Genomic DNA, 42,262 nt, shown 5'->3' with positions numbered 1-42,262 from the left:
GACTGCAAGACAGACAAGTCGAGCAGAGACGAAAGTCGGCCATAGTGATCCGGTGGTTCCATGTGGACGGGCCATCGCTCAACGGATAAAAGGTACGCCGGGGATAACAGGCTGATGACTCCCAAGAGTCCATATCGACGGAGTCGTTTGGCACCTCGATGTCGGCTCATCACATCCTGGGGCTGGAGCAGGTCCCAAGGGTTCGGCTGTTCGCCGATTAAAGTGGTACGTGAGCTGGGTTTAGAACGTCGTGAGACAGTTCGGTCCCTATCTGCCGTGGGTGTCGGAGTTTTGCGAGGATCTGTCCCTAGTACGAGAGGACCGGGATGGACATACCTCTGGTGCACCGGTTGTCACGCCAGTGGCATGGCCGGGTAGCTAAGTATGGACGGGATAACCGCTGAAAGCATCTAAGCGGGAAACCCACCTCTAAACCAGAACTCCCTTGAGAGCCGTGACAGACCATCACGTCGATAGGAGGCATGTGGACGGGCGGCAACGCCTGAAGCTGAGCCTTACTAATCGCTCGATCGGCTTGATCCTTCCCAGCCGGCGGCCCGCGCGCAGCGGCAAGCCCTGGGCGCACGAGCCAACACCGCAAAGAACAAGAACGCATACGTCCTCGCTTAACGAAACCTGCCGTCCAGTCCGGATGGTTCGCGTGTGCCTTGGTGACCTGGTGGTCATGGCGAGGCTCCCAACACCCGATCCCATTCCGAACTCGGCCGTGAAACGCCTCAGCGCCGATGGTACTGCGTCTTAAGACGTGGGAGAGTAGGTCGCCGCCAGGTCACCACGGCACACGCCACACCACACCGGATGTGGACGCAGCAGGGCTCAAACACACTTGACAATCGTCGCACACCGTCCCTTCCCAAGGAACACCCGCGGGGTGGAGCAGCCCGGTAGCTCGTCAGGCTCATAACCTGAAGGTCGCAGGTTCAAATCCTGCCCCCGCAACCAACTTCGGTCGACAGCCCGTCTCGCAAGAGACGGGCTTTTGGCGTTTGGGGGCCGCCTCGGCGCACGCCTCCAGGATCGCCAGCAGGTCGCCATGAAGCTGCTCCTCCAGCCCGGCGCCCGAAGGGCAGGGGGACAGCACGACGCGGTCGACCATGGACCGGATCATCTCCATAGCCGCCATCCCCTCGTCGCCATCGCCGAGCACGGACTCGAGCTCCGCGATCTTCCGCCGGTACAGCGTAAGCATCCGGTGAGCGCCGCGGTCAGGCCGGCTTCCAGTTCCAGGGCAGCAGTTCGTGCAGGCGGGTTTGGGGGATGTCGTTGATGCGTGCCAGCACGTCGGCGAGCCACGCCTGGGGATCGATGTCGTTGAGCTTGGCCGTGGTGATCAGGCCGTACATGATGGCGGCCCGGTGGCCGCCGCGATCGGAGCCGCAGAACAGCCACGCCTTTCTGCCCAAGGCAATCCCGCGCAGGCCGCGTTCGGCGGCGTTGTTCGTCAGGCACAGCCGGCCATCGCCGAGGAAGCGGGTGAAGCCGTCCCAACGGGTCAGCATGTAGTCCATCGCCTTGGCCACGGGGGCATGGCGGGAGAGCCGGGCACGCTCCATCCGCATCCAGCCCTCCAGCGCGGCTACCAGGGCGATGCCGTGCTCCTGGCGGGCCGCCCGCCGCTCGGCCGCCGGCTTGCCGTTCAAGGCGCGCTCGAGATCGAAGAGGGCGTCGATGCGCCTCACGGCCTCCAGCGCCAGCGGTGAGATCGGCGGGGCGTCCTTGCCGCGTCTGGTGTTCGCGGCGATGTCGGCCAACTTGAAGAAGCCGCGCCGGGCATGCGCCCAGCACAGCGCGGCATGGATCGGCCCCGGCCGACGGTCGGGCTCGTACAGCCGGTTGTAGCCGGCGAACGCATCGGCCTGCAGCCAGCCGGTGAAGCCGGCCAAGTGCTGTTCGGGATGCTCGCCCTTACGGTCGCGCGAATAGTGAAACAGCGCCGCCGGTGGGGCTTGGCCGGCGAACGGCCGGTCATCGCGCACATACACCCACAGCCGCCCGGTGTCGGTCTTGCCCTTGGCCAGCACGGGCACCGGCGTGTCGTCTCCATGCAGCCGCCCGGCCGCCATCACATGCGCCGCGATCAGGTCGTGCAGCGGCTTCAGCACCGCGGCGGCGGTGCCCACCTGGTCGGCCAGGGTGGACAGGCTGAGCGGCACGCCCTCGCGCGCGAAGCGTTCGGCTTGCCGGTTCAGCGGCTGATGCTGGCCGAACTTCTCGAACAGAACGGTGGCCAGCAGGTTGGGGCCGGCCCAGCCCCGCGGGGTGGCGTGGAACGGCGCCGGCGGCTGGCTGATCGTCTCGCAGGCCCGGCAGGAGAACCGCTCCCGCACTGTCTGGATCACCTTCCACTGGCGCGGGATCACCTCCAGCGTCTCGGTGATCGTCTCGCCCAGCTTGCACAGCTTGTCCGAGCCGCAGCACGGGCAACTCGCCGGGGCCGGCACAACGACGCGCTCACGCGGCAGGTGGTCGGGAAAGGGCTGGCGCGATGGCCGTTTGCGGGTGAAGGCCGTCACCGCGGTGGTTTTGGCGGCGGCCTGCTCGGCCGCCAGTTCGTCCTCGCTGGCCGTTGCTTCCAGCTCTTCGAGCTGGAACTCCAACTGGTCCAGCAGGCGCGCCTTGCGCTCGGAGCGCGTGCCGTAGAGTTCGCGCCGGAGCTTCTCGATTTCCAGCTTCAGGCTGGCGATCAGCGCCTCGGTGTTCGACGCCATCGCCCTGGCCCGGGCCGCTTCGGCTTCCGCCGCGTCCGCCCGTGCCTCGGCCTGCGCCAAGGCGGCGCGCAAGCGGGCGATGTCGTCGGGCAGGGTGGCGGTCATGGAGCCAGTTTACCTGGGATCGCGCCGTCGAACCGCCGCAATCCCCCCTGAACCGGTCCGTCGATTCACCGTGTCGCAGTCACCCCGCGGTCTCGGGGCGCCAAGTCTTCTGCGGATTGCGCCAGTCGATGCCTTCGAGCAGATAGCCCATCTGCCCGACCGAGATCGATACCGCGCCGTCCGCCGGCGTGGGCCAGATGAAACGGCCCCGCTCCAGCCTCTTCATGAACAGGCAACTGCCCTGGCCGTCATGCCAGATGATCTTCACCAGATCGCCGCGGCGTCCGCGGAAGATGAAGAGATGGCCGCTGTGCGGGTCTTGGGCGAAGCGTTCCTGCACCAGCAACGCCAAGCTCGCCCAGCCCTTGCGCATGTCGGTGTGCCCGGTGGCCAGCCAGACCCGCACCCCGCTCGGCACCGGGATCATGCCAGGGCACCGATGACAGCCGCCGCCAAAGCCGGGTCGACCGGCCCTTCCAGACGCAGGCGTGCCCCGCTGGGCAAGATGACCTCGAGGACCGCCGGGCGCGTGGCCGGCGTCACCGGAGGCGGCAATGGCCCAGGAGACTCCGCGACCGGTCGTTCCGTTATGGTCGGCTCCGGCGTGATGGTCACCGCGACGAAGCTGGACGGTTCGGCCACGGCGCTCCCTGTGGCCTTCATCAGCCCCCGCCAGCGGTACAGCAGGCTTTCGTGCACGCCCAGCCGGCGGGCCGCGTCCGTCACCACCACGCCGGGGCGGAACGCCTCCTCGACCATCCGCACCTTCTCCGCCGGCGTGTAATTCCGCCGCCGCTCCGTTCCCGTCAGAACCTCGACCCGCTGATAAGCCATGACGTTTGCAACTCGTTTGCGTCCGCGCGATGACGCGCCACACAAACCTCAGACGCCAACCCCTACTTTGCCAAGGCGGCGCTCACCGGAGGCGTACGGTACAGCTCCGGCAGGTTGGCCGGCAGCAGCATCTCCGGCGCCTCCGTGCCCAGGGCGTCGATCTCGGCGGCGAGCGTGGCACGCTCGGCCTCCAGGGCGGACAGCCGCTCCTTCAGGGACGGGCTGTACAACCCGTCCTCCACCGCCTTCAAGATCGACGCGATCTTCCGGTCGATGCCGACGAGCGGCTGCCCGCTGTGAATCCTATGTCTGTGTCAGTGCACTAGTGCACTGACACAGACATAGGATTCATAACGAGCCGCCGACGTGCGATTCTGTCGGCATGGCCCAGACCGTCAGTGTCATCGTCGGAGCAGAGGATCGCGCGCGCTTGGCCGCGCTCCTTGGCGACCGCAACCGCCCACTCAAGCATGTCCAGCGGGCGAACATCATCGTGCTCTCGGCCGAGCGGCTGCCTGTGCAGGAGGTGGCGCGCCGGGCCGGTGTCAGCCGCCCAGCGGTATGGCGCTGGCAGGTGCGCTATGCCGAACAAGGCGTCGATGGCTTGCTGCGCGACAAGACGCGCAAGCCCGGCCGGGCACCGCTGCCGACTACGACGGTGGCCAAGGTGCTGGCGCTGACCTGTTCGGAACCGCCTGGCGCCGTCACCCACTAGACGGGCCGGGCGATGGCCAAAACGGTCGGCATCAGCCTGCGCGCCGTGCAACGCATCTGGGAGGCCAACCGCCTTCAGCCGCATCGCCTGCGCACCTTCAAGCGCTCCAGCGATCCGGCCTTCGCGGCCAAGGTCGAGGACATTGTCGGCCTCTACATGGACCCGCCCTGCCACGCGGTGGTGCTGTCCATCGACGAGAAGAGCCAGATCCAGGCGCTCGACCGCACCCAGCCCGGCTTGCCGCTGAAGCCCGGCAAGTGCGGGACGATGACGCACGACTACAAGCGCAACGGCACCACCACGCTGTTCGCCGCGCTGAACACGCTGGACGGTACCGTGGTCGGGCGCTGCATGCCCAAGCACACCCACAAGGAGTTCATCAAGTTCCTCGCCGCCGTCGAGCGCGCTGTCCCGGCGGGCAAGGTGATCCACGCCATCGTCGATAACTACGCCACCCACACGCACCCGAAGGTGCTGGCTTGGCTGGCTGATCATCCCCGCTGGGTGTTCCATTTCACGCCCAAATCGGCCTCCTGGATCAACGCCGTCGAGGGCTTCTTCTCGATCATCACCCGCCGAAGCATCCGACGCGGCGTCTTCAAGTCCGTGGCCGATCTCCAGGACGCCATCGCCCGCTACATCCGCGCGCACAACAAGGCCGCCAAGCCCTTCGTCTGGACCAAGCCCGCCGACGCCATCTTCGCAAAACTCGACAGGCTGCCTGCACCTTCTGAATGAGTCAGTGCACTAAAGCGGATTGTCGCTGAGTATAGACGGAATTTTGGCTGGCCTGAGCGGTTGGAGGAAGACACCGCTGAAGGACCGCGCGCCATGGGCCAGCCATATTCCGCCGATCTGCGCGAACGGGTTCTGCTGGCTTATGAGCGCCACGAGGGCGGCCCCGAGTTGCTGGCGCGGCGCTTCCAGATCAGCCGAGCCTGCGCGTACAACTGGGTGCGGGCCGCGCGCCTTGAGGGGCGGCGGGTCGCCAAGCCCCATGCCGGCGGCGTACCAGCCAAACTGGACGCGGAGGGCGTGAGCGTGCTGCGGGCCTTGGTGCGGGAGGATAATGACGCGACACTGGCACAGTACCGCGACCGGTTGGCCGCACGCACCGGCATCGCGCTGAGCCCGGCGGTGGTGTGCCGCACCTTGAAGCGGCTGGGGTTGGCGCGCAAAAAAAGACGCTGAGGGCCAGCGAGCAAGAGCGCATGGATATCGCCGCGGAACGCGCGGCCTACCGGGACGATGCGGTGGTCCACGAACCGGCGCGTTTGGTTTTCCTCGATGAAACCGGCATCAACACCCAGATGACGCCCACCCAGGCCCGGGCGCCGCGCGGCCAGCGGGCGCTCGGGTCCGTGCCCTGTGGGTCGTGGCACCGCGTCACGGTGCTCGGGGCGTTGAGCGCCGAAGGCATGCTGGCCGCCATGAGCATCGAGGCGTCTACCTCCTCGGCCGTGTTTCTCGCCTTTGTCGAGCAGGTGCTCTTGCCCGTGCTCCGGCGCGACAAACCCGGCGCCGTGGTCGTGATGGACAACCTTTCCGCTCACAAGCGGGCCGATATCCTCGCCGCCTTTGAGACCGCAGGGATCCGTGTCCGCTTCCTCCCGCGCTACTCGCCCGACCTGTCGCCCATCGAGCCCGGCTGGGCCAAGCTCAAAGGAATCCTGCGCGCCAAGGAAGCCCGCACCGTCGAGGCCCTCAACGAGGAACTCGGCCCAGCCCTCAATGCGATCACCGCCACCGACGCCAAAGCGTGGTTCAAGCTATGCGGCTACCCGAATCTAAACTGAGCCGAAATCCGCTTTAGCTGTAACAGATCGCCCGGGGGAGCGCCGCTGTCGACCTGAGCGCCACCCGGCAACACCGGCGCACCTTTCTCCAGAAAGGCAATCTGCCGCTCCAGGGGCCGCGGTCAGCGATCCGGTGTCGAAATCGAACGCAGAATCGCACCCGCACGCAGGCGGTCCGCCCGGTCCACTGGGTTGCGCGAGGTGAGTTCTTGGAGCAGCGGCCGCGCCGAAATCATGGCCACTACGCCCGATGCGACGGTCTGCAACTCCCGAATCGAGGCATCGCATACGGCTTCAGCCGTCTTGGCGTCAATCCCGAACCGCATCGCCGCTTCGGCGACGTCGTTCTGCGCAACCCGTTGCAGGACCATGAGGTAATGAAGATTGAGTTCGTAGATGTCTTGCTGGAAATCGATTGCCATCGCCGCACTCGCAATGTCCACCTGTCTTGGGGAGTGGCAACATGTCTTAACGTGCCATCCCAAATCTTACAAGCCGGTCGCCCGAAAGCGCCGTCCAAATTGTCGCAGATAAGCCGCTTCACAGGATCCATCCCGCAATGGACGAATATGTGAGTTCATTTCAATATAATTTGCCGTTGTAATTATGTTTACCAGATAGTAACCAACGCAGGAGGGTCATGAATTTTTAAGATATACCCGCCTTACGCTGCTGTTCACAATCAGGCTGTCTTTACAGGGATATCAGTCTCCAATAAGCTGCCGGCTAATCGTTGTCAGGTTTCATCTCGGGTGGTCGGTGGTTTTCATGGCCCGTTTTTTTACTCCCTCCCGAGTTCTTCCGGAACCGGTGGACGGTGCAGCCGTCATGTGCAGCGACTGCGGCGCGTGGGGTATCCGCCGGATCGACGGCGACGAGTTGATGGAACGGCTGCTGGCGGACTGGCCGGTGGCCGGCTCGGTCCTCGCCGGTGTGATGCCTCTGATGCCATCCCCCGAGCTGGGTGATCTCTGCCGTCAGCGAGCGCTCGCGGCCTATGCCGCGGTGCTTGAGGACGAGGACTGGTATCGCCTTCTGGCTTTCATCGACGCCATCGTCGATTGCGCGACGGACCAGTTGAAGCCCACCGGTCAGGTCGCGGCGGTCCCCGCCCTGATGGCAAGAGTCCTGCCGGTCCGGGTGCAGTTGATGCTGAACGAGACCCGCGCCCGTAAGCGGAGCCTCGCAGCGGCGACGTGACGAGAGCCACCCAGCGGAAAATGTCCCACCGGTGAGTCGCGGTGCGAGTGCGCGTATGGCTCGAGGCCTTTCCGGAAATCGCGTGTTTAGGACATGGTAGCGCGCTGGGCGGCTGCGGCATGTAAATATGTCGCACCCTGGCACACACAGTTAACGCAATTATTCGCATGATCTGCAATTTCGGGGTGTCGGGCGGTGATCCCGGCCTGATCGCCCTGTCATTTCGTTTAGAGCCTTCGGCCATAGGACGAAAATCCTTTCACGAAAATTTGCGCAATTGATCTGCATCAATTGTGATGCATTTTTCACGCAGTTGCGTGGCCGATGATATTTCGGTAACCAAATGGACATCGACCGCTGTATGCGGAGATCAAGTCATCGAAGATGTTCGAAACCTATACGGGGAATAAAGGCATGCGCACTCTCTTTGCATCTTTGATCGCGAACGAAGACGGCGTGACCGCGATCGAGTATGGCGTGCTGGCTGCACTGGTGGCTTTCGCCGCGACGGCGGGCTTCACTTCGCTCGGCAGCGCCATCAACCAGAAATTCGCGGATATTGCGACCAAGCTCACCGGAACGGCGATCGTCAGTCCGTAATGAGGTGAGATCGTCTCCCCGTTCAGGCGGCTGCCGGGCGCATCCGGTGTCTGGCAGCTGCTGTGCGGAGGACTTCGACAAGGCTCAAAACGATCGGTTCGGAGCCAGCAGCGATGAAGACGCTTCTTTCCGGCGGTGCGGCCATGTTGTTCATGGCGGCGGCCATCTCCGATTTCCGAACCCGGATCATTCCGAACTGGATACCGGCCTTTCTGGGCCTGCTGTTCGCCGCGGCGGCCATCGTCGATCCGTCAGCGTACCCGCCCTTGTCGTCGGTGGCCGGCGCCGTCCTCGTCTTCGTTCCCCTGCTGATCCTCTTCGCGGGGGGGAAGATGGGCGGTGGCGACGTCAAGCTGCTGACGGCGGCGGCGCTGTGGTCCGGTTGGGAGCAGCTTCCCGCGCTGCTGCTCGTCACGGTGTTGGCGGGCGGCGTTCTGGCGATTGTGGCGTTGGCGCGCGTCGCGGCACGGCGAGCCGCCGACACCCTGGCCCTCTTCTTCCCCTGTTCGGCAACGGCCAAGACCAGGCTGTGGCTGGAAACGCTGCTGCGAACCCGCAACGTCGATGCTCTTCCGTTCGGCGAGGCCGGCCTGCCTTACGGCATCGCCATCGCGGCGGGTGGCCTGTCCATCCTGTACCCCTTCGGCTCCACCGGGATGTGACGCATGGCTCCGCGCACCATTCTCCTTTCCCTCGCCGCCCTTGCGCTGCTCGGCAGCGGGGCGATCCTGATGGCCCTTCCCGGCACCCAGCCGCCACCTGCCGCGGCGGTACCCGCTCCCCCGGCGCTGGCGAAGCTGCGGGTCGCCGCGCACGATCTGGCGCCCGGCACCTTCATCCAGGACTCCGACGTGCGCTGGCAGGATTGGCCGCAAAGCGCCGTGCTGGAAGAGCATGTCCTGTTCGGCAGCGACAAGGACCCGAGCATCGGCGCCATGGTCCGCCACCGCATCGCCGCCGGGGAGCCGTTGATGCGCTCCCGCCTGATCGCTCCCGGCGAGCGCGGCTTCCTGGCCGCCGTCTTGTCACCGGGCATGCGCGCGATCTCCGTCGCGGTAACCGAGGTGTCGGGTGCCGCCGGCCTGATCTCTCCCGGAGACTTGGTGGACCTGATCCTGACGCAGGCCCTGCCCAACGAACAGGACAATCCGGCCCGCCGGCTGGTCGGCGAAACGGTCCTGGAGAGGGTGCGCGTCATCGCCGTCGACCAGCGGGTCGAGGAGGCCGCCAAGGATCACAACAGCTCCGGGAACGCTCGCAAGGTGGCCACCACCGTGACTCTGGAGGTCGGCGCCCGGCAGGCTGAAAAGGTCGCCGTCGCCGCGGAACTCGGCCACCTCACGCTCAGCCTGCACAGCATCGCCCCGGCGGGCGAGGCGGTCGCGCCGACGGCGACCGAGCCGGTCTGGGCGTCGGACGTGTCGGCCGCGCTCACCGGCCATAGTGGCGACCGCAAGACCAACGAACGCCCCCGCCTCGCCGTCATCCGTGGCACCGAACTCGTCCGGCAATCCTTCTGACGCCAACCCGCTGCCCCAGGAAACCCACCATGCCCCTGCCAGCTCCGTGCGAGCCGGTTCGCACGGCCAAACTCCTCCTCCTTTGCCTGTCCGCTCTTGTGGGTGGTTTCCTCCTCGCTCCACGGATCGCGGCGGCCGAGGGGAACACTGCGGAACGCGCGACGCACAGCGCCATGGAACTGGCGGTCGGCAGCGGCACCCTGGTCCGTCTGGGCGAACCCGCCACGAGCCTTTTCATCGCCAGCCCGGACATCGCCGACATCCAGTCGCCGACGGAGCGCAGCGTTTTCGTCGTCGCCAAGAAGGCCGGACGGACGACGCTCTACGCGCTGGGGGCCGGAGACAAACTGCTGGTGCAGCGCGACATCGTGGTGGTTCACAACACCGCGCAGTTCACCGAGCAGCTGCGGGCGGAATTCCCCGCCTACCGCGTCTCCCTCACCTCGTCGCCGGGCCGGCTGGTCGTCGGCGGCGCCGTCTCCACACCGCAGGACGCCGAGGCGATCATGGCGCTGGCCAAGGGCTATGTCGGACAGGGCGAGACGGTGGTCAACCAGCTCAAGGTCACGGTTCCCACTCAGGTCCATCTGCGCGTCCGCGTTGCGGAGATGGCGCGCAACACGGACAACCAGTTCGGCATCCACTGGGATTCCCTGCTCAATCCCGGCGCCTTCGCCTTCCGCCTGATCACCGGGCGGGATTTCATGAAGTTCGACACCAACTACGGCCGAGACGTCTTCCAGCGGTCGGCGGAGAACGCGGGCTCCCTGATCTCCAACTATTCAAACAACCGCGTGAACCTGACGGCCGTCATCGACGCGCTGGACGCCGAGGGCATGGTGACCATCCTGGCCGAGCCGAACCTCACCGCGGCGTCCGGCCAGACGGCGAGCTTCCTCGCCGGCGGCGAGTTCCCGATTCCGGTCGCCGAGGAGAACAACCGCGTTTCCGTCGTCTTCAAGCAGTTCGGCATCGGGCTCAACTTCACGCCGACGGTGCTGTCGCCCGAACGCATCAGCCTGACCGTCCGCCCGGAAGTCAGCGAGCTGTCGGAAGCCGGTGCCGTTACCATCGGCTCCATCCAGATTCCCGGACTTTCGGTGCGCCGGGTGGAGACCACGGTGGAACTGGGCAGCGGGGAAAGCTTCGCCATCGCCGGCCTGTTGCAGAACAACATCCGCGACGCGGTCACCAAATTCCCGCTGCTCGGCGATTTGCCGGTGCTCGGCCCGCTCTTCTCCTCCACCCGCTTCCGCAAGAACGAGAGCGAGCTGGTGGTGATCGTCACCCCCTATCTGGTCAATCCGGCGGGGCCCGGCGCGCTGCAAACCCCGCTCGACGGTCTGCGCCCGACCAGCGAGCTGGAACGCCTGTTTGCCCGCCGCCTTGCCAAGGAAACCCCCGCCCCCGGATCGGGTGGTCCGGTCGGTCCCGGCGGTGCCCGGCTGAACGGTGCCGCTGGCTTCATCTATTGAGGAGACGGGCCATGAATGACCATTTCCCGCAACGCCCGCTTCGTCAAGCCGTCCTTCTGGCGCTGACCCTGCTGGCCGGCGCCTGCACACCGGTGGAAGCGTTGTGGACACCGGCCGACACGCCCCGCGACGTGACGGTTGAGCGTGCCGAGAGCGCCGCCTGGTTGCCGGCCACCCGCAACCGGCTGGCTCCCGCCGACACGGCGCAACTGCGCCGGCTGATCGAGGATCTGGGGGAGCCGCCGCGGACCCGCGTGACCATCGCGCTGCCCGCCGGCGCCGAGCAGCATCAGGCGGTTCCGGTGGTTCGCGCGCTTGCCGGCTTCGGTGTCGATCCCGCGAACATTACCGTCGCCCGACAGCCGGGCGGCGACGCCGGTCCGGTCCGCGGCATCGCCGTAACGGCGGAGCTCTACGCCGCCGTTCCGCCGCATTGCCCGGACTGGCGCCGCACCGTGATGGACGACAACAGCTTCCGGCCATCCAGCAACTTCGGCTGCGCCAACGCCAACAATCTCGCCGTCATGCTGGCCGATCCGGGCGACCTCGTGGCGCCACGCCGGATGGGGCCGGCCGACGGGGCGGCGCAGGAAGCTGCGGTCGACCGCTACAAAGCCAACAAGGTCACCCCGCTGAAAGCCTCCAGCACGGTGCTCAGCGGCGCTTCACAGCAGTAGGAGGAGGCCGATGTCGATCTTCGCCCGCGCATCCGCCGAGACCGGCGCCTCCCGGAACCCGGAACTGGTCGCCTTCGTCACCGAGCCGGACACCGAACGGACCATTCGTGATCTGGTGGACGAGGAGGTGATGACCTTCACGGTCGTCCGCCGCGGCACCGTCCAGGACGCCATCGGCCATCTGCGCACGTCACCGTCGCCCAAGCTTCTGATCGTCGACATAAGCGATTCCGCCATGCCGATGTCCGACATCGAGGCTCTGGCCGATGTCTGCGAGCCGAGCGTGACCGTCATCGTGCTTGGCGAGAGCAACGACATCGGCCTGTTCCGCGACCTCATGAACGCGGGCGTGGCCGACTATGTCGCCAAGCCGATCACCACGGAGCTGTTGCGGCGGACCATCGCCATGCGGTCCGGCCCGGCCGCGGTGAAGCCGCGCAGCCGCACCGGCAAGGTGATCGCGGTCACCGGCGCGCGGGGCGGGGTGGGGGGCTCCACCCTTCTGGTCAACCTCGGTTGGCTGCTTTCCCACCGGTCTGGCCGCAAGGTGGCGCTGGTCGACCTCGATTTGCAGGCGAGCAGCCTGTCCCTGATGCTGGGCGCGGAGCCCGGCGGCGGGCTGTCCGAAGCGTTGCAGAACATCGACCGCGTCGACGACCTGTTCCTCGACCGCATCATGCAGCGGTGCAGCGACCGGCTGTTCCTGCTCACCGGGCATGAGGAGCTGGAGGACGAACCGTCGCTCGCCGCCTCCGCGATCCAGCGGGTTGCCACCTTGCTGACGCAGCGCTTCCACTACGTCATGCTGGACGTGCCGCGGCGCTACGGCCCGCTCTATCAGCATTTCCTCAGCCTCGCCCATGTCCGCATCATCATCGCCGACCCCACGCTGCCTTCGGTGCGGGAGACGGTGCGCGTCCTGCGGATGACCGGACGCGACGATATCGGCAAACGCGCGCTGGTCATCCTGAACCACCGATGTCCGCCGGCCAAGGGCATCGTCTCGCGCGATGAATTCGAGAAGGCGATCGGCCGGCGCATCGACTACGAGATCCCCTTCGACCGCAAGGCGCTTGCCGCCGAGAATGGCGGTATTCCGCTGGCTACCGAGCATGGCGCGATCACCGACATGCTGCTCGACGTCTCCAACGACCTGTCGGGCAAGCGGTCGATGATCCCGAATTCCTTCAAGCGCATGTTCTGGAGTTGAGCCCATGTTCGGACGCAAGATCGCCGAAGCCGTGCCGGATATCCTGTCCCATCAGCTGGTGGGGCTGATTCCGCCGGGTGCCCCTCCCTGTGCACCGGCGCGCATCTCCGGAAGCCGCGTCGCGGCGGAGGACTCCCGCAGCGCCGACGTCCTTCCGCGCATCCGTGAGCGCGTGCTGGAGAAATTGCAGAACCCGGTCGCCGGCATGGCCGGACGCGACTCCCTGCGCCGCGAGTTGACCGGACTGGTCGGCGATATCTGCTCCACGGAGCGCATCCCGATCAGTGCCATCGACCAGGATCGGGTGATCGACATGCTTCTCGACGACATGCTCGGCATCGGCCCCATCGAGCCGCTGCTTGCCGACGACGGCGTGACCGACATTCTGGTCAACGGCTGCAACCAGATTTATGTCGAACGCCGAGGCAAGCTGGAACTGACCGGCCTGCGGTTCCGCGACGACGCCCACGTCATCAACGTCGCTCAGCGCATCGCCAGTTCGGTGGGGCGGCGCGTGGACGAATCAAGCCCGATGGTCGATGCCCGGCTGCAGGACGGCAGCCGCGTCAACGTCATCCTGCCACCGCTGGCGCTTGACGGTCCCAGCATCTCCATCCGGAAATTCAACCGCCGGCGCGTCGCCATCGCCGACATGGTGTTGCAAGGGAACCTGTCCGCCCCGCTCGGCCGCATGCTGGAGGTCGCGACCGCTTGCCGGCTGAACGTGCTGGTCTCCGGCGGCACGGGCAGCGGCAAGACGACGCTGCTCAACGCGCTGTCCCGCGTCATCGATCCTGCCGAACGAATCGTCACTATTGAGGACGCGGCGGAACTGCAGCTCCAGCAGCCGCATGTCGTCCGCCTGGAGACCCGCCCGGCCAGCATCGAGGGCACCGGCGAGATCACGCAGCGCGACCTCGTCAAGAACGCGCTGCGCATGCGCCCCGACCGCATCATCATCGGCGAGGTGCGCGGCGGCGAGGCGTTCGACCTGCTCCAGGCGATGAACACCGGCCATGACGGGTCGATGTCGACGATCCACGCGAACCGTCCGCGCGACGCGCTCAGCCGTCTGGAAAGCATGGTCATGATGGCCAACGGCAACCTGCCGCTCCAGACGATCCGGGCCCAGATCGCCAGCGCGGTGAACCTGATCGTGCAGGTGGAGCGCATGCGCGACGGCGTGCGCCGCATCCAGCAGGTGGTGGAGGTGGTCGGCATGGAAGGCGACGTCATCACCACCCAGGAACTCTTCACTTTTGTGCAAGGCGGCGGCGGCGAGGCGGTGACGGGCCGTTTCGAGACCAGCGGCGTGCGCCCGCAATTCAGCGTGCGCGCCGCCTATTACGGACTGGAAGACACGTTGCTCGCCGCGATGAGGTGACCGCCATGACCGGGTCCTTCCCCCTCTTCGCCATCGGGCTGCTGTTGCTGGGCTCGGGCATGCTCGTCACGCTTCTGTTGCTGCGTGGCCTGTCCGGCGGCGGTGCGGCGGCGCGGCGGCAGCGGCGTTTGGCGGCGGCCATCGGCGATGTGCCGCAGATGTGGCGGGAGCGCCAGGCGCTGAGCGCGGCCCGAGAGGAATTGCGGACCGAGAAGATCGTGCCATGGTGGCGTCGGGCCATTCCCTGGTCGGAGCGTCTTGAGTTCCGCATGGCACCGGCCGGCGGACAGCGGCCATTGCTTGGTGCGGCTGCGGTCGCGCTGGGCGTGGCGGTTGCCGGGTTCCTGCTGCTGACGCAGGTTTTCAATATCTCCGTTTTGGTCGCGTTGGCGCTGGCAGCGGCGGCGGCTCCGGTCGCCGGGCGGATGACCGTGCACAGCCTCGTCGCCCGACGCCGCCGGGAGTTCCTGGAAGGGCTGCCCGACGCCATCGACCTGATCGTGCGTAGCGTGCGCGCCGGCATTCCGGTGACCGCGGCGATGACGCTGGTCGGGCAGGAGGTGCAGGAACCGGTGCGTGGCGAGTTCAAGCGCCTGTCCGACTCCGTCGCCATCGGCATCGACCTGAAGGAAGCGCTGGACCGCACGGCAGAGCGCGTTCGCCTGCCTGACTTCGACTTCTTCGTCATCTGCCTGATGATCCAGAGGGAGACCGGCGGGCAGCTGGCCGAGACTCTGCAGAACCTCAGCGACATCCTGCGCCGCCGCAAGGATCTGCGGCGCAAGCAGCGGGCGCTGACCGCGGAGGGGCGGGTTTCCGCCAAGATCGTCGCCGCCATCCCGTTCGTCGCCGGCTTCGGGCTCTTTGTCCTGAATCCGAATTACGCGCGGAAGCTGATCGACGACCCGACCGGCAACCGGATGCTCCTCGCCGCCAGCGTTGCGCTCGGCCTTGGCCTGCTCGTCATCGCCCGCATGACCCGGAGTCCGGAATGACCGCTCTGTCCGCATTGCAGTGTCTGGTCCTGTCCGGCGGGCTCGTCCTAACGGCGGTCCTGCTGGCGCTCGCCGCCGTCGTCGACCGCGAACGGGATCGCTTCCGCGCCCGTCTTCTCGGCGTCGTCCGGCAGGCATCGGAACAGAGGGCAATGAGCCGGAACAGTACGGCTGCGGCGGTGAAGCCGCTGCGCTTGTCCGGCATCGCACTGCTGCGGCGGGTCATGCTGCTGTCCGCCCGCCTGCCGCTGGTCAGAAAGAAGGACCAGGAGGACATCCGCCGGCTGCTCGTCCGCGCCGGCATCCGCGGGAAGGAAAGCGTGGCGCTCTTCGTCGCGGCGAAACTGCTCGGCTTCGGGGTGGGGGCGCTGCTCGCCGGGAGCGTGCAACTGGTCCTGCAAACAGAGATCGCACCGATGATGGCGCTGGCCGCGACGGTCTTCTCCGGCTTCGTCGGCGGGCTGGTGCCGGAGGCCGCGCTCCAGCGGCGGGGCCGGACAAGGCGCACCGCCATCGAAGCGGCGCTGCCCGATGCTCTGGACCTCCTCATCATCTGCGCCAACGCCGGTTATGGCCTGGACGTTTCGATCCAGCGGGTGGGGCGCGAAATCGCCCGCTTCTTCCCCGATCTGGCCGACGAGCTCGCGGTGACGGCGAACGAGATGCAACTGCTCTCCGACCGCCGCGAAGCGCTCGACAATCTGGTGGAGCGCACGAACGTGCCGGCGATCCGCAGCCTCGTGGTCACGCTGCTCCAGGCGCAACGCTATGGAACACCGTTGACCCAGGCGTTGCGCACGCTGGCCAAGGAAGAACGCAGCGCCCGAATCCTGGCGCTGGAGGAGCGGGCTGCACGCATTCCGGCGCTGATCAGCCTGCCGCTGATGGTCCTCATCATGCCGGCCGTCCTCATCGTCGTGGCCGGGCCGGCATTCATCGACATCATGAAGGGGCTCTGACGAGCATGCGCACCGTCTCCCTGCACTTCGCCATTCTGCTCGCCCTTCCGTTGATGCTGGGCGCCTGCTCCCACCCCTCCGGCCTCGGCCAGTTGGCCGGCATGGCGTCGGCGAAGCCGTCCCTGGAACTGGCGACCGGCCTGCGCATCGCCGAGGCCACGCGCAACGGCGGCGACAATCAGGCGGCGATCACTCTCTACCGCCAGATCGTCGCCGCCCACCCGACCTCGCCGCTGCCGCTGCTCGGTCTTGGCGATGCGCTCTACGAAGGGCGTGCCTTCGACGAGGCGATCGCCGCCTATCAGGCGGCGCTGCGGCTCGACGCCGGCAATCCCGACGCGCAAGTCGGCATCGGCCGCGTCGACCTTGCGCGCAACCTGCCGGGGGAGGCCCTGGCCGCCTTCGACAGGGCCCTCGCCAACGCGCCGCAGCATGCCGCCGCGCTCAACGGCAAGGGCGTCGCGCTCGACCTGATGGGAAAACCGGAGGAGGCCCGCGTCCTGTACCGGCAGGTGCAGGCGCTCCAGCCCGGCAACCGCGGCGCCCGCAACAATCTGGCGCTGTCGATGCTGCTGGCCGGCGACAAGGAGCAGGCCATTCCCCTGTTCCGCGAGCTGAGCGCCGAGCGCTCGGCCGGGCAGCAGCGCATCCGGCAGAACTTGGCCCTGGCGCTCGGTATGTCCGGCCGGATGGATGCTGCGGCGGAGGTCGCGAGGATCGACCTGAGCCCCGAAGCGGTGAGGGAGAACCTCGCCTACTACGCCATGCTGCGGTCGCTCGACAGACAGGCCGACGGCCACGCCGCCATCGCCCGCGCGGTAAACGCGAGCGGCACCTGAGGAGTGGCGCCATGCTGCGCAGAAAATCCCTGGCCGAAGACGCGGCGGGAGTCACCGTGGTGGAATTCGCCCTTGGCGCCCCGATCGTCCTTTTGATCGCGGTGATCGTCATCGAGGTGAGCTTCATGCTTGCGGTGCGGGTGGCGTTGGACATCGGCACGCGCGAGGCGGCACGCGCCGGGCTGACCGGCGCGCCGCCGCCGGCCGGCTCGACGCGCGACCAGCAGCTTCGGAAGATCATGGTCAGCACGACCTTCGGTTTCGTCGACCCGGCGAGGCTCACCGTCAGCCTGCTCGCCTACCAGGACGCCGGCAGCATCGGCAAGCCGGAACCCTACAGCGACATCGACGGCAACGGACGGTGGGATCCCGGGGAGCCCTTCACCGACGTCAACGGGAATGGAATCTGGGATGCAGACCGTGGAGCCGCCGGCGCCGGGACGAGCGGCCAGACGGTCGCCTACCTGGTGCAGTACACGGGGAAGCCGTTGACCGGCCTCGCCGCCAGCCTGCTCGACGACCCGACCTACCACTACGAATCCCGCGTCGTCGTCCGCAACGAACCGTTCTAGCAAGGAGGGGCGCATGGGCCATCTGCCGGGCCGTCTCGCCCGAAACCGCAGCGGGCTCGTCACCATCGAAGTGGCGGGAATCGCTTTGGCATTCGTTCTTCTGCTCGTCGCCGCGGTGGATTTCAGCCAGCATGTTTCGGCGGTTGGCAAGATCGCGCGCGCCGCCAGCGAGACGGCGAAGATCGCCACCCAGTTCAAGCGGCTGCGCCAGGGCATGACGGTCCAGCGCGGCGACGAGGTCGGCGTGCTGTTCGAGGCGGCGCGGCAGGTCGCCCAGCCGCTCGACATCGACAAGGTGGGGGCGGTGATCGTCACCTCGGTCGCCAATTCGGGAAGCGGCGGCAGCAAGGTGGCGTGGCAGCAGCGCTCGGGCAGTTCCTCCTGGACCAGCCGCATCGGTTCGGCTGTCGGCGGAGCGGCCACCCTGCCCAGCGCCTTCTCGATTCGCAGCGGGGACAGCGCCGTCTTCGTCGAGGTCTTCCACACCTATCAGCCGACCGTGCTGAGCGGCAGCCTGTTCGGCGGCGATCCCTCCGGCGTGCCGGTCTACAGCCAAGCCGTATCCCGCCCCCGTTTCGGCGACCTGACCATACTGGACCCGTGACATGAAGAAGACCGCTGTTCGCAGGCGGCGTGCCGGTGCGGCCGCCCAGCACCTGCTCTCCGCGTTATGCGGCTGTCTGGACGACCGGCGTGGCGCCACCGCCGTGATGGTCGCCGCGATAGTCGTTCCGCTGATCGGGGCCATCGGCCTGTCGGTCGACATGGGGCGCGGCTATCTCGTGCGACAACGCTTGTCGTCGGCCATCGACGCCGGGGCACTGGCCGGGGGCAGGGTGCTCGACACGACCAACGTCCAGGCGGACGCGATCCAGTATTTTCGCGCCAACATTCCGACGACCTACCTCGACACCCCGATTCCGGACCCCGAGGTCACCATCAGCGCCGACCGGCAGACCGTATCGGTGAAGTCCAGCGTGCGGGTTCCGACCACCCTGATCCGGGTGCTGGGAATCGACACCCTGCCCATCACGGTGGAAAACCGTGTGCGGCGCCAGATGTCCGGCGGGTTGGAACTGGCTCTCGTGCTCGATGTCACCGGATCGATGGCGACCGACAACCGCATCGGCAAGCTGCGTGATGCGGCGACCTCGCTGGTGAATATTCTGTTCGGCAACCAGACCGATACCCAGAAGCTGTGGATCTCCGTCGTTCCCTACTCGGCTGAGGTCAATCTTGGGACCAGCCACGGGGAGTGGATGACGCTGAGCGGTCCGTCCACCGGTGCCTATTCGCCGTCCACCTGGCGCGGCTGCGTCGAGGCGCGGCCGAGCCCCTACGACGAGGATGACACCCCGCCCATGGTCGCCGGGTTCAAGCGGTTCCTTTATCCCTCGACCAAAAGCATGAACAACGGCAAGGGCGGCGGCGACAATGATTGGCCGACGATCACCGACACCGGAACCTACACCAACAGCAACGACCGGACCGGACCGAACCTCGGCTGCGGTTTTCCGGTCCTGCCGCTGACCAACGTGAAGCAGGACCTGCTGAACAAGATCGCGACGCTTCAGCCGGTGAACCGTGGCGGGACCATGGCGAACCTCGGCCTTCAGGCGGGGTGGTTCACCGTGTCGCCGCGCTGGCAGGGGCTGTGGGGAGGCCCGACGCCGAAGGGGATGCCGCTCGACTACGGTTCTCCGGAAATGAGCAAGGCGATTGTTCTGGTCACCGACGGCGAGAATAGCTGGTTCGACCATTCCAAGCCGCCGACCGGCGATTACACAGCCTATGGCCGCATCGATGAAGGGCGGCTCGGCACCAAGTCCTTTTCCGAATCGACTTCCGAGATCAACAAGCGCATGGCCCGCCTGTGCGAGAAGCTGAAGAACCCCGGCGTTCTCGATGCCGACGGCAAACCAAAGCCCGGCATCACCATCTACACCATCACCATCGGACAGACGAACGCCAACACCCAGGCGCTCTACCGGAATTGCGCATCACAGCCCAGCTACTATTGGGACACGCCGAGCCCCGACCAGCTCAAGAGCGTGTTCCAGAGCATCGGGTCGCAGCTCACCAACTTGCGGCTGGAGCAGTGATCTGCTGGCGTCATTCCGGTGCCTGGTGGCGCATCGGAAGGACGCCAGGCTTTTGTGGGGGGCTGGTCAGCAGAAGCGGTCGGTCAGGTGGCCGGCGTCGGCCGGCACCGGTGGCGTGAAGCTGTGGGCCGCAGCGTTGGCGGTGGAGAGCGGCGGCAACCCGCAAACCGGGCAATGCGCCTGGATGCGCTGCTGTTCATGCACGGCGAAGCGAATGCCGCAGGGGCAGGTCCGTAGGTCGACAACACAGGAGCGCAGGTCGCGGGCGAGAATCCAGGCCATGGTCAGGTCGATGGCTGACTGGTTCAGACCCGTGCATTCCTGCCGCACGTCCATATAGAAGTCATGCGCGCGCAGCAGCGCCTCGATGTCGATCCTGCGCAACGCGTCGGCGCCGGCGCAGTTCAGATAGGCGGTCAGGATGATCGATGCCTCCAGCGCACGCTGGTGGGTCGCGAAGAGCCGGTCGGATTCCGGAAACATGCCCGACACCGAAGCGTGGCCATGAATCTCATGATAAAGCGTGCGGAGCTGTGTCGCGCTGAGATTGGTGTGCACCGCGACGATTGAGGTTCGGAGATTGCGCTTGATCAAACGTATTGCCAGCGCCAATTTCCGGTGCTGCTCACACTTGTTCACCATGTACACCGCCCTTCGGACGGCAATGGTTCAAGGCGGAGAAGATTAGGCTTGGAAGTATTTTTGTTGTTTTTGCGTGCGCCACAAATCGGGGTCATTCTGTTCCTCTCCCGCTCAAACATTCCGTTGTTCCTCGCATTCCTCCCGATGTGCATAGAAAAAGAATATATAACGGCTGCCGAGGCGAAGTTTTATTTTCCCGATTTATGCCGCATAATGCGTCGCCTCGCAACCTGCATGCGGTGGCGACAATTCGACGCATTCGATCAATAGTTGCGGTCCGGTGTCGCGGCCTGCCACGAAGGGTGCCACTGGATGCTGTTGCCGGCAGGACGGGTCAAAGGAAGGCTATGGCGTCGGGCGAAACCGCTTGGCGTTGCCTGGCATGGCGCGCCAGCTTATGGATTTCCGCCTGCTTGTCCCGAACCAGCCAGTCCGGCGCAAGGAATTGCGTGTGCCGTCCCGCCTGCAAGGAGCCGATGACGCGGACTGGTGGGATCGGCCAACGCAGGCTGTAGCTCATCGGCGCGGCGTCGCCGAACCGATAGGACTGGTGGACGCGGAGCCACTCGTCGGTGACCTCGACGATCGTTCCGCTCAACATCGCGAAGCCGGGCAACCCTGCAGGCGCCGCGCAGCGAGAAGAGGGCGGGGCATCCGCCCCGGCCCGCCGGACTCCGACGCGGGCCGGGGGCCGCGGAAGAACAGGGCTATCGGCCGCCGCGTCGGCCTTGAGGGCGTGGCGGATCGGCGGGCGTCGTGCATCCATGGCCAGTGTCGCTCAGCAATGAAGTCCCGCGTCGGCCCGGCAGTAGAACATCCAGGTCATGACAATGCAGGACAGATAGAAGATCAGGAAAAGCTGGATCGCCATGACCGGCGACCCGGTCAGGCTGATCGACAGTCCGAAAACGCCGGGAATGTAGAAGGCACCGAATGCCGCCAGCGCGGAGATGAACCCCAGCGCGGTCGCCGCCTCCAGCGTCGCTTCCTTCAGCGCACGCGCGCGGCCGAGATCGCCTTGCAGATCATATGCATGCATACGGTCGATCAGGAAGACGATCGGCACCATCTGATAGGTCGAGGCGCAGGCGACGCCGGCCGTGGCGAACACCAGCATGGAACTCAGCAGGAACATCCAGAACACCCCGCTGTTCAGGCAGATCGTCATCGTGCTCACCGCGAGGAACAGGATCACGAAAGCCCACAGGGTGATGCGTGCGCCACCCAGCCGGTCGGCCATGCCACCCGACAGCGACCGCGCCGCCGAACTGACGAGCGGTCCGAGGAAAGCGTAGGCAAGCGGGTCGATGCCGGGGAATTGTGCCTTCACCAGCATTGGGAAAGTGGCCGCGAAGCCGATGAAGGTGCCGAAGCTGCCGATGTAGAGCCACCCGTTGATCCAGGTGTGCATGCGACGGAAGATGACCGCCTGTTCGGCGAAGGACGCCTGTGAATGGCCGATATCGTTCATGCCGAACCAAGCCGCCGCGGTCGCCAGCAGAATGAAAGGGATCCAGATGAAGGCCGCGTTCTGCAGCCACACGCCCTGATGGGTTTCCAACGGCGCGCCGAGCGCAGCCGCGGCATGTGGGCCGCCGCCGAGCGGGCCGAGCAATGCGCCGCCGATCACCAGGGGAACGGCGAACTGCACCACCGCCACGCCAAGGTCGGCCATGCCGGCATTGACGCCCAACGCCCAGCCCTTCTGCTCCTTGGGGAAGAAGAAGGAGATGTTGGCCATGCTGGAGGCGAAGTTTCCACCGCCGAATCCGCACAGCAGCGCCAGCACCAGCAGCACACCGTAGGGCGTCTCCGGATGCTGCACGGCGATGCCGATGCCCAGGGCCGGGATGAGCAGGGACGCCGTGCTGATCGTCGTCCACAACCTCCCGCCGAAGATTGGCACGGTGAAGGCGTAGACCAGGCGCAGGACCGCTCCGGAAAGGCCCGGCGCGGCCGTCAGCCACAGTAGCTGTGTGGTTGTATATGAGAAGCCGACGATTGGAAGGTGCACGACGACGGCGCTCCACACCATCCAGACACAGGAGGCGAGAAGCAATGCGAAGGCCGAGATCGCGAGGTTGCGCATCGCGATCGGCTTGCCGCCGTCCACCCAGAAGGCCATGTCGTCGGGCCGCCAGTCGTCCAGTCGATCGCTCATGCGTGACAGAGTCTGGTCGGTCATCAATCGTCCTCACACATCGGGGATAGCCGGCCGCGTCGCCAGGCAGTCGCCGGCAGCGGCGATCGAGCGGAAAATAGTGGGCCGAGTGTACTCTCCGCCGCCGCAACTCCGCGATGTCAGGAAGACGCGCTTTTTTTTCGTCATTCGCCGAATGGCGAAAAAAAGACGCGTCCAAGCCCCCTGTACGGTTGCCTGGGTGCCTCGCTACGGTGATGTGCATACGGCCCTTCCCATTCAGGGTGCACGCCTATGCTGTCTCCAGAACGGACCATTGAGGATCGGGATGCCGGGGATTGGGACGCGCCGCTCCGTGATCGGGCGCATCCGCCGGAACCCGTCGCCGGCCCGCTCATTTCTCTCGCTGCCGCTGCCGCTGCCGCTGCCGCTGCCGCTGCAGCTCCGGCGGATACGTTGCGCCGGTTCCGTCTGTCGCAGGTGGAGCTGATGCCGACGGTGCGGCGGCTCGAACTTGACTGGCCGTGCAGTGTCGCGATGATGCAGCGCTTCGCCGAGTATGTGACCGGCGTTCCTGTCTGTCATCCACGCGATCCGGGATCGCGCTCCGGTTCGCCCACTCCGGTGCTGTTCCTGTGCCTTCAGATGGGGCTCAGCGCCTATGACGCTGCGGCCGACGAAAGCGACGACCGCCGTTTGCTCGCCTTCGTCGACGGGCTTTGCCAGGAGGCGGCGCGCGTGCTTTCCGGCATCGTGCTGTTTACGCCCGACAACGACTGCTGGATGGCGGGCAATGGGGCGGCGCTGCACGGATGGCTGGCGACATGTGATGCCCGTGGCGTGACTGTCCATCGTTCTCAGCGCCGCGGCGCCAGCCATCAGCGCGTTCTCTCGGCGATCGGCCGGTATGTCGTCCCGGCGCGCGAACGCGCGATCCTGGAGCGTGTCCTCCGGGCCGATGCGACGCCATAGGACGAACTGACGGCCCGCGCCGTCGAAAGCCGGATGACGGTATGCCGCTGCCGATTGTTCCCGACCACGCGATGGTCTTCTTCAACCTGCTTCGTTTGTCGTGCGTGCAAGAACGTTTGATGTCCCGGCATTGACAGGCACGGCAATCCGCTCGCGTCCGGCCCGCTCCCGATCTCACCCAAGGATCCAAGGACGTGCGCCGATAACCGTAATGGCCATACTTGCCGGCCAGCCGCAAGATGGCGCTGGTGAGCGCATCCTCATCGGCCGGAACCATCGGAAGTTCCCCGTGCCGCCTCCTGCAGGATCAGCTTGTCCAACGTCAGATCGGCCTCCGCCTTGCGCAGGCGCTGGTTCTCGCACTCCAGTTCCTTGACTGCTTGGCCTGATCCAGCTTCAGCCCGCCAAACTCCGCGCGCCAGCGATCGTAGGTCTGCTCCGAGATGGCCTGTATGCAGCAGGTCTCGCCGACCGTGTGCCCCTACGCCACCGCCACCTCGATGGCGCGCAACAGGCCGATGATCTGTTCCGGCGTATGCCGTTCCGTCCTCCTGCTGATTTGCCCAGCCCTCGGATAGGGACTGGCGCTGGTTCAGGGGGGCAGCTCACAGGCGCCCGACGCAATGAGCCTTGCTGTGACCGTCTCGAACAGGAGCATGCGGTAAGCATTACGCCTTTATCGCCGATGACCTCCTGTTGCAATCCTTCGTCAGTCAGAAGCTGGGACTGGCGGATTTACCCGAGATTGCGCACCTGTTGCTGCAGGCCATTCTACTATGAACGCCGATTGACATGTCATCAGGTTGACGACCTGCAGCTTTCCTCGTCGGGATTATTTACTAGTCGGTATGCGTGGTAGACGGGGGGACTTTTGGGGTGCGGAACTGCATCAAAATCAAGTGGGGCATATGTTCACCGCCAGCAGCCGCAATTCTCGGTGATTGCGTGCCCCCGCAACCAACTTCGGTTGACAGCCCGCCTCGCAAGAGGCGGGCTTTTGGCGTTTTTGGCCAGCCTCATCGCGCGGCTCCAAGCCCTTGATTACTTCAAAGCGTTGGATAGTCATAGGGACACGTCCCATGATTCAGCTTCCTCACTCGACCACAAGGCGGGGCTCGGCGGAGGGATGCCCGGCATCACGCTCGATGGCATCGCGCGCCGTCTGCAGGGCGTGGGGCAGCGCACGCCGCGCGGCGGTCTCCGCTGGAGCCGGCCGTTGGTGAAGAGATTCCATTATTGAAGGCATTTGCATGCTGGTCGGCGTCAGAACCCCAGCCGATTCACAGACATCCTTTCGAGCAGAATGGCGGCCTGACGGGTTGGGCCTTATCGCCCTTTCCAAAGCCCTTCCGTGAGCAATGCCCGCAGTTGGGCGGGATCGATTGGCTTGTGCAGCATGCGAATGCCGGTCCGCCCAGCCTCGGCCAGCCGTTCAGCCGAGGTGTCGCCGGTCACCAGAACCGTGACCGGCGTGCCGCGCCGGCGGGCTTCGCTGATGATGGACACGCCGGTCTCTCCCGCGCCCAGGGAGTGGTCGGCGATCAGGATGTCCGGTGGAGCCTCGAACTCCTTCAACATGGTCCGTGCTTGCGCCAGCGTGCGGGCGGCGTGCACGGACACGCCCCAGCTTCTCAGGGTGACATCCAGAGCCTTCAGCACCATCGGTTCGTCGTCCACCACCAGGGCGGTCCGCCCCTGCAGCGTCCCGATGAGGGGCTCCCCTCCAGCGGCTGGGAGCTGCGCTTCCTCCTCCGCCAGCGGAAGCATCAGGGTAAAGGTGGACCCTTTACCGGGTTCGGAGCGGACCGTCACCCGGGCCGCCAGCAGCTCGGCGACCCGCTGCACGGTGGCGAGGCCGATGCCGAAGCCGCGCGCATGCTCACGGGTCGCGTTTCCGATCTGGTAATAGGGATCGAAGATGCGCTCCAACTCCTCCGGGGCGATGCCCCGCCCGGTGTCGGTCACGTCGATCGCCAGCTGATCCTCCTCGACCCGCGTCTCCACCGTGACGCCGCCCCGTTCGGTGTATTTGAGGGCGTTGGAAATCAGGTTGCGCAGCACCAATTCCACCAGCAGCGGGTCGGACCGGACCGATCTGGCAGCCGGCGGCATGTGCAACCGCAGCTTCGCCTCGCGCGCCGGTCCCTGGAACTCGCCGTAAAGACGCGTCAGCAACTCGTCGAGATCGAAGACCCGCGCCTGCACCGTGAGCAGGCCGGCGTCGAGCCGCGCCACCTCCAGCAGCCCGCTCAGCATGCCCGTCAGACTGGTCATGCTGTCCGACAACGGCTTCAGGAGTTCGCGCGCCTTCGGGTCGAGCGGCTGCCGCCGCAACAGCTCAAGAAACAGGTTGGCCGCCTGCACCGGCTGGCGCAGATCATGGCTGACCGAGGCAAGGAAGTTCGACTTCTCCCGGCTCGCCGCCTCGGCCGTGTCGCGTGCCTGCTGCAGCAGGGCTTCGGCGTGCTTGTGGTCGTGGATATCGGTCGAGGTGCCGAACCAGCGGAGGATCGCGCCGTCGTGCGGATCGCGGTAGGGCAGGCCGCGGACAAGGAACCAACGGTACTCCCCTGTCTTCGAACGGAGGCGATGCTCGACAAGGTAGAGGCTGCCCGTCCGCTGTGCCTCTTGGAAGCGCTTGGTCGTCAGCGCCGCATCGTCCGGATGGATGAAGTCGGCGATGACGTCCGAAACCTTGGTTGGCGCCGTCCGAGGGTCGTATGCGACACCGGTATAGTCGGCCCATTGCCGGTTGAAGAACTCGACCCGTCCTTCGGCGTCGGTGATCCAAACGATCTGCGGCACGGCGTCCGCCATCAACCGGAACTGCGCCTCGCTCTCGCGCAGGGCCGCTTCGGTCTCCCGCCGGGCGGTCAGATCGGCGGTGACCGCCAGGAAACGGCGATCGTCCCCGTTGTTGCCGGGCACGATCGTGATGCCGCTGTTCGCCCAGACGTGCGTCCCGTCGGGCCGCAGGTAGCGCTTGTCGAGCGCCACGGTCTCTCCCGTCCGCAAGGCCTGTTCAATGACCATGCGGCTCGCCGCGAGATCATCGGGGTGGGTGACGTCGACGACCGACAAGCCCACAACCTCCTCCCGTGCACGCCCCAGAATTCGGCAGAGTTCGTCGTTCACGTGGAGGAAGCGGCCATCCAGCGTGAGTTCCGACAGGCCGACCGCCGCGCGGGCGAAGAGGGCGGACAGCCGCGCCTCGCTGCGCCGCAGGGCCTCGTCGGTGTTTCGGCGGGACGTGATGTTGCTGGCGGTCCCAAACCACTCGCAGACTTCGCCGTCCGGATCCAGGATCGGCACCGCCCGCGAATGCGTCCATCCCAGTGATCCGTCAGCCTGCCGGACCCGATGCTCCAGATCGAAGGCGCTCTTGGTCCGGATGGCTTCCCGTATGGTGTCGAGAAGCTGCGGCTGATCGTCCGGATGGATGTACTCCTCAAGCCACGCCTTGTTGCCGTCCGTCGTGTCGGTGAGGAAGCCGTGCCCGTCAAGCTGCCGCAGTTCGGTCCAGTCGATGTTCATGCGGTAGATGGCGTAGGAGGAGGCGTTCACCAAAGCGCGGAAGCGGCTCTCGCTGTCGCGCAAGGCGAGTTCGGTCCGCTTGCGGTTGGTCACCTCATGCACCGTCACCAGGACGCCCGCGATGATCCCGGCATCGTTGCGGACCGGGCTGTAGGTGAGGTCGAACCAGGTTTCCTCCGGGACGCCGTTGCGCTCAAGGATCAGCTTCTGGTCGTCGAACCCTCGGGATTCACCATGGAGCACGGCCTCGTAGATCGGCCCGTTGAAGTCCCAAACCTCGGGCCAACACTCGCGGGTGGGTTGGCCGAGGGCGCGGGGATGTTTGCCGGCGGTGATTTCTGCATAGCAATCGTTGTAGATCTGGATGAGGTCTGGCCCCCAGAGAACAATCATGCCGAGCGGGGAGGCGAGAATCAGGTCGACGACAACCCGCAAGGACAGCGGCCAGTTCGCCTTCGGTCCGAGGGGCGTCGCAGCCCAATCATGGGCCCGGATCAGCGCTCCCATGGTCCCGCCGCCGCTGGGCCAATCCGGCTCCAAACCGATGGCGTCAGGGTTCATGGCCGCCGCTTGGGGCAGGAGGCTGGGCAAGCGACGACGGCGGCAGCGCAACACGCTCCTGAAGCAGGCGCAACCCGTCGCGCACCACCTCGCTGGCCGTCTGGTAACGGCCGGACGCCACCAGAGTCTGGACGAAGCGGTCAAGTTCCGGGGTGAGGGAGATGCTCTGGCTGATGCGCCTGGACATGTGACCATCGCAACGGAAGGGAAGCGGTGCCACAGAGTACGACACCGAGTCAGAGCCCGGAAGTCGCCCGAAGGGCATGGTACCTCCGGCCATAGTTTTCGAATGGGGGAGGAGAGGCGGCAGTGCAGAAGACACTGCAGCGGGCGCGTCGGGGTGCCAAGCTGAGCTGGGCCGGGCTTGGATCCAGGACATTGGACCGTGAGAATCGAGCGGCAATGATGCAAATCTAAACGGCTGGATTCTAACTTTGATTGAAAATTAGGTTGTGACTAAGCCTGGAAAGTGGCGTAATTGGCGCCGCCATCTTGCCGGTTATTTGATTGCCGGGGAATGGGCGGCCCATCGGACCGCTATGGGTGCGGCGGCGCTGGACATGCGGATTGTTGCTAAAGGCACCCCCAAGGAACGAGGCGGGGCACTCCTCGCCACCCCGGCGGCGCAAAATATCGTGCCGCCGGGGTGGCGAAAAGTGCCCCGCCTGCTGTTGACGCCGGAAAAGGGAGCGTGAGTTCGGACGTGAAAGCGGTCGCTCGTGAGAATAAAGAGCAGTCTCCGCCTAATGTCGTGGTGAGCGAGTTCTAATTCGCCGGTTGGACGACTGGGCTGCAAGCCATTGCCGCGGTCCGTCGGTCTGGTGCGGTCACCGGCAACCTACCGCTGCACAATCCCTTTTCCCAGGGACCCTGAAACCGCCCCAGGGCAAAGCCTCCACCGCCTCCAGCAACCGGGGGCGTCATTGAGAGCGCCTTTGAGCGCAGCCGGTGGGTCGACGGAAACCCCGGGCCTGAAAGAGGAACGAAGCGAAGACGATTCACTCAAGCAAGGCAGACGCTTATGAACGCACAACCGCCCCAGCATGGCGGAGATCGCGCGGAGAAGTCCGCAAGCCCACCAACCTACCGACCACCATCCCCCGGCTTGAGCGGCGTGCTCGAACGGAACATCCAGGCGCTGCACCAGCGCAGGGAACGGGAGGAGGTGGAGGCGACCGCGGAGGAGCGGATTGCCGACGCGATCACCCGCTTCACCGGCAGCATGACGTTCGTTTATCTGCATTTGGCGTTCTTTGGTTTCTGGATCATCGCCAATCTGGGGTGGGTGCCCGGCGTTCCGCGCTGGGATCCCTCCTTCGTCGTCCTGGCGATGATCGCGTCCGTGGAAGCCATCTTTCTGTCCACCTTCGTGCTCATCAGCCAGAACCGGATGTCCGAGGTCGCCAGCAAGCGGGCCGATCTCGATCTGCAAATCAGCCTGTTGGCGGAGCACGAAATCACCAAACTGACAGCCCTGGTGTCGTCCATCGCCGATCACATGGGAGTGAAGACGGAGGTCGACTCCGATCTGGACGTCATCAAGCAGGACGTCGCTCCCGAAGCGGTGCTTGACCAGATTGAGGCTAAGACGTCTTCGAAGAAACCCGCGGACCGGAAGCCGTGATGGACCCTTTGCGCCGCTTTAAACCGAACTTCCGTTCGCTTTAGACTCACATCGCCTCACTTGCCGGCGGGCTTCGGCCGCATGTGCGGCCGGGACCGCCGTCGCGGTCCAAAGCGGATTGCAATCCGCTTTAGCAGGGTGCGGAAAAAGGGCTGTGCACGGGCGGTTGGTCGTGATTCTTTTCGGTTGAGAAGAACGCGACCGACGAGGGGACGATGCGGGGTTCGGACGAACGCAGCGAGGGTCTGTTCAGCTACGTGAGCTGCGAGGCGCGGGTTCCAGCCAACCACCCGCTGCGAGCGATCCGGGCCATCGTGGACGAGGCGCTGGAGGTGATGTCGCCGGCGTTCGAGGGGCTGTACTCCAAGATCGGGCGCCCCTCGATCCCGCCGGAGAAGCTGCTGCGGGCGCTGCTGCTCCAGGCCTTCTACTCGGTGCGCTCGGAACGCCAGTTGATGGAGCAGCTCGATTACAACCTGCTGTTCCGCTGGTTCGTCGGCCTGTCCATGGACGCCCCGGTGTGGGACGTCACCGTGTTCACCAAGAACCGCGAGCGTCTTCTGGCCGGCGATGTGGCGGCCAAGTTCCTGGCGACCGTGCTGGGTCAGCCGAAGGTCAAGGCGCTGCTGTCGGACGAGCATTTCTCGGTGGACGGCACGCTGATCGAAGCCTGGGCGTCGGTGAAGAGCTTCCGGCCCAAAGACGGCAGCGGCGAGCCGCCGGGGCCGGGGCGCAACGGCGAGCGCGACTTCCATGGCGAGAAGCGGTCCAACGAGACGCATGCCTCGACCAGCGATCCCGAGGCGCGGCTCTACCGCAAGGGCAACGGCCAGCCGGCGAAGCTGGCCTTCATGGGCCACGCGCTGATGGAGAACCACCACGCCCTGGTGGTGGACGTGCGGCTCACCGCGGCCAGCGGCCTGGCCGAACGTGCGGCGGCGGTGGCCATGATCGAGGCCATCCCCGGCCGCCACCGCATCACGGTCGGCGCTGACAAGGCCTACGACACCAAGGATTTCGTGGCGGACATGCGCGACTTGGGCGTGGCTCCGCATGTTGCCCGAAATACCAGCAACCGCCGCTCGGCGATCGACGGCCGGACCACCCGCCATCCCGGCTACGCCGTCAGCCTGCGGGTCCGCAAGCGGATCGAAGAGGTCTTTGGCTGGATCAAGGGAGCCGGCTTGCGCAAGACGCGCCATTGCGGAGCAGCCCGTGTCGGTTGGATGTTCACCCTAACCGCCACCGCTTACAACCTGATCCGCCTGCCCAAGCTGCTGGCTGCGGCATAATCACGCCCGCAATCCGCCTGAACGGCGGTTCTGGGAGCCTCGGAGCGAGGAAAAACGCTCCGTCCCGACCAAATCGCCCGCTGAAACCCGCATTCTCAGCCTCAGCGGAGGAAAAAGGCCGGAATATGTTCGTTTTTCCGCACCCTGTTAGTGGAAGGGCAGGGCCGCACTGGTGCCGCGGCTGGCCCTTCGCATCGCGCATTCCAGTTCCCGTTCCAACGTTTCCGCGCGATGCGCGGCGGTGTGGTGGTCCAGGATTCGCCGCCGCGCCCTTGCGCCCATCGCTTGGCGGGTGTTTTCGTCCAGTTGGTGAAGGGCGTGCAGAACGTCACCCGACGTGTGGGCGAGGATGATCTCGCGGTTTGGCTCCAGCAGCGCGTCGAGGCCGTCCCAATGGTCGGAGATGATCGGAGTGGCGCAGGCGGCGGCTTCGAACAGCCGGACGCTGGGGCTGTGGCCGGCGCGGATCATGTCCTCGCGCGTCACGTTCAAGGTGAAGCGGCTGGCCGCATAGAAGGCGGGATGCTCGGCTGGAGGAACATGATGCCGACGTTCGACATTTCCGGGCCAGGCGATCCCGTCGGGGTATTGCGGACCGGCGACGACGAAGCGCAGCGATGGCGCCCGCCGGGCCGGCTCCAGCAGCAAACGCTCCAGTGTCGGTTGCCGGTCGGGGCTGTAGGTGCCGAGGTAACTCAGATCCCAGCGCTTGGGCGTGTGCAGGGGCGCGTAGGCGTCGGCATCGACGGAGCAATGAAGCGCGCGCGCCGCCGGAGAGCCGTAGCGGGATTGCAGCCGCTCCAGCGTCGGGCCGCCCGTGAAGGAGAAATACACGTCATAGCCGGGAATGAGGGCAGGGGAGAGATACTCCTCGTCGCCGCGTTCCAGCTTCGCCAGGGTCACCGGCGTGTCGATGTCGTAGAAGGCGACGATCCCCTGCGCGGTTTCCTGCGCCCAGCGGCCGACGGTGACGCCGTCGGGCACGTAGGAACCGACGAGCACCGCGTCGGCCTCCTCGATCTTGCCGGCCCACCGCCGCAGGCCAGTGAGATCCTCGTAGAAGGCCAGCCGGCAATAGCCGGGATCGGCGAGATCACGATTCTGGGCGTACCAGGGAACGTCGCGCTCCAGGAACAGGATGTCGTGGCCGCGCGCGGCGAACGCCTTGAGGAGGGCGCGGAAGGTGGTGGCGTGGCCGTTCCCCCAGGAAGAGGACAGGCTCAGCCCCAGGACGACGAGCTTCACGCCGCGCTCCTTTCCCGCAGCGCCACCAAGGCTTCGCGCAGTAGCAGGTCCACTTCCGCGCCGCGCCGTGCGTAGGTGTGTTCCGCAAGGGTGCGCCGTCGTGCGGCGTCACCGATGGCGCGGGCGCGGAGCGGGGTGAGGGCGCGCAGATGATCGGTCACGTCCTGGCCGTCGCGGGCGACCAGAATCTCCTCGCCCGGGGTGAGGAACAGTTCGACCCCCGTCCAGGCGTCGGTGATCAGGCAGGCCGCCGCTCCGGCAGCCTCGAACACCCGCGTGGCGGGCGAGAAGCCGACCTCGGCCATGCTGTCGCGGGCGATGTTTAGAACCGCCAGCGCCGAGCTGTTGAAGGCGTTGTGGTCGGCGGTGCCGACATGGCCGATGTGGGTGACGTTGGCCGGCAGCCCCTTCGTCTCCCAGCCGCTGCCGCCGATGATGTAGCGCCCCTGCGGGTTGTGCGCGGCTGGCTCCAGGAAGAAGCGCTCCACCCGCTCCTCGCGGTCGGGCAGCCGGTTGCCGAGAAAGCTGAGGTCGGCGGCGAACCGCGGTCGGGCAGGGGCCGGCTGGTGCGTTGCCGGGTCCAGCGCGTTGTAGATGGGGCGGCAGAGGCGGGCGCCCATCGCCTCGTAGGCCGCGACCACCGGCGGGCCGCCGCCGTAGGTCAGCACGGCGTCGATCCGCGGCAACCGCCGGCGCAGGGGATGGTCCGGCGCCTGCCGAAGCTCGGCCAAGGTGGCGGGAGCGTCGACATCCCAATAGACACGCAAAGCGTGGGAACCGGCGGCATCCATCACGCCGTCGAGCAACTCGTCGTCGAAGACGCCGACGCCGTTCGCCTTCACCACCACATCGGCCTCGGCGGCACGGGCGATCACGGTGCGGCAGGATTCGGCGGTGGCCTCGTACACCACGACGCTGGCCCAGCCGGGCGGCTCGATGTCACGGTGCTTCTGGCGGTCGAAGGCGTCCGGTTCGTAGAAGGTGACGTCCCAGCCCCGCTTGGCGAGTTCGCTCAGCATGCCGCGATAGTAGGTGGCGGCGCCGTTCCAGTAGGAAGAAAGCAGGCTCGAACCGTAGAAGGCCATCTTCATCGGACAGGCTCCAGCATCGAAGAGGGGGTGGGCGTGCCAGCCAGAGCGGCGGCGATGGCAAGCAGTTCCCTGGCGCGGTGGGCGCAGGTGTGGCGGGCGCGGATCGTTTCCAGGCCGTTGCGGACCAACGCCGCGCGGAGGTCGGCGTCGCCGTCCACGGCGCGCAGATGGGCGGTCATATGGGCACCGTCGCGGGCGACCAGGAAATCCGCTCCCGGTCGGAACAGACCTTCGCAATCGCTCCATGGCGCGCTGACCAATGGGATGCCGCAGGCCAGCGCCTCGAACACGCGGATGGTCGGGATGCCTGGGAGGGATTCGACGTAGAAACGGCGCGGCACATGGACGGTGACCCGATGGCGGGCGAAGGTCGCGGGGGCGCGGACGTTGGGCAGCCAGCCCTTGTAGGCGATGCCGTGCCGCTTCAGCGTCGCCAGGGCTTCGGCGGGATAGCGCACGCCATAGACGTCCAGAGCCAGACCCGCGGCGCGGGCGGGAGCGAACAGAAAGCTCCCCAGCTCCTTCGTCCGCTCGCCATCACCCCAATTGCCGATCCACACCGCTCCGCTGCGCCGCTCCTCCCCGGGCAGCGGGTGGAACAGCCGGACGTCGGCGGCTTCGTGCCAGACGAAGACCCGATCCTCCCAGCCCCAGCGCCGGTACACGGCGGCCAGGGTTTCGCCGAAGGCCAGGACGCCATCGTAGCCGGAGAGATCGAAGGCGGAGATGGCCTTCGGATCACTGACCGCGCGATGGTGCGTGTCGTGGAACAGCAGGAGAAAGCGACCGCCCTGCGCCCGCGCCCGGCCCACCGCCGCGACCAGAACCGGGTCGTTCCATTCATGGACGATGACCAGATCGGCCCCCTCGCACAGCGCCGCCGCGTCGGTGTCGGCCGTGAAGGTCAGCGAGGTCAGGTCCGGATAGGCGGTCCGGTAGGGCGCCAGCCCCGCTTCGCCATGATCGGCCAGCAGGTTCCGCAGGCTCCACGCGCCCTCCGGCTCGAAGACGCGGACCTCATGGCCGAGGGTGATCAGCTCCCTCAGGACGCCGCGCAGGAAATGGGCGTTGCCGTGGTTCCAGCAGGACGCCAGCGAATGGGTGAAATAGACGATCCTCACGCGACGGCCTCCTTGCGGGAGGGGGTGGAGGTGTGACGGGCCAGGACGTTGCGGTAGAGACTGCGCATGCCGGAGGCCATCGACTCCATGCCGTATTGCCCGGCTTTGAGCCGCGCCGCCTCGCCGAGGCGCCCGGCTTCCCCCGGATCGTCCAGCAGGCGGCGGATCGTGGCGGCGAGGGCTGCGCTGTCCCTCGGCTCCACAAAGAGTGCGGCGCCGTCCCACAGCTCGCGGAAGGTCGCGATGTCCGACAGCACCAGCGCACAGCCGGCCTGGGCGGCTTCAAGCACCGTCAGGCCGAACGGCTCGTAGAGCGCGGCGGAAGCGAAGACCGGTGCCCGCGCCAGCCACGTCGCGACCGACGCCGCATCCAGGCGCCCGAGCGCCGCGGCGTGACGCAGGGTCCGGCGATTCCCGCCCGGTCCCTCCAGCGAGCCGGCGGCGACCACCGGTGCCTCCAGCAGCGCCGCCGCCGCGTCCAGCGTTGCGATGTTCTTTCCATCGTCCCACAAGCGTCCGGCGGTGAAGACGAAACGCTCCCGTCCGCCCGGTTCTCCACCTGGAGGACGGCGTCCGTTGCGCACCACGACCGGTGGCGGCAAACCATAGGCGGCGGCGGTCGCCTGCGCGAAGGCGGCGCTCGGCGCCGCCAGCGCATCGCAGGCCCGGTAGCCCCGCGCCAGAACCTCGATCCGCCAGAGAAAGTCGCCCGGCAGGGCACCGCCGCGCAGGGTGGCCCACCATGTCGCCAGACAGGAATGGCAGACCCCTACGACCGGGACCGTGAAACCGGCGTCCGCCGCCAGGGCCGGGCTGTTGAGGTGGACGAGATCCACCTCCAACCGCCGAGCGAGCGCTCCCAGGGCTTCGGCGCCGCGCCGGATCGCGGCCGGGTCTTCCGCCATCCAGTCCAGCGGGAGGCCGGTGTCGATCAATTCCAGGCCGGGGATGGCGCGCGCCGCCGCGGTCTGGTCATCCTGCGGTGATGGCCCAAGCACCGCCAGGGTGACGCGCAGGCCGCCTGCCGCCAGTTCCTGCGCGAGGTCGAGCGCGTAGGTCCACACTCCACCCACGCTGTCCGCCGTCATCAACAGATGGGCGGGGGCTGCTGCCGGGGGCATCACCGGCAACCGCATGCGGCCTCCAGCTTATGCAAGGGCAGGGGCTCCTCCTCCTGAATGTCGCTCAGTCGCGCGAACTGGCGCAGATAGTGCTCGTGCGCCCTTTCCCACGCCCGGTCGTCCGGTTCGCCCCACAGGCGGCGGTAATCGGGCGAAGCGGGGTAGGGGTAGAGCGGCACCGGATCGTTGGCCCAGACGCCGGCACCGTGCAGCCTCTCCCGCCATCGCGCGACGAGCCCGGCGTCGTCGCCGGCCATGGCGATCAGGTTGGCCTGGACGAAGGGCACGCTGCGCCGGGCGTGGATCAGGCGGTCGGCCAATGCGTCGGTGCTCATACGGCAATTCTTGTCGAGCGCGGCGCGGCCCTCCTCGGTCAGGCTTTCCACCCCCGCCTCGATCGACACGCAGCCGGCGGCCCCCAGGAGATCCAGCATGTCGGGCTTCCACAGGTCGATGCGGGTCTGGATGCCGAACTCGACCGGACGCTCCACCAGCGCTTCCAACAGGTCACGGCGGGGCAGGAAGATCTCGTCGATGAAATAGACGTAACGCACGCCGGCGGCGATCAACCGGTCGATCTCCTCCAGAACGATGGCGGTGTCGCGGCGGCGGTACTGGTCGCGGAAGTCGATCTTGGCGCAGAAGGAACAGGAGTAGGGGCAGCCGCGCGACGCCTCGACCTCAGCCCCCGCGCCGAGCGGTTCGGTGCCGTAGCGGTGGTGATGGTGGGGGTGGCGCTCCAGCCATTCGGCGGGCCAGGACAGCGCCGGGAGATCGACGAAACGGCCGGCGTGCGGCCCGCCGGTGAGGACGGTTCCGCCGCCGCCGCGGAAGGCCAGCGCCGGAACGCCGTCCAACCCCGGCTGGCCGGAATCCAGGCGGTCGGCAAGCCGTTTCACGACCTCCTCGCATTCGCCCCGCACGATGACGTCCACGCCCAGCTTGTCCAGGGCTGCACCGGGGGTGGTCGATCCATGCGGACCCACCGCGACGGTCCGGCCGCCGCGTCCATCCAGCGCCAGCAGGAAATCACGGGGGATTCGCAGCTCCGGCGGGGCGCACCGCCAGAACAGGTAGGTCGGCGCGGTCGTCACCACGGTCATGCCGGGTGCGAAGCCGGCCACCCGATCCGCGAGTTCGCCGTTCGACAATCCCGTCAATGGCCCGTCGAGCAGCAGGACCTCGTGTCCGGCCTGCTCCAGCAGCGCCTTGCAGTAGCCCAGTTCGAGAGGCAGATGCGGCTCGCGGCAGCCGAAATAGATGCTGTGCGCGAAGGCCCAGGCCGGGTTGACCAACGCCACACGCATCACGTCGCCTCCACCGAGGCCGGTCCGGACCGGCGGTTCATGCCACCAGCCCCCGCGCTACGAGTTCGCTCCGGGCCTCGGCGACGTGGTCCTGCGCCTCCTGCCGGGCAACCCATTCGGCGAGTTCGGCCAGCCCCTCGGCGAAATCCTGCCGCGCTTCGTAGTTCAGGACCGTCCGCGCCCGGCCCAGGTCGGGGATGTTGTGGCGGATGTCGCCAGCGCGCGCTTGGCCGGTGATGTCCGGAGCCAGGTCGGACCGGCCCATCGAGGCGGCCTGGAGCCGCGCCACCTCCTCCACGGTGCGGTCCTCGCCGGACCCGATGTTGAACACCTCACCGTTGGCGGTCGGCTGGTCGAGCGCCAGCAGGAACGCGCGCGCCACGTCGCCGACATGCACGAAGTCGCGCCGCTGTTGGCCATCCTCGAAGATCATCGGCCGCTGGCCGTTGGCGATGCGCGAGGCGAAGATCGCCAGCACCCCGGTGTAGGGGTTCGACAGCGCCTGCCCGGGGCCGTAGACGTTCCACAGCCGCAACGCCGCCCCTTCCATCCCATACTGGGCGGTAAGCGTCAGGGTCAGCCGCTCCTGCACGTATTTGCCGATGGCGTAGACGGACCTGAGGGCCGGGCGCTTGCTCTCGGGCGTGGGGACGGGGATCAGCGGCCGTCCATCGTAATCGAGCGGGTCCCAGGAGCCGTCCGGGTTGCGCGGGCCGCGCACCACATCCTCCATCGGCGTTCCGTCGGCCGTCCGGTACAGCCCCTCGCCGTAGATGCTCATCGAGGAGGCGACCACCACCCGGCGGACCGGTCGGTCGATCAACCGCTGGAACAGCACGGCCGTCCCGTGGTCGTTCACCGAGGTGTAGCGGTCCACCGCGTACATGCTCTGGCCGACACCGACCTCGGCGGCGAGATGGATCACGCAATCCACTCCCTCCAACGCTCGACCGACCATGGCCTCGTCGCGTATGTCCCCGATCAGCAACTCAACGTCCGGGTCCAGTTCGTCGGGCCGCGTCCGGGTGGGATGGACCTGCGCGATCAGACTGTCGAGAACCCGAACCCGGTCGCCGCGGGCGAGGAGTGCCCTGGCGACGTGGCGGCCGATGAAACCGGCGCCACCGGTGACAAGAACGGATTCTCCCACGAGCCCCTCCGCTGATGGACAGTGATGTCTGTGTCAGCTATTTCTGGTTGTTCTGGGTATGTGTAAAATTGCCAGTAATTGCCACGATTCTTCTTTGAAAAGAAATACAGCTTTTCACTTGCATGCGTGAGACATCGCTATGTTCGCTTCGTGAAAAGAAGCGCGATCACGTCAATGTTAACATCGCCGTTGAACTTTCAGCACCTTATCCAAAAGGCGTGGTCAGATTGGACGATCTTCCAGCAATTATTTTTCCAAGATACAAATACCACTCCGGTCCATTAAGATAATTTTCGGGACAAGGAGAATTTCGTGACTGGGAAAAAGCTGCGGGTGGCGATTGCCGGTGTCGGAAATTGCGCTTCATCCTTCGTGCAAGGTGTAAGCTACTATGCCGATGCCCACGCTAACGAGCCGCCGCCCGGGCTGATGACTCTCGATCTCGGTGGCTATCGGGTCAGTGACATCGAAATATCCGCCGCTTTCGATGTGAACGCCGCCAAGGTCGGACGGGATTTGTCCGACGCCATCTTTGCCCCTCCGAACAACACGTGCCGCTTCGCAAGCCCGTGTGCTTCGGGGGTGCACGTGGAGCGCGGTCCGACACTGGACGGCATCGGCCGTTATTTGGCCGGTGACATCGAGGAGTCGGGGGAGGCGCCGGTTGCCATCGCCGAGTCCCTGCGCCGCTCAGGCACCGATATCCTGGTGTCTTACCTGCCGGTCGGTTCGCAGCGGGCCACGGAATTCTATGCCGAGCAGGCGCTGGAGGCCGGCTGCGCCTTCGTCAACTGCATCCCGGTTTTCATCGCCTCCGACCCGGGTTGGGCGAAGCGGTTCGAGCGGCACGGCCTGCCGATCATCGGCGACGACATCAAGAGCCAGATGGGTGCCACCATCATCCACCGCGCGCTGGCGAACCTGTTCCGCGAGCGCGGCATCCGGCTCGACCACACCTATCAGCTGAACTTCGGCGGGAACACCGACTTCAAGAACATGCTGGAACGCGAACGCCTGGAATCGAAGAAGATCTCGAAGACCCGTGCCGTCACCAGCCAACTGGACGTGCCGCTCGACGCGGACGACGTCCATATTGGTCCCAGCGATCATGTGCCCTGGCTGGCCGACCGGAAATGGGCGCACATCCGGCTGGAAGGCACCGCCTTCGGGGGTGTGCCCCTCAGCGTGGAACTGAAGCTGGAGGTCTGGGACAGCCCGAACTCCGCCGGCATCGTGATCGACGCGGTGCGCTGCGCCAAGCTGGCGCTGGACCGGAAGATGGCCGGGCCGCTGGTCGGACCGTCGAGTTACTTCATGAAATCGCCCCCCGAGCAGTTCACGGACCATGAAGCGCGCGAGCGCACGCTGCGCTTCATCGCCGGCGAGGCGGCGGACGGACGGCGCTTCCGGGCGTGAGCGGCGGCGTGGAAACGATCCTGGTCCTGCTGCGTCACGCGTCGCACGACCGGCTCGGCTCCGTGTTGTGCGGACGCATGCCCGGCGTGACGCTCAGCGAGGCCGGCCGGCGCGAGGCCGGGGCGCTGGCCGTCACATTGACGCGTCACCGGTTCGCCGCCGTCCTGTCCAGCCCGTTGGAACGCGCCGTGGAAACGGCGGCCGCCATCGCCGCGTCACAGGCCTTGGCCGTGGAGGTGGAGGAGGATCTCAACGAACTTGATCTCGGCGCCTGGGCCGGGATGCGCTTCGAGGACCTGCGCGGCGACCCGGCTTGGAATGTGTGGAACAGCGCGCGGTCGCACGCCCGCCCGCCCGGGGGCGAAACGATGCTGGAGGCTCAGGCCCGGACGGCGCGCTGCATCGAGCGGCTGCGCCGCCGGTACGCCGGCCGGACCGTCGCGCTGGTCAGCCACGCCGACGTCATCAAGGCGGCGCTGTGCCACGCCTTGGGGCTTTCCGTAGACTTCCACGCCCGGTTCGAAATCGCTCCGGCGTCCCTCAGTGTGCTGATCGCCGGGGAATGGGGCCTGAAGGTCCACAGCATCAACGAGGCGGCGGAATGACGAATCTGACGACCGACCAGATCCGCGCCCGGGTCGCCGCGCTGGGGGATTGGTTCCACAACATTGATCTGAACGGCGTCAGCACCGCCCCCGACCACTTCCTACACGATTACCCGAACGTGAAATGGCGGCGGTTCGCCCATGCGGTCCCGCAGGATCTGAGCGGCCTGACGGTGCTCGACATCGGCTGCAACGGTGGCTTCTACTCCATCGAGATGAAGCGGCGCGGCGCCGAGCGGGTGGTGGGAATCGACTTCGATGACCGTTACCTTGCACAGGCGCGCTTCGCCGCCGAAGTGACCCGCCAGGACATCGAGTTCCGCAAGCTGTCGGTTTACGACCTCGCGTTGCTGGGGGAGCGGTTCGACGTCGTCTTGTTCATGGGGGTGCTTTACCATCTGCGCCACCCGCTGCTGGCTCTCGACCTGATCCACGAGCATGCCGCCCGCGACCTGATGATCTTCCAATCGATGCAGCGCGGCTCCGAGACGGTCGAACCGGTGGGCACCGATTACGATTTCCGCCAGCAGGACCATTTCAACGCGCCCGGCTATCCGAAGCTGCATTTCATCGAACACCAGTATTCCGGCGACTGGACGAACTGGTGGGTCCCGAACGCCGCCTGCGCCGAGGCCATGCTGCGCAGTGCCGGCTTTCGGGTCGTCGAGCATCCGGAGCAGGAGGTCTATGTCTGCCGCCGCGCTGCACGGCCGACGGAGGCGGGCGCCGTCTATCCCGCCCTGCCATCCACCGCCGCACCATCCGCCGGACCGGCATCGGCAAACAACGTCAGGACGGGAAGCCAGGGATGATCGAAGCCGCCAAGATCTGGAACGAGCCCAACAACAAGTCCCACTGGAATCCCGATCTCGATCCGGAATGGGATCGGTTCGCCCGCATGACGATCCTGGCCGGACAGGCGATCCGGGCGGAGAACAGCGCGCTCACGCGCGTGCTCGGCGGCATCTCGCCCATCGATCCCTCCTTCATCCGCCGTCTGGACGAGCGTGGTGCGCTGGACCATGTGGATGTGGTTGCGGTGCATGGCTTTCCGCTCGACTGGAATCTCTGGCAGATCCGGGAATGGCCGGACAAGATCGAGGAAATCCGCGCCGTCACCGGCAAGCCCATCTGGGTGACGGAGGCCGGCGTCTCGTCCTTTGGCGCGGAGGAGGTGCAGGCCTGGGGTGTCACCCGCACCGCGGAGCTGCTGATCGGCCGGGTTCCGCGCATTCATTGGTACAGCCTCTATGACCTGCCCAGCGCCTGGGAGGCGACGACGCGCCACAAGGAGGCGGAGGGCTCCTCCTACTACCGTCATTTCCACATGGGGCTGCTGCGGGCGGACGGCACGCCCAAGCCGGCGCTCAACGCCTACGCGCCCTATGCGGCCGAGATGGGGATTTGCCAATGGTTTCACTTCGAGGATCACCGGCTGGACGAGGCGGTGGCCTGGATGAAGCGGTTGGGCGTCCGGCATCTGCGCACCGGTCTGTCCTGGGCCGACAGCTTCCGGCCGAACGCGCTCGGTTGGTTCGACCGTCAGATGGAAGCGCTGGCCGATTTTGATGTCACCATCACTTTTTGCTTCACGCCCGAGCATCGTGGAATCGAACCACACCACACCAGCCCGCCCCAGGTTGCCGAGGAGTTCGCGGAGTTTTGCGCCGCCATGGTCCGTCGCTACGCCAGCACCGCTCCGGCAGCGCCGTTCCCCCTGCTGGCGATGGATTAGGAGGCGGTAGACCAGGACATCTCGCCACGCGGAGCGGCTGAACCATGCTGGTTTACGGCGATCGCGACCGTCTTGAGAACCCACGCGTCGTCGTGGCGAGGATCGCCGCCGCCCATCTTGCGGCCGCCGCCAAGCCTGACGGGCTGATCCGTCATGGCCTGCTGGTGTCCCTGTTCATCGAGGCGGCGGAGCTTGCGCAGGGCCTCGCAGACGCGGAATTCGCGGCGCTGGGGGAGGACGATTGCACCCCATGCCGCGATGCGGCGACGGCGGTCGTGATGGAACTGGCCCGCGCCGTCGCCCGGTCCTGGCGCGGCGAGCCGCAGCCGGGCGCTTGCGCGCTGGCGGTTGAGCTGGAGACGTTGTCGGCGCAACCCTTGCCCGAAACCGTGCGGATACGCCGACCTGAAGGCTATGCCTTCTATGGCCTCTATCCGGAAGCCTATCTGGAGGCTGCGGCCCGACTTCCGCCGGACCTGCCTGCTCCGGTCGTCGTGATTGGCCTGCGCAGCATCGGAACCGGACTGGCGGCGATGGCGGCGGTTGCGCTGGACGCAGCGCCTCCGGTCACTCTGCGTCCGATCGGTCATCCGTTCCAACGCGCCGTCCGCGTGTCGGCCCGCCTGCGGGCCGCCCTGTTCGCCGACGCGGGCGCGTCCTATGTGATCGTCGATGAAGGGCCGGGTCTGTCGGGCAGTTCGTTCGGCGCCGTCGCCGATTGGTTGGAGGCGGCGGGCGTGCCGTCCCGGCGGATCGCGTTCCTTCCCAGCCATAAAGGCGATCCGGGTCCGCGCTCATCCGACCGGCACCGCCGCCGCTGGGCCGAGGCGGTGCGTCCGGTGATCGGCTTCAATGAACTGGTGCACGCTGCGCACGGCCCGGTGCCGCCGTTGGAGCGCTGGTTCGAGGACACGCTCGGCCCTGCGGTCGCACCGTTGCGTGATCTGTCGGGCGGCGCATGGCGGACGGCATCGGCGGAATTGGCGGCGAATGT

At 66.5% G+C, this 42,262-nt stretch carries 40 protein-coding genes, 1 tRNA gene, 2 rRNA genes and 2 pseudogenes (2 of these 45 running past the window's edge); 28 read left to right on the top strand and 17 right to left on the bottom strand.

Features of this window, described 5'->3' with window-relative positions:
- From D3869_RS25395 to D3869_RS25385, 3 genes are all read left to right on the top strand, one after another.
- A 23S ribosomal RNA gene (locus tag D3869_RS25395) occupies nt 1-543 on the top strand; it begins 2,203 nt to the left of the window's first position.
- A 132-nt stretch (nt 544-675) separates the two neighbouring features.
- Nucleotides 676-791 (top strand): 5S ribosomal RNA (gene rrf / locus D3869_RS25390).
- A 95-nt stretch (nt 792-886) separates the two neighbouring features.
- A tRNA-Met gene (locus D3869_RS25385) sits at nt 887-963 on the top strand.
- 263 nt (nt 964-1,226) lie between these two features.
- Here the strand turns inward: D3869_RS25385 and tnpC are convergent.
- From tnpC to D3869_RS25360, 4 genes are all read right to left on the bottom strand, one after another.
- Entirely contained in the window at nt 1,227-2,834 is a 1,608-nt protein-coding gene (gene tnpC, locus D3869_RS25375) for an IS66 family transposase (protein ID WP_137142519.1), read from the bottom strand.
- A 79-nt stretch (nt 2,835-2,913) separates the two neighbouring features.
- On the bottom strand, nt 2,914-3,261 hold the full coding sequence (gene tnpB / locus D3869_RS25370; RefSeq protein ID WP_137138615.1) for an IS66 family insertion sequence element accessory protein TnpB: 348 nt from the start codon (nt 3,259-3,261) through the stop codon (nt 2,914-2,916).
- Complete coding sequence (gene tnpA / locus D3869_RS25365; protein ID WP_137142518.1) at nt 3,258-3,668, bottom strand: IS66-like element accessory protein TnpA; 411 nt, start codon at nt 3,666-3,668, stop codon at nt 3,258-3,260. The genes tnpB and tnpA overlap by 4 nt, the downstream gene beginning before the upstream one ends.
- 62 nt (nt 3,669-3,730) lie before the next feature.
- Entirely contained in the window at nt 3,731-3,898 is a 168-nt protein-coding gene (locus tag D3869_RS25360; RefSeq protein ID WP_247895968.1) for a hypothetical protein, read from the bottom strand.
- 152 nt (nt 3,899-4,050) lie between these two features.
- On the opposite strand from D3869_RS25360, the pseudogene D3869_RS25355 reads away from it, so the two are divergent.
- From D3869_RS25355 to D3869_RS25345, 3 genes and pseudogenes are all read left to right on the top strand, one after another.
- A pseudogene (locus D3869_RS25355) lies at nt 4,051-5,121 on the top strand (IS630 family transposase).
- 93 nt (nt 5,122-5,214) lie between these two features.
- Complete coding sequence (locus D3869_RS25350) at nt 5,215-5,574, top strand: IS630 transposase-related protein (RefSeq protein WP_137140950.1); 360 nt, start codon at nt 5,215-5,217, stop codon at nt 5,572-5,574.
- A gap of 20 nt (nt 5,575-5,594) precedes the next feature.
- A complete protein-coding gene (locus D3869_RS25345) occupies nt 5,595-6,179 on the top strand; it encodes an IS630 family transposase (RefSeq protein WP_247895652.1) in 585 nt (194 codons plus the stop codon).
- A gap of 122 nt (nt 6,180-6,301) precedes the next feature.
- On the opposite strand, the gene D3869_RS25340 is transcribed toward D3869_RS25345, so the two are convergent.
- Nucleotides 6,302-6,601 (bottom strand): flagellar transcriptional regulator FlhD, encoded by a 300-nt coding sequence (locus D3869_RS25340; RefSeq protein WP_103039897.1) that lies wholly within the window; start codon nt 6,599-6,601, stop codon nt 6,302-6,304.
- 406 nt (nt 6,602-7,007) lie between these two features.
- On the opposite strand from D3869_RS25340, the gene D3869_RS25335 reads away from it, so the two are divergent.
- From D3869_RS25335 to D3869_RS25270, 14 genes are all read left to right on the top strand, one after another.
- The gene (locus D3869_RS25335; protein WP_175426605.1) at nt 7,008-7,379 is read left to right on the top strand and encodes a hypothetical protein; all 372 of its coding nucleotides are present in this window, start codon (nt 7,008-7,010) and stop codon (nt 7,377-7,379) included.
- A gap of 384 nt (nt 7,380-7,763) precedes the next feature.
- Complete coding sequence (locus D3869_RS25330; protein ID WP_247895967.1) at nt 7,764-7,979, top strand: Flp family type IVb pilin; 216 nt, start codon at nt 7,764-7,766, stop codon at nt 7,977-7,979.
- 113 nt (nt 7,980-8,092) lie between these two features.
- Nucleotides 8,093-8,641, top strand: coding sequence for an A24 family peptidase (locus D3869_RS25325; protein WP_137142516.1), 549 nt, complete (start codon nt 8,093-8,095; stop codon nt 8,639-8,641).
- Nucleotides 8,642-8,644: 3 nt separating this feature from the next.
- The gene (gene cpaB / locus D3869_RS25320) at nt 8,645-9,499 is read left to right on the top strand and encodes a Flp pilus assembly protein CpaB (protein WP_137142515.1); all 855 of its coding nucleotides are present in this window, start codon (nt 8,645-8,647) and stop codon (nt 9,497-9,499) included.
- A 173-nt stretch (nt 9,500-9,672) separates the two neighbouring features.
- On the top strand, nt 9,673-10,974 hold the full coding sequence (locus D3869_RS25315; protein ID WP_175426604.1) for a type II and III secretion system protein family protein: 1,302 nt from the start codon (nt 9,673-9,675) through the stop codon (nt 10,972-10,974).
- 11 nt (nt 10,975-10,985) lie between these two features.
- On the top strand, nt 10,986-11,651 hold the full coding sequence (locus tag D3869_RS25310) for a CpaD family pilus assembly lipoprotein (protein WP_137142513.1): 666 nt from the start codon (nt 10,986-10,988) through the stop codon (nt 11,649-11,651).
- Between the two features lie 10 nt (nt 11,652-11,661).
- The gene (locus D3869_RS25305; RefSeq protein WP_137142512.1) at nt 11,662-12,861 is read left to right on the top strand and encodes an AAA family ATPase; all 1,200 of its coding nucleotides are present in this window, start codon (nt 11,662-11,664) and stop codon (nt 12,859-12,861) included.
- 4 nt (nt 12,862-12,865) lie between these two features.
- Nucleotides 12,866-14,245 (top strand): CpaF family protein, encoded by a 1,380-nt coding sequence (locus tag D3869_RS25300; protein WP_137142511.1) that lies wholly within the window; start codon nt 12,866-12,868, stop codon nt 14,243-14,245.
- A 5-nt stretch (nt 14,246-14,250) separates the two neighbouring features.
- On the top strand, nt 14,251-15,240 hold the full coding sequence (locus D3869_RS25295; protein WP_137142510.1) for a type II secretion system F family protein: 990 nt from the start codon (nt 14,251-14,253) through the stop codon (nt 15,238-15,240).
- The gene (locus D3869_RS25290) at nt 15,237-16,199 is read left to right on the top strand and encodes a type II secretion system F family protein (protein ID WP_137142509.1); all 963 of its coding nucleotides are present in this window, start codon (nt 15,237-15,239) and stop codon (nt 16,197-16,199) included. Before D3869_RS25295 ends, D3869_RS25290 begins: the two co-directional genes overlap by 4 nt.
- A gap of 5 nt (nt 16,200-16,204) precedes the next feature.
- The gene (locus D3869_RS25285) at nt 16,205-17,038 is read left to right on the top strand and encodes a tetratricopeptide repeat protein (RefSeq protein ID WP_137142508.1); all 834 of its coding nucleotides are present in this window, start codon (nt 16,205-16,207) and stop codon (nt 17,036-17,038) included.
- An 11-nt stretch (nt 17,039-17,049) separates the two neighbouring features.
- Nucleotides 17,050-17,610 (top strand): TadE family protein, encoded by a 561-nt coding sequence (locus D3869_RS25280; RefSeq protein ID WP_137142507.1) that lies wholly within the window; start codon nt 17,050-17,052, stop codon nt 17,608-17,610.
- Between the two features lie 13 nt (nt 17,611-17,623).
- Nucleotides 17,624-18,214 carry a TadE/TadG family type IV pilus assembly protein gene (locus tag D3869_RS33230; RefSeq protein WP_051658549.1) on the top strand — a complete coding sequence of 197 codons (591 nt, stop codon included), beginning with the start codon at nt 17,624-17,626 and terminating at the stop codon, nt 18,212-18,214.
- A 1-nt stretch (nt 18,215) separates the two neighbouring features.
- Nucleotides 18,216-19,712, top strand: coding sequence for a pilus assembly protein (locus tag D3869_RS25270; RefSeq protein WP_137142506.1), 1,497 nt, complete (start codon nt 18,216-18,218; stop codon nt 19,710-19,712).
- Nucleotides 19,713-19,778: 66 nt separating this feature from the next.
- Here D3869_RS25270 and D3869_RS25265 read toward each other — a convergent pair whose 3' ends face one another.
- From D3869_RS25265 to D3869_RS25255, 3 genes are all read right to left on the bottom strand, one after another.
- Nucleotides 19,779-20,354, bottom strand: a complete 576-nt coding sequence (locus D3869_RS25265) for a FlhC family transcriptional regulator (RefSeq protein ID WP_137142505.1) — start codon at nt 20,352-20,354, stop codon at nt 19,779-19,781.
- A 334-nt stretch (nt 20,355-20,688) separates the two neighbouring features.
- Nucleotides 20,689-20,970 (bottom strand): hypothetical protein, encoded by a 282-nt coding sequence (locus D3869_RS25260; protein WP_137142504.1) that lies wholly within the window; start codon nt 20,968-20,970, stop codon nt 20,689-20,691.
- A 162-nt stretch (nt 20,971-21,132) separates the two neighbouring features.
- A complete protein-coding gene (locus D3869_RS25255; RefSeq protein ID WP_247895966.1) occupies nt 21,133-22,539 on the bottom strand; it encodes an MFS transporter in 1,407 nt (468 codons plus the stop codon).
- Nucleotides 22,540-22,788: 249 nt separating this feature from the next.
- Between D3869_RS25255 and D3869_RS25250 the strand changes: the two genes are divergently transcribed.
- Nucleotides 22,789-23,466, top strand: a complete 678-nt coding sequence (locus tag D3869_RS25250; protein WP_137142503.1) for a hypothetical protein — start codon at nt 22,789-22,791, stop codon at nt 23,464-23,466.
- 190 nt (nt 23,467-23,656) lie between these two features.
- On the opposite strand, the pseudogene D3869_RS34085 reads toward D3869_RS25250, so the two are convergent.
- The 3 genes and pseudogenes from D3869_RS34085 to D3869_RS25235 all read right to left on the bottom strand — a co-directional run.
- A pseudogene (locus D3869_RS34085) lies at nt 23,657-24,025 on the bottom strand (transposase); the annotation flags it as partial.
- 767 nt (nt 24,026-24,792) lie between these two features.
- A complete protein-coding gene (locus D3869_RS25240; protein WP_247895965.1) occupies nt 24,793-27,561 on the bottom strand; it encodes a PAS domain-containing hybrid sensor histidine kinase/response regulator in 2,769 nt (922 codons plus the stop codon).
- Nucleotides 27,551-27,748 (bottom strand): type II toxin-antitoxin system ParD family antitoxin, encoded by a 198-nt coding sequence (locus D3869_RS25235; protein ID WP_137142501.1) that lies wholly within the window; start codon nt 27,746-27,748, stop codon nt 27,551-27,553. Before D3869_RS25235 ends, D3869_RS25240 begins: the two co-directional genes overlap by 11 nt.
- Before the next feature lie 834 nt (nt 27,749-28,582).
- Here D3869_RS25235 and D3869_RS25230 point away from each other — a divergent pair.
- Together D3869_RS25230 and D3869_RS25225 are read left to right on the top strand one after the other, a co-directional pair.
- Entirely contained in the window at nt 28,583-29,185 is a 603-nt protein-coding gene (locus D3869_RS25230; RefSeq protein ID WP_247895964.1) for a DUF1003 domain-containing protein, read from the top strand.
- Nucleotides 29,186-29,400: 215 nt separating this feature from the next.
- Nucleotides 29,401-30,477, top strand: coding sequence for an IS5 family transposase (locus tag D3869_RS25225; RefSeq protein ID WP_137142500.1), 1,077 nt, complete (start codon nt 29,401-29,403; stop codon nt 30,475-30,477).
- A gap of 147 nt (nt 30,478-30,624) precedes the next feature.
- Here D3869_RS25225 and D3869_RS25220 read toward each other — a convergent pair whose 3' ends face one another.
- Genes D3869_RS25220 through D3869_RS25195 form a run of 6 tightly spaced genes read right to left on the bottom strand, consistent with a single transcriptional unit; the run spans nt 30,625 to nt 37,512 of the window.
- Entirely contained in the window at nt 30,625-31,722 is a 1,098-nt protein-coding gene (locus D3869_RS25220; protein ID WP_137142499.1) for a CgeB family protein, read from the bottom strand.
- Nucleotides 31,719-32,813 carry a CgeB family protein gene (locus D3869_RS25215; protein ID WP_137142498.1) on the bottom strand — a complete coding sequence of 365 codons (1,095 nt, stop codon included), beginning with the start codon at nt 32,811-32,813 and terminating at the stop codon, nt 31,719-31,721. The genes D3869_RS25220 and D3869_RS25215 overlap by 4 nt, the downstream gene beginning before the upstream one ends.
- Nucleotides 32,810-33,934, bottom strand: coding sequence for a CgeB family protein (locus D3869_RS25210; RefSeq protein WP_137142497.1), 1,125 nt, complete (start codon nt 33,932-33,934; stop codon nt 32,810-32,812). Before D3869_RS25210 ends, D3869_RS25215 begins: the two co-directional genes overlap by 4 nt.
- The gene (locus D3869_RS25205; protein WP_247895963.1) at nt 33,931-35,070 is read right to left on the bottom strand and encodes a glycosyltransferase family 4 protein; all 1,140 of its coding nucleotides are present in this window, start codon (nt 35,068-35,070) and stop codon (nt 33,931-33,933) included. The genes D3869_RS25210 and D3869_RS25205 overlap by 4 nt, the downstream gene beginning before the upstream one ends.
- Nucleotides 35,055-36,362: a TIGR04295 family B12-binding domain-containing radical SAM protein gene (locus D3869_RS25200; RefSeq protein ID WP_137142496.1), complete on the bottom strand. Its 1,308-nt coding sequence runs from the start codon at nt 36,360-36,362 to the stop codon at nt 35,055-35,057. The genes D3869_RS25205 and D3869_RS25200 overlap by 16 nt, the downstream gene beginning before the upstream one ends.
- Before the next feature lie 37 nt (nt 36,363-36,399).
- Nucleotides 36,400-37,512 carry an NAD-dependent epimerase/dehydratase family protein gene (locus D3869_RS25195; RefSeq protein WP_137142495.1) on the bottom strand — a complete coding sequence of 371 codons (1,113 nt, stop codon included), beginning with the start codon at nt 37,510-37,512 and terminating at the stop codon, nt 36,400-36,402.
- 312 nt (nt 37,513-37,824) lie between these two features.
- On the opposite strand from D3869_RS25195, the gene D3869_RS25190 reads away from it, so the two are divergent.
- The 5 genes in view from D3869_RS25190 to D3869_RS25170 are tightly spaced (at most 44 nt apart) and all read left to right on the top strand, a layout consistent with a single transcriptional unit that may run on beyond the window.
- Entirely contained in the window at nt 37,825-38,928 is a 1,104-nt protein-coding gene (locus tag D3869_RS25190; protein ID WP_137142494.1) for an inositol-3-phosphate synthase, read from the top strand.
- Nucleotides 38,929-38,936: 8 nt separating this feature from the next.
- Nucleotides 38,937-39,533 (top strand): histidine phosphatase family protein, encoded by a 597-nt coding sequence (locus D3869_RS25185; RefSeq protein WP_247895962.1) that lies wholly within the window; start codon nt 38,937-38,939, stop codon nt 39,531-39,533.
- A complete protein-coding gene (locus D3869_RS25180; protein WP_137142492.1) occupies nt 39,530-40,345 on the top strand; it encodes a TIGR04290 family methyltransferase in 816 nt (271 codons plus the stop codon). The genes D3869_RS25185 and D3869_RS25180 overlap by 4 nt, the downstream gene beginning before the upstream one ends.
- Nucleotides 40,342-41,268, top strand: a complete 927-nt coding sequence (locus D3869_RS25175) for a beta-xylosidase (RefSeq protein ID WP_137142491.1) — start codon at nt 40,342-40,344, stop codon at nt 41,266-41,268. The genes D3869_RS25180 and D3869_RS25175 overlap by 4 nt, the downstream gene beginning before the upstream one ends.
- A 44-nt stretch (nt 41,269-41,312) precedes the next feature.
- On the top strand, nt 41,313-42,262 hold the 5' portion of the coding sequence (locus D3869_RS25170) for a hypothetical protein (protein WP_137142490.1). Its footprint extends 805 nt past the window's final position; the window shows 950 of its 1,755 coding nt (coding positions 1-950); it begins with the start codon at nt 41,313-41,315; the stop codon falls past the right edge of the window.

Origin of the sequence: Azospirillum brasilense (assembly GCF_005222205.1) — a bacterium.
GTDB classification, from domain to species: Bacteria; Pseudomonadota; Alphaproteobacteria; order Azospirillales; family Azospirillaceae; genus Azospirillum; species Azospirillum brasilense_G.
Note: the sequence above shows the minus strand (reverse complement) of the source record. Positions and strands in the feature narration are given on the sequence as shown.

Bases quoted from the DNA above. Each gene is read 5' to 3' on its own strand.
- tnpC (WP_137142519.1), bottom strand. From the start codon at position 2,834: ATGACCGCCACCCTGCCCGACGACATCGCCCGCTTGCGCGCCGCCTTG.
- tnpB (WP_137138615.1), bottom strand. From the start codon at position 3,261: ATGATCCCGGTGCCGAGCGGGGTGCGGGTCTGGCTGGCCACCGGGCAC.
- tnpA (WP_137142518.1), bottom strand. From the start codon at position 3,668: ATGGCTTATCAGCGGGTCGAGGTTCTGACGGGAACGGAGCGGCGGCGG.
- D3869_RS25350 (WP_137140950.1), top strand. From the start codon at position 5,215: ATGGGCCAGCCATATTCCGCCGATCTGCGCGAACGGGTTCTGCTGGCT.
- D3869_RS25345 (WP_247895652.1), top strand. From the start codon at position 5,595: ATGGATATCGCCGCGGAACGCGCGGCCTACCGGGACGATGCGGTGGTC.
- D3869_RS25340 (WP_103039897.1), bottom strand. From the start codon at position 6,601: ATGGCAATCGATTTCCAGCAAGACATCTACGAACTCAATCTTCATTAC.
- D3869_RS25335 (WP_175426605.1), top strand. From the start codon at position 7,008: ATGTGCAGCGACTGCGGCGCGTGGGGTATCCGCCGGATCGACGGCGAC.
- D3869_RS25330 (WP_247895967.1), top strand. From the start codon at position 7,764: ATGTTCGAAACCTATACGGGGAATAAAGGCATGCGCACTCTCTTTGCA.
- D3869_RS25325 (WP_137142516.1), top strand. From the start codon at position 8,093: ATGAAGACGCTTCTTTCCGGCGGTGCGGCCATGTTGTTCATGGCGGCG.
- cpaB (WP_137142515.1), top strand. From the start codon at position 8,645: ATGGCTCCGCGCACCATTCTCCTTTCCCTCGCCGCCCTTGCGCTGCTC.
- D3869_RS25315 (WP_175426604.1), top strand. From the start codon at position 9,673: ATGGAACTGGCGGTCGGCAGCGGCACCCTGGTCCGTCTGGGCGAACCC.
- D3869_RS25310 (WP_137142513.1), top strand. From the start codon at position 10,986: ATGAATGACCATTTCCCGCAACGCCCGCTTCGTCAAGCCGTCCTTCTG.
- D3869_RS25305 (WP_137142512.1), top strand. From the start codon at position 11,662: ATGTCGATCTTCGCCCGCGCATCCGCCGAGACCGGCGCCTCCCGGAAC.
- D3869_RS25300 (WP_137142511.1), top strand. From the start codon at position 12,866: ATGTTCGGACGCAAGATCGCCGAAGCCGTGCCGGATATCCTGTCCCAT.
- D3869_RS25295 (WP_137142510.1), top strand. From the start codon at position 14,251: ATGACCGGGTCCTTCCCCCTCTTCGCCATCGGGCTGCTGTTGCTGGGC.
- D3869_RS25290 (WP_137142509.1), top strand. From the start codon at position 15,237: ATGACCGCTCTGTCCGCATTGCAGTGTCTGGTCCTGTCCGGCGGGCTC.
- D3869_RS25285 (WP_137142508.1), top strand. From the start codon at position 16,205: ATGCGCACCGTCTCCCTGCACTTCGCCATTCTGCTCGCCCTTCCGTTG.
- D3869_RS25280 (WP_137142507.1), top strand. From the start codon at position 17,050: ATGCTGCGCAGAAAATCCCTGGCCGAAGACGCGGCGGGAGTCACCGTG.
- D3869_RS33230 (WP_051658549.1), top strand. From the start codon at position 17,624: ATGGGCCATCTGCCGGGCCGTCTCGCCCGAAACCGCAGCGGGCTCGTC.
- D3869_RS25270 (WP_137142506.1), top strand. From the start codon at position 18,216: ATGAAGAAGACCGCTGTTCGCAGGCGGCGTGCCGGTGCGGCCGCCCAG.
- D3869_RS25265 (WP_137142505.1), bottom strand. From the start codon at position 20,354: ATGGTGAACAAGTGTGAGCAGCACCGGAAATTGGCGCTGGCAATACGT.
- D3869_RS25255 (WP_247895966.1), bottom strand. From the start codon at position 22,539: ATGACCGACCAGACTCTGTCACGCATGAGCGATCGACTGGACGACTGG.
- D3869_RS25250 (WP_137142503.1), top strand. From the start codon at position 22,789: ATGCTGTCTCCAGAACGGACCATTGAGGATCGGGATGCCGGGGATTGG.
- D3869_RS25240 (WP_247895965.1), bottom strand. From the start codon at position 27,561: ATGAACCCTGACGCCATCGGTTTGGAGCCGGATTGGCCCAGCGGCGGC.
- D3869_RS25235 (WP_137142501.1), bottom strand. From the start codon at position 27,748: ATGTCCAGGCGCATCAGCCAGAGCATCTCCCTCACCCCGGAACTTGAC.
- D3869_RS25230 (WP_247895964.1), top strand. From the start codon at position 28,583: ATGAACGCACAACCGCCCCAGCATGGCGGAGATCGCGCGGAGAAGTCC.
- D3869_RS25225 (WP_137142500.1), top strand. From the start codon at position 29,401: ATGCGGGGTTCGGACGAACGCAGCGAGGGTCTGTTCAGCTACGTGAGC.
- D3869_RS25215 (WP_137142498.1), bottom strand. From the start codon at position 32,813: ATGAAGATGGCCTTCTACGGTTCGAGCCTGCTTTCTTCCTACTGGAAC.
- D3869_RS25205 (WP_247895963.1), bottom strand. From the start codon at position 35,070: ATGCGGTTGCCGGTGATGCCCCCGGCAGCAGCCCCCGCCCATCTGTTG.
- D3869_RS25200 (WP_137142496.1), bottom strand. From the start codon at position 36,362: ATGCGTGTGGCGTTGGTCAACCCGGCCTGGGCCTTCGCGCACAGCATC.
- D3869_RS25180 (WP_137142492.1), top strand. From the start codon at position 39,530: ATGACGAATCTGACGACCGACCAGATCCGCGCCCGGGTCGCCGCGCTG.
- D3869_RS25175 (WP_137142491.1), top strand. From the start codon at position 40,342: ATGATCGAAGCCGCCAAGATCTGGAACGAGCCCAACAACAAGTCCCAC.